At 73.2% G+C, this 57,671-nt stretch carries 43 protein-coding genes (1 of these 43 running past the window's edge); 22 read left to right on the top strand and 21 right to left on the bottom strand.

What is annotated here, in order from left to right; all coding sequences use genetic code 11:
- Window positions 1-113 precede the first annotated feature (113 nt).
- On the top strand, window positions 114-1,325 hold the full coding sequence (gene fdhA, locus ACH34Q_RS10050) for a formaldehyde dehydrogenase, glutathione-independent (RefSeq protein WP_395982540.1): 1,212 nt from the start codon (window positions 114-116) through the stop codon (window positions 1,323-1,325).
- Window positions 1,326-1,357: 32 nt separating this feature from the next.
- Here fdhA and ACH34Q_RS10045 read toward each other — a convergent pair whose 3' ends face one another.
- The 4 genes from ACH34Q_RS10045 to ACH34Q_RS10030 all read right to left on the bottom strand — a co-directional run bounded on the left by ACH34Q_RS10045 (window position 1,358) and on the right by ACH34Q_RS10030 (window position 5,890).
- Entirely contained in the window at window positions 1,358-2,497 is a 1,140-nt protein-coding gene (locus ACH34Q_RS10045) for an aromatic acid exporter family protein (protein WP_395982539.1), read from the bottom strand.
- Window positions 2,494-3,897, bottom strand: a complete 1,404-nt coding sequence (locus ACH34Q_RS10040; protein ID WP_395982538.1) for a sugar porter family MFS transporter — start codon at window positions 3,895-3,897, stop codon at window positions 2,494-2,496. Before ACH34Q_RS10040 ends, ACH34Q_RS10045 begins: the two co-directional genes overlap by 4 nt.
- Window position 3,898: 1 nt before the next feature.
- Window positions 3,899-4,948 carry a glucose 1-dehydrogenase gene (locus tag ACH34Q_RS10035; protein ID WP_395982537.1) on the bottom strand — a complete coding sequence of 350 codons (1,050 nt, stop codon included), beginning with the start codon at window positions 4,946-4,948 and terminating at the stop codon, window positions 3,899-3,901.
- A 93-nt stretch (window positions 4,949-5,041) separates the two neighbouring features.
- Window positions 5,042-5,890 (bottom strand): SMP-30/gluconolactonase/LRE family protein, encoded by an 849-nt coding sequence (locus ACH34Q_RS10030; protein WP_395982536.1) that lies wholly within the window; start codon window positions 5,888-5,890, stop codon window positions 5,042-5,044.
- Window positions 5,891-6,031: 141 nt separating this feature from the next.
- On the opposite strand from ACH34Q_RS10030, the gene ACH34Q_RS10025 reads away from it, so the two are divergent.
- Genes ACH34Q_RS10025 through crcB form a run of 3 tightly spaced genes read left to right on the top strand, consistent with a single transcriptional unit; the run spans window position 6,032 to window position 7,956 of the window.
- Window positions 6,032-7,069, top strand: a complete 1,038-nt coding sequence (locus tag ACH34Q_RS10025) for a hypothetical protein (RefSeq protein WP_395982535.1) — start codon at window positions 6,032-6,034, stop codon at window positions 7,067-7,069.
- 24 nt (window positions 7,070-7,093) lie between these two features.
- On the top strand, window positions 7,094-7,594 hold the full coding sequence (locus ACH34Q_RS10020; protein WP_395982534.1) for a fluoride efflux transporter FluC: 501 nt from the start codon (window positions 7,094-7,096) through the stop codon (window positions 7,592-7,594).
- On the top strand, window positions 7,591-7,956 hold the full coding sequence (crcB, locus tag ACH34Q_RS10015; protein WP_395982533.1) for a fluoride efflux transporter CrcB: 366 nt from the start codon (window positions 7,591-7,593) through the stop codon (window positions 7,954-7,956). Before ACH34Q_RS10020 ends, crcB begins: the two co-directional genes overlap by 4 nt.
- Here crcB and ACH34Q_RS10010 read toward each other — a convergent pair.
- From ACH34Q_RS10010 to ACH34Q_RS10000, 3 genes are read right to left on the bottom strand one after another with little or no spacing between them, the layout of a single operon-like run.
- On the bottom strand, window positions 7,943-8,749 hold the full coding sequence (locus ACH34Q_RS10010; protein WP_395982532.1) for an IclR family transcriptional regulator: 807 nt from the start codon (window positions 8,747-8,749) through the stop codon (window positions 7,943-7,945). The two genes, crcB and ACH34Q_RS10010, sit on opposite strands and share 14 nt — an antisense overlap.
- Before the next feature lie 32 nt (window positions 8,750-8,781).
- Entirely contained in the window at window positions 8,782-9,795 is a 1,014-nt protein-coding gene (locus ACH34Q_RS10005) for a cytochrome d ubiquinol oxidase subunit II (protein WP_395982530.1), read from the bottom strand.
- 2 nt (window positions 9,796-9,797) lie between these two features.
- On the bottom strand, window positions 9,798-11,168 hold the full coding sequence (locus tag ACH34Q_RS10000) for a cytochrome ubiquinol oxidase subunit I (RefSeq protein ID WP_395982529.1): 1,371 nt from the start codon (window positions 11,166-11,168) through the stop codon (window positions 9,798-9,800).
- An 85-nt stretch (window positions 11,169-11,253) separates the two neighbouring features.
- Between ACH34Q_RS10000 and ACH34Q_RS09995 the strand changes: the two genes are divergently transcribed.
- Entirely contained in the window at window positions 11,254-12,141 is an 888-nt protein-coding gene (locus ACH34Q_RS09995) for an NAD-dependent protein deacetylase (RefSeq protein WP_395982528.1), read from the top strand.
- A 36-nt stretch (window positions 12,142-12,177) separates the two neighbouring features.
- Here the strand turns inward: ACH34Q_RS09995 and ACH34Q_RS09990 are convergent, their stop codons facing one another.
- Window positions 12,178-13,200 carry a LacI family DNA-binding transcriptional regulator gene (locus ACH34Q_RS09990; RefSeq protein WP_395982527.1) on the bottom strand — a complete coding sequence of 341 codons (1,023 nt, stop codon included), beginning with the start codon at window positions 13,198-13,200 and terminating at the stop codon, window positions 12,178-12,180.
- Window positions 13,201-13,358: 158 nt separating this feature from the next.
- Here ACH34Q_RS09990 and ACH34Q_RS09985 point away from each other — a divergent pair, with 158 nt between their 5' ends.
- Genes ACH34Q_RS09985 through ACH34Q_RS09960 form a run of 6 tightly spaced genes read left to right on the top strand, consistent with a single transcriptional unit; the run spans window position 13,359 to window position 19,484 of the window.
- Window positions 13,359-14,660: an extracellular solute-binding protein gene (locus ACH34Q_RS09985; protein WP_395982526.1), complete on the top strand. Its 1,302-nt coding sequence runs from the start codon at window positions 13,359-13,361 to the stop codon at window positions 14,658-14,660.
- The gene (locus tag ACH34Q_RS09980; RefSeq protein ID WP_395982525.1) at window positions 14,657-15,532 is read left to right on the top strand and encodes a carbohydrate ABC transporter permease; all 876 of its coding nucleotides are present in this window, start codon (window positions 14,657-14,659) and stop codon (window positions 15,530-15,532) included. Before ACH34Q_RS09985 ends, ACH34Q_RS09980 begins: the two co-directional genes overlap by 4 nt.
- A complete protein-coding gene (locus ACH34Q_RS09975) occupies window positions 15,529-16,374 on the top strand; it encodes a carbohydrate ABC transporter permease (RefSeq protein ID WP_395982524.1) in 846 nt (281 codons plus the stop codon). The genes ACH34Q_RS09980 and ACH34Q_RS09975 overlap by 4 nt, the downstream gene beginning before the upstream one ends.
- A 40-nt stretch (window positions 16,375-16,414) precedes the next feature.
- Window positions 16,415-17,818: a glycoside hydrolase family 5 protein gene (locus ACH34Q_RS09970; protein ID WP_395982523.1), complete on the top strand. Its 1,404-nt coding sequence runs from the start codon at window positions 16,415-16,417 to the stop codon at window positions 17,816-17,818.
- A gap of 50 nt (window positions 17,819-17,868) precedes the next feature.
- Window positions 17,869-18,627, top strand: a complete 759-nt coding sequence (locus ACH34Q_RS09965) for a MerR family transcriptional regulator (RefSeq protein WP_395982522.1) — start codon at window positions 17,869-17,871, stop codon at window positions 18,625-18,627.
- Window positions 18,624-19,484 carry a hypothetical protein gene (locus ACH34Q_RS09960; RefSeq protein ID WP_395982521.1) on the top strand — a complete coding sequence of 287 codons (861 nt, stop codon included), beginning with the start codon at window positions 18,624-18,626 and terminating at the stop codon, window positions 19,482-19,484. Before ACH34Q_RS09965 ends, ACH34Q_RS09960 begins: the two co-directional genes overlap by 4 nt.
- A 3-nt stretch (window positions 19,485-19,487) precedes the next feature.
- Here ACH34Q_RS09960 and ACH34Q_RS09955 read toward each other — a convergent pair whose 3' ends face one another.
- The 3 genes from ACH34Q_RS09955 to ACH34Q_RS09945 all read right to left on the bottom strand — a co-directional run bounded on the left by ACH34Q_RS09955 (window position 19,488) and on the right by ACH34Q_RS09945 (window position 24,938).
- Window positions 19,488-22,715: an ATP-binding protein gene (locus ACH34Q_RS09955; protein ID WP_395982520.1), complete on the bottom strand. Its 3,228-nt coding sequence runs from the start codon at window positions 22,713-22,715 to the stop codon at window positions 19,488-19,490.
- A complete protein-coding gene (locus ACH34Q_RS09950) occupies window positions 22,715-24,052 on the bottom strand; it encodes an oxygenase MpaB family protein (RefSeq protein ID WP_395982519.1) in 1,338 nt (445 codons plus the stop codon). The genes ACH34Q_RS09955 and ACH34Q_RS09950 overlap by 1 nt, the downstream gene beginning before the upstream one ends.
- A 175-nt stretch (window positions 24,053-24,227) precedes the next feature.
- A complete protein-coding gene (locus tag ACH34Q_RS09945) occupies window positions 24,228-24,938 on the bottom strand; it encodes a Crp/Fnr family transcriptional regulator (RefSeq protein WP_395982518.1) in 711 nt (236 codons plus the stop codon).
- A 104-nt stretch (window positions 24,939-25,042) separates the two neighbouring features.
- On the opposite strand from ACH34Q_RS09945, the gene ACH34Q_RS09940 reads away from it, so the two are divergent.
- The gene (locus tag ACH34Q_RS09940) at window positions 25,043-25,666 is read left to right on the top strand and encodes an RNA polymerase sigma factor (RefSeq protein ID WP_395982517.1); all 624 of its coding nucleotides are present in this window, start codon (window positions 25,043-25,045) and stop codon (window positions 25,664-25,666) included.
- A gap of 23 nt (window positions 25,667-25,689) precedes the next feature.
- Here ACH34Q_RS09940 and ACH34Q_RS09935 read toward each other — a convergent pair whose 3' ends face one another.
- Complete coding sequence (locus ACH34Q_RS09935; RefSeq protein WP_395982516.1) at window positions 25,690-27,015, bottom strand: hypothetical protein; 1,326 nt, start codon at window positions 27,013-27,015, stop codon at window positions 25,690-25,692.
- Window positions 27,016-27,078: 63 nt separating this feature from the next.
- Between ACH34Q_RS09935 and ACH34Q_RS09930 the strand changes: the two genes are divergently transcribed.
- From ACH34Q_RS09930 to ACH34Q_RS09915, 4 genes are all read left to right on the top strand, one after another.
- Complete coding sequence (locus ACH34Q_RS09930; RefSeq protein WP_395982515.1) at window positions 27,079-27,687, top strand: class I SAM-dependent DNA methyltransferase; 609 nt, start codon at window positions 27,079-27,081, stop codon at window positions 27,685-27,687.
- A 90-nt stretch (window positions 27,688-27,777) separates the two neighbouring features.
- On the top strand, window positions 27,778-28,329 hold the full coding sequence (locus tag ACH34Q_RS09925) for an RNA polymerase sigma factor (protein WP_395982514.1): 552 nt from the start codon (window positions 27,778-27,780) through the stop codon (window positions 28,327-28,329).
- 14 nt (window positions 28,330-28,343) lie between these two features.
- Entirely contained in the window at window positions 28,344-29,429 is a 1,086-nt protein-coding gene (locus ACH34Q_RS09920) for a CU044_5270 family protein (RefSeq protein WP_395982513.1), read from the top strand.
- Window positions 29,430-29,481: 52 nt separating this feature from the next.
- Window positions 29,482-30,402, top strand: coding sequence for an NADP-dependent oxidoreductase (locus tag ACH34Q_RS09915; RefSeq protein ID WP_395982512.1), 921 nt, complete (start codon window positions 29,482-29,484; stop codon window positions 30,400-30,402).
- Between the two features lie 10 nt (window positions 30,403-30,412).
- Here ACH34Q_RS09915 and ACH34Q_RS09910 read toward each other — a convergent pair whose 3' ends face one another.
- Window positions 30,413-30,730: a sulfurtransferase TusA family protein gene (locus ACH34Q_RS09910; RefSeq protein ID WP_395982511.1), complete on the bottom strand. Its 318-nt coding sequence runs from the start codon at window positions 30,728-30,730 to the stop codon at window positions 30,413-30,415.
- Window positions 30,731-30,960: 230 nt separating this feature from the next.
- Between ACH34Q_RS09910 and ACH34Q_RS09905 the strand changes: the two genes are divergently transcribed.
- Window positions 30,961-33,039, top strand: coding sequence for a HelD family protein (locus ACH34Q_RS09905; protein ID WP_395982510.1), 2,079 nt, complete (start codon window positions 30,961-30,963; stop codon window positions 33,037-33,039).
- 66 nt (window positions 33,040-33,105) lie between these two features.
- Here the strand turns inward: ACH34Q_RS09905 and ACH34Q_RS09900 are convergent, their stop codons facing one another.
- Window positions 33,106-34,701: a hypothetical protein gene (locus ACH34Q_RS09900; protein ID WP_395982509.1), complete on the bottom strand. Its 1,596-nt coding sequence runs from the start codon at window positions 34,699-34,701 to the stop codon at window positions 33,106-33,108.
- Window positions 34,702-35,042: 341 nt separating this feature from the next.
- Here ACH34Q_RS09900 and ACH34Q_RS09895 point away from each other — a divergent pair, with 341 nt between their 5' ends.
- The 4 genes from ACH34Q_RS09895 to ACH34Q_RS09880 are packed head-to-tail and all read left to right on the top strand — an operon-like array spanning window position 35,043 to window position 38,860.
- The gene (locus ACH34Q_RS09895) at window positions 35,043-37,442 is read left to right on the top strand and encodes a nitrate- and nitrite sensing domain-containing protein (protein WP_395982508.1); all 2,400 of its coding nucleotides are present in this window, start codon (window positions 35,043-35,045) and stop codon (window positions 37,440-37,442) included.
- A complete protein-coding gene (locus ACH34Q_RS09890; protein WP_395982507.1) occupies window positions 37,439-37,885 on the top strand; it encodes a roadblock/LC7 domain-containing protein in 447 nt (148 codons plus the stop codon). Before ACH34Q_RS09895 ends, ACH34Q_RS09890 begins: the two co-directional genes overlap by 4 nt.
- An 8-nt stretch (window positions 37,886-37,893) precedes the next feature.
- Window positions 37,894-38,271 (top strand): DUF742 domain-containing protein, encoded by a 378-nt coding sequence (locus tag ACH34Q_RS09885; protein WP_395982506.1) that lies wholly within the window; start codon window positions 37,894-37,896, stop codon window positions 38,269-38,271.
- Entirely contained in the window at window positions 38,252-38,860 is a 609-nt protein-coding gene (locus ACH34Q_RS09880; RefSeq protein WP_395982505.1) for a GTP-binding protein, read from the top strand. Before ACH34Q_RS09885 ends, ACH34Q_RS09880 begins: the two co-directional genes overlap by 20 nt.
- Here the strand turns inward: ACH34Q_RS09880 and ACH34Q_RS09875 are convergent.
- The 5 genes from ACH34Q_RS09875 to ACH34Q_RS09855 form a co-directional block, all read right to left on the bottom strand.
- Window positions 38,857-39,564, bottom strand: a complete 708-nt coding sequence (locus ACH34Q_RS09875) for an NADPH-dependent F420 reductase (protein WP_395982756.1) — start codon at window positions 39,562-39,564, stop codon at window positions 38,857-38,859. The genes ACH34Q_RS09880 and ACH34Q_RS09875 overlap by 4 nt on opposite strands.
- A gap of 86 nt (window positions 39,565-39,650) precedes the next feature.
- Window positions 39,651-39,854, bottom strand: a complete 204-nt coding sequence (locus ACH34Q_RS09870) for an MbtH family protein (protein WP_395982504.1) — start codon at window positions 39,852-39,854, stop codon at window positions 39,651-39,653.
- On the bottom strand, window positions 39,851-41,134 hold the full coding sequence (locus ACH34Q_RS09865; protein ID WP_395982503.1) for a lysine N(6)-hydroxylase/L-ornithine N(5)-oxygenase family protein: 1,284 nt from the start codon (window positions 41,132-41,134) through the stop codon (window positions 39,851-39,853). The genes ACH34Q_RS09870 and ACH34Q_RS09865 overlap by 4 nt, the downstream gene beginning before the upstream one ends.
- An 84-nt stretch (window positions 41,135-41,218) precedes the next feature.
- Complete coding sequence (locus ACH34Q_RS09860) at window positions 41,219-42,223, bottom strand: iron-siderophore ABC transporter substrate-binding protein (protein ID WP_395982502.1); 1,005 nt, start codon at window positions 42,221-42,223, stop codon at window positions 41,219-41,221.
- A 125-nt stretch (window positions 42,224-42,348) separates the two neighbouring features.
- Window positions 42,349-54,369, bottom strand: a complete 12,021-nt coding sequence (locus ACH34Q_RS09855) for an amino acid adenylation domain-containing protein (protein WP_395982501.1) — start codon at window positions 54,367-54,369, stop codon at window positions 42,349-42,351.
- A 157-nt stretch (window positions 54,370-54,526) separates the two neighbouring features.
- Here ACH34Q_RS09855 and ACH34Q_RS09850 point away from each other — a divergent pair, with 157 nt between their 5' ends.
- Window positions 54,527-55,867 carry a salicylate synthase gene (locus ACH34Q_RS09850; RefSeq protein ID WP_395982500.1) on the top strand — a complete coding sequence of 447 codons (1,341 nt, stop codon included), beginning with the start codon at window positions 54,527-54,529 and terminating at the stop codon, window positions 55,865-55,867.
- A gap of 77 nt (window positions 55,868-55,944) precedes the next feature.
- On the opposite strand, the gene ACH34Q_RS09845 is transcribed toward ACH34Q_RS09850, so the two are convergent.
- Window positions 55,945-57,525, bottom strand: a complete 1,581-nt coding sequence (locus ACH34Q_RS09845) for a (2,3-dihydroxybenzoyl)adenylate synthase (protein ID WP_395982499.1) — start codon at window positions 57,523-57,525, stop codon at window positions 55,945-55,947.
- Between the two features lie 3 nt (window positions 57,526-57,528).
- Window positions 57,529-57,671: the final stretch of an aspartate 1-decarboxylase gene (gene panD / locus ACH34Q_RS09840; protein ID WP_395982498.1), read on the bottom strand. The gene runs 265 nt beyond the window's last position; only the last 143 of its 408 coding nucleotides appear in the window; the start codon falls outside the window, past its right edge — the gene reads right to left on this strand; its stop codon occupies window positions 57,529-57,531.

The following is a 57,671-nucleotide window of genomic DNA, read 5'->3' as shown; positions in this document are numbered from 1 at the left end:
TCCGGACGTGTCGGTCTCCTGGCATAGGGGCGATCCGAGCGTCACGACGCCGCAGGAAAGGGATCCTGCGAGCGCTCCCGGCACCGCCTGCACTCTTCAAAGGAGAAGCGGTCATGGCGAACAGCAACCGGGGCATCGTCTTCGTGGGGCCTGGCAAGGTCACGGTCGAGAACCTGGACTATCCGAAACTCGAACTGCCCGAGCAGGGCGGTCGCAAGCTGCAGCACGGCGTGATCCTCAAGACCGTCGCCACCAACATCTGCGGGTCCGACCAGCACATGGTGCGCGGCCGGACGACCGCGCCCGCCGGGCTCACGCTCGGCCACGAGATCACCGGCGAGGTGGTCGAGGCCGGCCGGGACGTCGAGTTCGTCAAGCCCGGCGACATCGTGAGCGTGCCGTTCAACATCGCCTGCGGGCGCTGTCGCAACTGCAAGGAGCGCCACACCGGCGTGTGCGAGAACGTCAACCCCGCGCGGGCCGGAGCGGCCTACGGGTACGTGGACATGGGCGGCTGGCGCGGCGGCCAGGCCGAGTACGTGACCGTCCCGTACGCCGACTTCAACGCGCTGCGGCTGCCGCCCGACCGGGACGCCGTGATGGCGAAGATGCGCGACCTGACCATGCTGTCGGACATCTTCCCCACCGGCTACCACGGCGCGTACACCGCCGGGGTGACGACCGGCTCCACCGTGTACGTGGCGGGCGCGGGCCCGGTCGGGCTGGCCTGCGCCACCGCCTGCCTGCTGCTCGGCGCGGCCGTGGTGATCGTCGGCGACATGAACGCCGAGCGGCTCGCCCAGGCCCGGAGCTTCGGCTGCGAGACCATCGACCTGTCGGCGCACGGCGACGTGGCCGAGCAGATCGAGCAGATCCTCGGCGTGCCCGAGGTGGACGCCGCCATCGACTGCGTCGGGTTCGAGGCGCGCGGGCACGGCCCCGAGGGGTCGGCCGGCGAGCAGCCCGCCACGGTGCTCAACTCGATGATGGACATCACGCGGGCCGCGGGCCGGCTGGGCATCCCCGGCCTGTACGTGACCGGCGACCCCGGCGGGGTGGACGAGCACGCCAAGACCGGCCAGCTCGGCCTGCGCTTCGGCTTGGGCTGGGCCAAGTCGCACGTCTTCACGACCGGGCAGTGTCCCGTCATGCGCTACAACCGGCAGCTGATGATGGCGATCATGCACGACCGGGTACAGATCGCCCGCAACGTCAACGCGACCGTCATCCCGCTGGACGAGGCGCCCGGCGGCTACCACGCGTTCGACCAGGGGGCGGCCCGCAAGTACGTGATCGACCCGCACGGCATGCTGCCGGCGGCCTAGGCGGGCGGGCGCCTACCTGGGTCGCGTCCCGCTCAGTCGGGCTCATGGCGCTCGCGGCGGCGGCGGTGGCGGCGGAAGAAGAGGTGGGGCCAGGACAGGTCCGGGGGCGCGGGGACCTCGAGGTGGCCCGCGCCCTCCCGTACGGCGGCGACCGCGTGGCCGGCGGGCACGCCGGCGAACACCAGCACGTCGGCGGCGGCGATGCGCAGGGCGGAGGCGGCGTCGCGGCCGGACGCCTCGGATTCGAGGTCGGAGCCGTTGAATTCGGTGAGGAGGTGCAGGACGCGTTCGGTGGCGCGCCGGCGGGCGGCGTGGTCGCCCGGGTCTCGCGCCAGGTCGTGCAGGGCCGCCGCGACGCCCCGTACGGCGGGGGCGAGCAGCTCGCGCTCGCGCGCGGCGGCGGCCAGGGCCATCCGCGCGAGCATCAGGCAGCTGCCGCCGAGCAGGTCCAGGTGGCCGGCGCTCTCCCGTTCCCGTTCCGACTGCGCGGACCGGAACCGCCAGGCCACCGAGTAGCGGATCACCCGCGCGCTGACCTTCCTCATCTGGGCGAGGTCGGCCAGCCGGTCCCGCAGGTCGCGCAGCGAGGCCATCGCCTGTTCGCCGAGCCGGTCGTCGTCCTCGCGCAGCGCCCGGGCGGCCAGTTCCAGGCCGGCGGCCATGCTCTCCAGAGCCTTGGTCTCCGAGCGCCGCAGCAGCGCGACGGGCTCGGGGGTGAACAGCAGCTGGCTGAACACGAGCGCGACGCCGGCGCCGATCAGCGCGTCGACGATGCGGTTCGGCCCCGCGTCGCCGTACGGGACCGCGACGGTGAGGATGGCGCCGGCGGCGGCCTGGGCCAGCACGATCCGGGACCCGCCCAGGACGCTGGCGGCGACCAGCGCGGTGAACACCGCCACCGTCAGGCTGCCGTAGCCGCCGCCGAGGGCTGTCACCGCCAGTTCGCCCGCCACGATCCCGACCAGCACGCCGGCCAGCAGCCGGATCGCGTTGACGCCGCGCTCGCCCCGGGCGGCGTTGAGCGCGATCACCGCGGCGATCGGCGCGAAGAACGGGTCCTGGTGGTCGCCCAGCAGTTTGGCGATCACCCAGGCGGCGGTCGCGGCGGCGGTCTGCTGGAGCAGCGGCCACACGTCGGCGGCCACCTGCCGCAACGGCGCGGGGCGCCTCACGATCCGAAGCGGGCCTTCAGGTCGGCGTCGACCTCGCCGTAGTCGCGCTCCTTGGTCTCGGGGACGAAGCGCTTCGCGAACCAGAAGCCCAGCAGCGAGACCGCGGCGAAGATCCAGAACGTCTGCCCCTCGCCGATCGCGGCGACGACGCTGAGGAACACCAGGCTGACGGTGAAGTTGGCGGCCCAGTTGACGGCCGTGGAGGCGCTCGAGCCGGTGGCCCGGACGTCCGGCGGGAAGACCTCGCCGAGCAGCGTCCAGAAGACCGGGCCCACCCCGACGGCGAAGCCGGCGATGTAGAGCACCATGAACACCAGCGAGAGGGCGGAGCTCCAGCCCGCCACGAACGACAGCCCGAGCAGCACCATCGTGACCGCCATCGTGCCGAACGAGACCAGCAGCAGCGCCCGGCGCCCGGCGCGGTCGATCAGCCGGATCGCCACCAGCGTCATCACCAGGTTGATCAGGCCGATGGCGATCGAGTAGAAGATGGCGTTGGACGCCGCCAGCCCGGTGCTCTCGATGATCGTCGGCGCGTAGTAGATGATCGTGTTGATCCCGCCGAACTGCTGCAGCGCGGCCAGCATGAGCCCGACGATCAGCGCCGGCCGGACCCGGGGCGTCAGCAGTTCCCGCCAGCCCGGCGCCTCGTCCCCGTCCCCGCCCTGGTCGTGGAGTTCCCGCGTGCGCCGTTCCAGCACGACGTCGGCGGTGGCGTCGTTGGTGACCGAGGCGATCAGCCGGCGCGCCTCGGACTCCTTGCCGTGCGACAGCAGCCACTGCGGGGACTCCGGCAGGATCCACAGCGCGGCGGCGACCATCACCAGCGCCGGGATCGCCCCGGCGCCGAGCATCGCCCGCCAGTCCCCGCTGCCGGCGAACAGCAGGTTGACCAGGTACGCGGCCAGGATGCCGATGGTGATCATCAGCTGGTTGAGGGTGAGCAGCCGGCCCCGGATCTCCTTGGGGGCGATCTCGGACAGGTACGGCGGAACGGTCGCCGACGCCGCCCCCACCGCCAGGCCGAGCACCAGCCGGGCCAGCAGCAGCGTCCAGTAGCCGTTCGACAGGACGGCCATCGCCGTTCCGAACAGGAAGAGCAGGCCCTCCAGGCCGAAGATCATGCGGCGCCCGAGCCGGTCCGCGATCCGGCCGGAGCCGAGCGCGCCCACCATCGCGCCGAGGACCAGCACGCTGACGACGCTGCCCTGCTCGAACGCGTTCAGATCGAACTCGGACTTGATGAACAGCAGCGCGCCGGAGATGACCCCGGTGTCGAACCCGAACAGGAAGCCGCCGACCGCGATGAGGACCGCGTGCATCCGGATCTTCCGCAGTCCCGCGGGCGGCACCTCCGACAGCGGCCCCTCGCCGACCGGCGCGCATGGGAACCCCTGCATCTCAGGCCGCCAGGTCCACGACGACCTTGACGTCGTCGGGATGTTTGCGCAGGCCGTCCAGGAACTCCGCCATCGGGACCCGGCGGGTGATCAGCCGCTCCAGCCAGCCGTGGTCGGCCCGGGCGAGCGCGCCGGCGGCCTGCTCGAAGTTGCGGCGGGAGGCGTTGACCGTGCCGAACACCACCGTGTTCTCCAGCACCAGTTCCCGGTTGATCTCGTCGAAGGCGGCCTCGACCTTCTGGTTCCCGGCGGAGATCCCGGCCAGGCAGACCACCGCGTCCGGCCCGGCGACGCGCGTCACGTCCAGGACCAGCGGGCCGTGCCCGGTGCACTCGATCACCACGTCCGGTTCCAGGCCGAGGCCGGTCACGTCCCCGACGTGGAACGTGGCGCCCAGGTCGGCGACCAGTCCCGGCTTCGGGCCCCGGTCGCTGATGTCCAGCACGTGCACGTCCAGGCCCCGCTGGACGCCCATCAGCGCGGCCAGCAGCCCGACCGGGCCCGCCCCGGTCACCAGCGCCGTCTCGGGCCGCCAGGAGGTACGGGTCAGGAAGTGCTCGGTCTGGTCCCACGCCTTGGCCACCACCGAGGCCGGCTCGAGCAGGACGCCGCAGTCGCCCAGGCCGGGATCGAGCTTGACCGCGTACTCGGGCTCGATCCGCCAGCGCTCCGAGCCGAACCCGTCCCGCTCCTTGATGCCGCGCTCGGTGTACCGGCCGTTGCGGCAGAAGTCCTGCTCGCCGTTCGCGCACGGGACGCAGGGCACCGGGTCGGGGCGCCGGACGATCCCCGCGACCAGGTCGCCCTCGGCGAAACCGCTGCCGCCGGGCGCCTCCAGCACGCTGCCGAGCGACTCGTGGCCGATCAGGAGCCGGTCCCGGCCGGGCGGTGCCCAGCCGTAGCCCTGGCCGAGAACGATGTCGGCGTCGGTACCGCAGATGCCGAGCAGCCGCCCCTGGACGAGGATGCCGCCCTCGTCCGGTACGGGTTCGGGTACGTCGCCGGCCCGGACCTGGCCGGGATCGCCGGGTACCACCGTGATCGCCTTCATCCCCCGCGCGCCCCCTGCCGCCGAAGTTGCCGATGACCTTGCGTTGCCCTAGGTGATCAACACTAAACGCCGGGTGATCGCCTGTATCCGGGGTCAGCCGGCGAACTCCCGTGCGGGGAGCCCCGGAACACCGGCGCGGGCCCGGAAGAGGGAACCGGCGGGCGGCTCCTCGTCCGGTGCGAGGCGCTCGCGGGAGGTGGTGATGAACAGCTCGTCCAGCCGCTCGCCACCGAACGTGCAGGCGGTCACCTGCCGTACGGGCAGCTCGACCACCTCGTCCACCGCACCGGCCGGGGTGTAGCGGCGCACCTGGCCGCCTCGGTTGACGGCCACCCAGATCCCGCCCCGCGCGTCGACGGTCAGGCCGTCGGGAACGCCTTCGTCGGCGGGGACCTCCGCGAGCGTCCGGCGCCCGGTCAGCCCGTCCTTCTCGTCGTAGTCGAAGACGGCGATCCGGCCGGTCGCCGTGTCGTTGTAGTAGGCGCGGTCACCGTCCGGGCTCCACTCCAGGCCGTTGGAGACGGTGACCCCGTCCAGGACGGCCCGTACGGACCCGTCGGGATCGAGCCGGTACAGCGCGCCGGCGCCCGCGGTCTCGTCATAGGCCATCGATCCGCAGTAGAAACGGCCGTGGGGATCGCAGCCACCGTCGTTCATCCGTACGCCGTGGTCGTCCCACACCTCGGGCAGCGGGGTGAGCGAGCCGTCGGCGTCCTCCAGCGCGAAGCCCCGCTCGACGCCGATGACGGCCCCGCCCCGGCTGCGCGGGCGCAGTGCGGCGGCGATCTCGCCCACATGGCGGCGGCTGATCGTCCCGTCCGCGGCCAGGGACAGGACGTCGCCGGCGAGCATGTCGACCCAGCGCAGGCCGCCCCAGCGCGCCGACCACACCGGCCCTTCCGCGTGATACGCCACCGGATCGGTGATCTGTTCGGCTCTCATCTGCCACCACCCCCTTCCTCCTCCCTTCCCCGCCGGAGGTGATCGAGCCACCCGCGCGCCGATCAAGATCGTTTTGATCGGTGACGCGTTCGTGACGGTCCGGAATCGTGTGTATCTTCGTGGACCATGTTCAGTGCCCGCGTGTTCGATCGTCCGGCGTCGGGCGGTGAACGACCTTCGGTCTCCCGTCCCCCGGTCCCCGAGGACGAGACCGACAAGATCGTCTCGTATCTGAAGAGCGGCAAGATGGTGATCGCCGCCCGCTCGTACGCCCCGGACGAGGTGGATCCGTCCCGCGGCGACCAGGTGCCGCTGATCTTCCTCACCGACGGGACGTGGGTCTGGGCGGGAGCCGTCCACTACTACCTGGAGCAGCACGGCTTCGCGCCGGAGCCCGCGCTGGTCGCGCACATCCGCGCCCAGGGGTACCGGCCGCCCGAGGTGCCCGAGGCCGTCATGGACACGGCCATCGAGATCGCCACGGGGCAGCGGGAGGCCGACCCGTCACCGCCCGCCCCGCCGCCTCCCGGGCAGCCGGGACAGCAGCAGCCCGGTGCCCAGCCCTGGGCTCCTCCGGGAGGGCCTCCGATGTACGGGGCGCCACCGATGCAGGGTCCGCCGATGCAGGGCGCGCCGCCCTTCCCGGGGCCACCCGGATACGGGCCCGGACCGGCGGGACCGCCGCCCGTCCCCGGGCCGTACCCGGGTGCGCCGATGCCCGGCGGATTCCCCGGCCAGCCGGGCGCGCCCATGCCGCCCGGGCCGCCGATGCATCCCGGCGCGCCGCCGATGCCGCCCGGCCCGGGCTACGGCCCGCCGCCCGGGCAGTACCCGCCGCCCGGCCACGGCGGGCCCCCGCCGCTGCCGAACGCCTTCCAGGGGCAGCCCGGGTTCGCCCCCGGGCAGCCCGCGCCGTACCCGGGGCAGCCGGCACCGATGGCCGACGACCCGCTGCCCGCGCTGGAACGCCGGCTCCGCGAACTCGGTGTGGACCCCGGCACGTACCGGATCAACGACGCGGCCGAGGGCGCGTGGAGCCTGCTGCCCGAGGCCGGGCGCTGGTCGGTCTTCCTCCTGCAGAACGGGCAGCGCCGCAAGCAGGTCATGCACGACACCCAGGACCGGGCCGCGGCCTACCTGCTGGGCGCCGTACTGTTCTTCCCGAGGCCCGTGCCGTAAGGCGGCGTCCGCAGAGGAGGAACCGTGCCCGACGCCGACGGCCGCCGTCCGGTGACCGACCCGGACATCGATCTGCGCGAGCCGGGGCAGCGGGCGGAGCTGCGCCGCGCGCCGTGGACGACGCTCGGCGCGATCTCGGCCGGCGGCGCCTGCGGGGCCCTGGCCCGGTACGGCGTCGCCGAGGCGTTCGGCCATCCGCCCGGGGCGTTCGCGTGGGCCACCCTGATCGTCAACGTGACCGGCTGCCTGCTGATCGGGGCGCTGATGGTCGCGATCACCGAGGTCTGGGACGCGCACCGGCTGGCCCGGCCGTTCCTGGGCGTGGGAGTGCTCGGCGGGTACACCACGTTCTCCACCTACGTCGTCGATGCCCAGCGGGCCGTCGAGGCCGGGTCGCCGGGCACCGCGCTGGTCTATCTGGCCGTGACACCGGTGGGCGCGCTGGTGGCCGTCTTCGCCGGGGTACGGCTGGCGCGGTTCCTCGCCCGTTCAATGGGCGTGACGTCCGGCCGGGAGGAGGCGTGACGATCCTGCTGGTGGCGCTCGGTGCCGCCCTCGGCGCCCCGCTACGCTACCTGGCCGACCGCGCCGTCCAGGCCCGGCACGACTCGGCGTTCCCGTGGGGCACGTTCAGCGTGAACGTCGCCGGGTGCGCGCTGCTGGGGCTCCTGGCCGCGCTGCCCGCCGGATCCGGGGTGATGGCGCTGGCGGGTACGGGGTTCTGCGGCGCGCTGACCACGTACTCGACCTTCGGGTACGAGACGCTCCGGCTGGCCGAGGACGGCGCCCGTACGGTCGCGCTGCTCAACGTCGCCGCGTCGATCGCCGGCGGGCTGGGCGCGGCCTACTGCGGCATGGTGCTGGCCGAGGCCCTCACCGGGGCGTGAGCTCGCGGTCGGGCTCCCGTACGGCGGAGTCGGGGCGGCGCAGGGCCCGGGGCGCGCCGAGCGCCCGCGACATCCCGCGCGCGCTGGTCAGGACGGCGGGCGCGAGCCGTTCCGGCTGGGCGCCCTCGGCGGGGACCACGATCGAGACCGCCGCGACGACCGTGTCGGCGGGGCCGTAGACCGGGGCCGCGACCGACAGCGCGAACTGCTCCACCTGCCCGTCGCTCACCGCCACGCCGGTCCGCCGCACTTCGGCCAGCACGCGGCGCAGCCGGGTCCCGGTGCGGATGGTCTTGTCGGTGAAGCGGGTCAGCGGCCCGGCGATCGCCCGCTCCTGCAGGTGGGGCTCGGCGTGCGCGAGCATGGCCAGCCCCACGCCCGTCGCGTGCGCGGGGAAGCGCCCGCCGACCCGGGTGAGGACGTGCACCGCGCCCCGGCCGGAGATCCGCTCGATGTAGACGACCTCCAGGCCGTCCAGCACGGCGAGCTGGACGTTCTCGTGCGTCGCCTCGTACAGGTCCTCCAGGAACGGCATCGCGGCCTCGCGCAGCCCGAGCCCGCGCGGGGCGAGCGCGCCGATCTCCCACAGCCGCAGCCCGATCCGGTAGAGCCCGTCCTCGCCGCGTTCCAGCGCGCCCCAGCGGGTCAGCTCCCCGAGCAGGCGGTGGGCGGTGGCCGGGGGCAGGCCGGTACGGCGCGCGATGGCGGTCAGCGACAGGGCCGGGCGCTCGGGCGCGAACACGCTGAGGATGCCCAGCACCCGTTCGCTGACCGACGGCCGCGTCCTTCCCATGCGCCGAACGCTAGATAACTTCCTGTCGCACGTCAATGGTTTGTCGAACGTTCGGTGGCCTCGCCGCGCTGGAACGTCGCGTACAGCCACCACAGGGAGGGCAGGAGCAGCAGCGCGCCCACCGCCAGCGCGCCGAGGCTCGCGGCCAGGACGGCATCGGTCGCGGCGGCCTCGTCCACGTCGACGCCCGGCAGCAGGTGCGGGTACTGGCCGAGGCCCCACCCCCACAGCAGCCCCACGACGGCGAGGGCGGCGGTCACCCGTACCGCCACGTAGGCGCGCCGCCACAGCAGCACTAGCGAGGCCAGTCCGGCCACGATGGACACGATCAGCAGCGGCAGCCCGCGCCCGGTGGTCAGCTCGTCGAACAGCGGCCCCGCGTCGGCGTGCAGCACCAGCAGTCCCACCGCCGACAGCACCCCGACGACGGCGCCCGCGATCAGTGCCCGCTTCCGGAACGCCTCCGCCAGCTCCGGCTCCCCGCCGCGCTCGGCGTCGCGGGTGAGGAAGACCGCGGCCAGGTACGCGGCGACGCCGACCGCCAGGGAGCCGCAGATCAGCGAGGTCGGATTGAGCCAGCTGGTGATCAGGTCCCCTTCGGCGACGCCGGGCGGGACGCGCCCCGAGGCGATCGCGCCCGCCACCGTACCGAGGAAGAACGGCGTGACGACCGACGAGAAGGCGAACGTGGCACCGAACAGCCGCTGCTGCCACAGCTCGGTGCTCGCCTTGCGGAACGCGAACGCGGCGCCGCGCGCGATGATGCCCAGCGCCACCAGCGTCAGCGGGATGTAGAGGGTCGAGGCGATCGCGGCGAACACCGACGGCACGCCCGTCCAGGTCACCACGATCACGAAGATCAGCCACACATGGTTGGTCTCCCAGACCGGGCCGATCGAGTGCTCCACCAGCGACCGCTGCGGGCGGCCCCGCTCGCTGCCCCCGGCCAGCAGGTCCCACACGCCGCCGCCGAAATCGGCGCCGCCGAACAGCACGTACGCGCTCAGCCCGATCCAGAGCACGACCAGCATGATCTCCGGCAGCATCGTCAGACCACCTTGTAGTCCGTGACGTCACGTTCCTGCGGCGCGATCGGGACGGGCCGGTCGCGGGCCATCCGGCGCAGCACGTACACCGTCGCCACGGTCAGCACCGCGTACACGGCGGTGACGAGGACGAAGCCCCAGACCAGGCCGGGCGCCGGGTTGACCGCGTCGGAGGTGCGCATCACCCCGTACACGATCCACGGCTGCCGGCCGACCTCGGTGACCGTCCACCCGGCCTCCAGCGCCAGCACCGCCGCCACCCCCGACAGCGCGGCGGCCCGGTAGAACCACGGGGTACGGGGCAGGGTCCGGCGGCGCCACCAGTACAGGCCGAGCCAGAGGGACAGGGCCAGCAGCGCGAACCCCATCCCCACCATGATCTGGAACGCCCAGTGCACGATGTTCACCGGCGGCCGGTCCGCCTCGGGCACGGTGTTGAGGCCGGCGATCTCGGCGTTCGGGTCCCAGTGGGCCAGCAGCGACAGCCCGTACGGGATCTCCACCGCGTACCGCAGCTCGCCGTCGATCGCGACGCCTCCCAGGTGCAGCGGTACGGCCCGTTCGGTGTGGAACACGCCCTCCATCGCGGCCAGCTTGACCGGCTGGTTGTCGGCGACGAAGTGCGCCGCCCAGTCCCCCACGCCGATCTGCACCGGCGTGATGACCGCCGCCACCGTGAACGGGATCAGGAAGCCCAGCCGGTGGTAGCGGTCCCGGCGCCCGCGCAGCATCGCCACCGCGTACACGCTCGCCATCAGGAACCCCGCCACCATGAACGCCGCGAGGATCATGTGCACGGTCTGCGAGGGCGTGGCCGGGTTGAACATCGCCGCCCACGGATCGACGGCCACGATCGTGCCGTCCACCGCCGAGAACCCGGTCGGCTGCTGCATCCAGGCGTTGGCCGTCACGACGAAGAACGCGCTCGCGACCCCCGCGATCACGATCGGGATCCCGGAGAGCATGTGCTGGACGGGCGGCAGCCGGTCCCAGGCGTACAGGTAGATGCCGAGGAAGATCGCCTCGATGAAGAAGGCGATGCCCTCCAGCGAGAACGGCAGCCCGATGACCTCGCCGTACGTGCCCATCATGCCCGGCCACAGCAGGCCCATCTCGAACGACAGGATCGTTCCCGACACCGCGCCGACGGCGAACAGCACCCCCATCGCCCTGGCCCAGCGGCGCGCCAGCAGCTTGTAGTTGCCGTCCCCGGTCCGGTGCCCGCGCCACTCGGCGATCAGCGTGATGGCGGGCATCCCCACGCCCAGGCAGGCCAGCACGATGTGCCAGCCCAGCGACAGCGCCATCTGCATCCGCGCGGCCCCGAGATCGGCCTCGGTGACCCCCTCGGCCACGGCTTCCAGCGCCGACATGTCGCTCCCGTCCCTCGCCTCGCCCGTCCCGCTGCATACCCACTCACCTGTGATGACACCTGGGGGCATCGGGCACCATGGAGGGGTGACTTCGCTGGAGGCGCCGGCCGGCGCGGACCGTCCCCTTGAGGCGCCGGACCCGGAGGGACGGGCCCTGGACGAGCTGGCCGACCTGGTGGCGGACGGCGACGTGGTGATCCTGAGCGGTGCCGGGCTGTCCACCGAGTCCGGCATCCCCGACTATCGCGGCGAGACCGGGCGGGCGCGGCGGGCCGATCCGATGACGTACCAGGCCTTCGTGGGCGGCGAGGCGGCGCGGCGGCGCTACTGGGCGCGCAGCCATCTGGGCTGGCGGCACATCTCCCATGCCGAGCCCAACGCCGGGCATCGCGCGGTGGCCGGGCTGCAGCGCCGGGGGCTGGTCTCCGGGATCATCACGCAGAACGTGGACGGGCTGCACCAGGCCGCCGGGGCGCGGGACGTGATCGAGCTGCACGGCGCGCTGGACCGTGTCGTCTGCCTGGGCTGCGGTGTTCGCACCGCGCGGCAGGAGCTGCATGAACGGCTGGCGGCGGCCAATCCCGGCTGGGAGGCCGCGGCGGACGCGATCAACCCGGACGGCGACGTCGAGCTGGAGGGCGAGCGGATCGACGCGTTCCGGATCGTCGGCTGCCGGACCTGCGGCGGGATCCTCAAGCCGGACGTGATCTTCTTCGGCGAGAACGTGCCGGGGCGCCGGGTCGCGGAGTGCTACGCGCTGGCCGGGCGGGCCGGCACGCTGCTGGTGCTGGGCTCCTCGCTGACCGTGATGTCGGGGTACCGGTTCGTCCGGCACGCCACCGGGCTCGGGATCCCGGTCGCGATCGTCAACCGGGGCGCGACGCGGGGCGACGCCGAGGCCTGGACGACGGTCGACGCCCCGCTCGGCGCCACGCTCACCGCCCTGGCCGCCCGGCTGGGCCCCGCGAACTGAGCCCCGCGGGCCCGTGGAAGGGGCCCGCGGATCGGCTCAGCGTGGCGGCGGCGCCGTGCTCTCCCGGACGACCAGCTCGGTCGCCAGCTCGACCCGGTGGGTCTCCAGGACCTCGCCGCGGGCCAGCCGCAGCAGCAGGCGGGTGGCCAGCGCGCCCATCTCGGCCAGCGGCTGGCGGACCGTGGTGAGCGGCGGCGAGAACCAGCGCGACACCGACAGGTCGTCGAAGCCCACGATGCTCAGGTCCTGCGGGATCCGCAGCCCGCGCTCGCGCGCCGCCTCGCACGCCCCGTACGCCTGCTGGTCGGAGCCGGCGAAGATCGCGGTGGGCGGGTCGGGCAGCTCCAGCAGCAGCCCGGCCTGCACGTAGCCGCTCTCGTGGTGGAAGTCGCCGTGCCGGATCAGCTCCGGATCGGGCGGCAGCGCCGCGCTCTCCAGCGCGCCCCGGTAGCCGTCGAGCCGGGCCCGGCTGCACAGCATCCCGGCCGGCCCGCTGATGATCGCGATACGGCGGTGCCCGAGCTCGGTCAGATGCCGGGTCGCGGCCAGCCCGCCGGCCCAGTTGGCGGCGCCGATGGACGGGATGCCCGGGTCGGGCTCGCCGCGCGGGTCGATGACGACGCACGGGACGTCCATCGCCTCCAGCCGGGCCCGCTGGTCGGGGCTCAGGTCCTCCAGGACCAGGACGACGCCCTCGGAACGGCGCCGTTCGAGGTTGTCCAGCCATTGCCGGGCGGGCTCGGCGCGGGCCCGCGCGGCGGCGTGGATGGCCGAGACGACGGTGCCCAGCCCGGCGGCGTGCGCGACCTCCTCGGCACCGCGGATGATCTCCACCGCCCAGGGGCTGTCGAGCTCGCCGAAGACCAGGTCGACCAGCCCGGCGGGGTCGGATCCGCGCCGTCCCGCCCGGGGGTAGGCGTGCTTGTCGAGCAGTTCCTCGACCCGGCCGCGGGTGCCGGCGGCCACGTCGGCGCGGCCGTTGAGCACTTTGGACACCGTCGAGACCGAGACGCCCGCCTCCCGGGCGATGGACGTGATCGTGACACGGCGCTGCACCATGGGGGCCATCCTAGTCCGAAACTTTTCGATGGAGTCCACCGATATCAATCGGAACTACATCTATTGACACGACACAGGAGCGACTCTAGTTTCCGAAATATATCGGGAAAGTTTCGAACATCGGTCGTCCGGGGGCGGCGCCTCAGGAGGTGCGAGAGGTGTTCAGGAATCGTCGTGGCGCCAGATGGCTGGCGCTGATCACCGCGGCCGGGCTGGCGGCGGGCGGGTGCGGGACCTCCGGACCGGCGGGCGGCGGCGCCCCCGGGGAGATCAGGGTCTGGACGCTCCAGGGCGACGCCGTCAACAAGGTCGAGCGCGCCGGCGTCGAGGCGTTCAACAAGTCCGCCAACGCGAAGGTGCGGCTGGAGACCTTCCTCAACGACCCGTACAAGCAGAAGCTCCAGGTCTCGATGGGGTCGCCGAACGCGCCCGACGTGTTCTTCAACTGGGGCGGCGGCCACCTCCAGCAGTACGTCGGCGCCAAGCAGGTCGCCGACCTCACGCCGGAGTTCGACAAGGACCCCGCGTGGCGGGACGCGTTCCTGCCCGTGGTGATGAAGACGGCGCGGATCGGCGGCCGCTACTACGGCGTCCCCGAACGCGGCATGCAGCCGATCGTGCTGTTCCACAACAAGGACGTGTTCGAGGCGGCGGGCGCGCAGCCGCCCAAGACCTGGGACGACGTGCTCAAGCTCGTCGACACGTTCAAGGCCCGCGACATCACCCCGTTCGCGCTGGCCGGCTCGCAGGGCTGGACCGAGCTGATGTGGCTGGAGTACCTGCTCGACCGCGTCGGCGGCCCGGCCGCCTTCCAGGCGATCATGGACGGCAGGCCCGGCGCGTGGAGCGATCCGGCCGTCGCGCGGTCGCTGTCGATGCTGCGGGACCTGATCGACCGGGGCGCGTTCGGTACCAACTTCGGCGGCGTCGACTACGACGTGGGCGGCGCCTCGACGCTGTTCGCCAAGGGCAAGGCCGCCATGCACCTGATGGGGTCGTGGGAGTACGCGACGCAGCTCGGCCAGAACCCCGACTTCGTCAAGAAGGGCCGGATGGGCTGGACGCCGTTCCCGTCCGTGCCGGGCGGTACGGGCGATCCCCGCAACGTCGTCGGCAACCCGTCCAACTTCTACTCGGTCGGCGCGGCGTCCAAGGACAAGGCCGGCGCGATCAGGTTCCTCAAGGAGTCCATGACGTCCGACGCCTACGTGCAGGGCCTCATCAGCGTGGGCGAGGTCCCGGCGATCAAGGGCCTGGAGCCGAAGCTGCGCAGCGGGCCCGACGCCCCGTACGCGACGTTCATCTACTCCCTGGTGAGCGCCGCGCCCGACTTCACCCAGTCGTGGGACCAGGCGCTCACGCCGTCGGTGTCGCAGGCGCTGCTCACCAACCTGCAGAAGTTCTTCCTCAAGGAGATCGACCCGCGGGAGTTCAGCGCGGCGATGGGCAAGGCGAAGTGAGACAGCGCCCCGGGGTGATCTGGGCGGCGCCCGCACTGGCCTACTTCGTGGTGTTCGCGATCGTGCCGATGGTGCTGGTCGTGGTGCTCGCCTTCACGACGTGGAACGGGCTCGGGACGCCGCAGTGGGCGGGCACGGCGAACTGGACCCGGATGGGCCAGGACGCCACGCTGCCCGATTCGCTGCGGCTGTCGCTCATCCTCACCGCCGGGGCGTGGTGCGTGCAGACCCCGATCAGCCTGCTGCTCGGGGTCTGGGCCGCCGGCCGCGGCCGGGGCCGGGCGGCGCTGAGCGCGGTCTTCTTCATCCCGCTGCTGATGTCGAACGCCGCGGTCGCCCTGCTGTGGCAGGCGCTGCTGGACCCCAACTTCGGCCTGGCCGACCTGGTCGGCCCGCTGCTGGCGGCCCGGGACGGCAACATCCTCGGCGAGCCGTCCCGGGCGCTGGCCGCCGTGGTGCTCGTGGTGTCCTGGCAGTTCGTCCCGTTCCACGTGCTGCTCTACCAGGCCGCGACGCGGCAGATCCCGCGGACGCTGTACGACGCGGCGGCCATCGACGGCGCGGGCCGGGGCCGGCGGTTCTTCTCGATCACCCTTCCCCAGCTGCGCCACACCGTCGTGTCCTCCACGGTGCTGATCCTGGTCGGGTCGTTCACGTACTTCGAGACGATCCTGCTGATGACCGGGGGCGGGCCGGGCACCGCGACCCGCGTGCTGCCGCTGCACATGTACCTCACCGGCTTCTCCTCGTTCGAGATGGGCTACGCGAGCGCCCTGGCCGTCGTGCTCGTCGTCGTCGGCACGACGCTGTCCATCGTCATCGTCCGGGCGACGGGCTTCTCCTCCATGCGCAGCCGGCGGGAGGGCATGTGACGCCGTTCCCGACGATCGCCGCCTTGGCGCGGCGAACCAACCCACTCGCCGCGCTCGCGGCACTGGCATGGCTGGTGGTGGTGGGCCTGCCCCTCTACTACCTGGTCGCGGTGAGCCTGCGGACCCGCGAGGACTACCTGACGGCGGGCCCGCTCGCGCCGCCCTCGTCCCCCACGCTGGAGAACTACGCCACGGTGCTCGACAGCGGGTTCGGCCGGTACCTGCTCAACACGGTGATCGTGTCGGCCGCGTCGGTCGCACTGGTGCTGCTGCTGGCGCTGCCCGCCGCGTACGCGATCGTGCGCGGGACCGGCCGGCCGCTGCGCGCCGGCTTCTCACTGCTGCTGCTCGGGCTGGCGATCCCGGCCCAGGCGGTGATCGTCCCGGTCTACCTGATCATCACCCGGCTGCGCCTGTACGACTCGCTCACCGGGATCATCCTGCCGACGGTGGCGTTCCTGCTGCCGATGGCGGTGCTCGTCCTGACCAGCACCCTGCGCGACATCCCCGAGGACCTGTACGAGGCGATGGCGATCGACGGCGGCGGCCCGGTCCGGGCGCTGCGCACCCTGGTGATCCCGCTCAGCCGCCCCGGGCTGGTGACGGTCGGCGTCTACGTCGCCGTGAACGCCTGGAACGGCTTCCTGTTCCCGCTGGTCCTGACCCAGTCGCAGGACCGGCGGGTGCTGACGATGGGCCTGTGGAGCCTGCAGGGCCAGTTCACCTCCAACGTTCCGGCGCTGATGGCGGCGATGACGCTGTCGGTGCTGCCGGTGTTCGTGTTCTACGTGATCGGGCGCAGGCGCCTCGTCGGCGGGCTCACCGCCGGGTTCGGCAAATGACCGTCCGCAAGGAAGCGTTCGTAAGGAAGAAGGAGTGCTCATGACCGATGACCAGCGGTTCCTCCGGGTGGCCGGCAGCGGTCTCGCCGACGCCACCGGCGCCCCCGTGCGGCTGCGCGGCGTCGGGCTCGGCGGCTGGATGAACATGGAGAACTTCATCACCGGCTATCCGGCGACCGAGACGCTGATGCGCCGGGCGGTGCGCGGCGTGCTCGGCGAGGACCGCTACCACCGGTTCTTCGACCGCCTGCTCACCGCCTTCTTCGGCGACGACGACGCCGCCTACCTGGCCTCGCTCGGGCTGAACTGCGTGCGGCTGCCGCTCAACTACCGGCACTTCGAGGACGACCGCGCCCCGTTCAAGATCCTTGAGGCGGGGTTCGAGCAGCTGGACCGGGTGATCGACACCTGTGCCCGGCACGGCGTCTACAGCGTGCTGGACCTGCACGCGGCCCCGGGCGCCCAGAACCACCACTGGCACAGCGACAACCCCTCGCACATTCCGGCCTTCTGGGAGCACGCCCACTTCCAGGACCGCGTCGTCAACCTGTGGCAGGTCATCGCCGACCGGTACGCGGGCCATCCCTGGATCGCGGGCCACAACCTGCTGAACGAGCCGGCCGACCCGACCGGCGAGATCATCGGGCCGTTCTACGCCCGGCTGGTGGACGCCGTCCGCGAGGCCGATCCCCGGCACACGCTCTTCCTGGACGGCAACACCTACTCCACCCGCTTCGACATGTTCGGCGAGCCGTGGGAGAACACCATCTACACCTGCCACGACTACGCGCTGGCGGGCTTCGTGTACGGCGGCCCCTATCCCGGTCGTACGGAGGGCGTCTGGGTCGATCGCGGGCAGCTGGAGGAGAAGTTCCTCGAACGCACCGCGTACCAGCGCCGTACCGGCACCCCGATCTGGGTCGGCGAGTTCGGCCCGGTCTACACCGGCGACCCCGAGCGGGACGCGCAGCGCTACCGGATCCTGCGCGACCAGCTCGACATCTACGACGCCCACGACGCCGGCTGGTCGCTGTGGACGTACAAGGACGTCGGGCTCCAAGGGCTGGTCCACACCGCCGCCGACAGCCCGTACACCCGGCGGTTCGGCGCGTTCCAGGACAAGAAGGCCCGGCTGGGGGCCGACCACTGGGGGTCGACCGACGACGGTGTGCGGCATCTGACCGAGCCGGTCCACGCCTTCATGGCCGAGGAGTACCCGGACTTCGACCCCTACCCGTTCGGCCGCCGCAAGTTCACCGACGACCTGCTGCGCCACATCCTGTTCGCCCAGCCGCTGACCGTCGAGTACGCCGAGCTGTTCCGGGGACTGGACGACGGCGAGCTGGACGCGCTGGCCGACTCGTTCTCCTTCTCCTCCTGTACCCGCCGGGAGCCTCTCGCCGATCTCCTCACCGAGCGCTGCCGGCCCGGCGGCGCTCGGTGAGCAGGCCGCCGGTTTGACCTTGACGCAGCGTCAACGTTTCTAATGAAGGCATGCGGATCGGCGAGCTTGCCGCGCTGGTCGGGGTGTCCACCCGTACCGTGCGCCATTACCACCATCAGGGGCTGCTGCCCGAGCCCGAACGGCTGGCCAACGGCTACCGGGAGTACCGGGTCCGGGACGCGGTGGCGCTCGCCCGGATCCGGCGGCTGACCGAGCTGGGGCTGGCGCTGGACGAGATCCGCGACGTGCTGGCCGACGACCGGGGCCGGGAGCTGCGCGAGGTCCTGCTGGAGCTGGACGCCGACCTGGCCCGGCAGCAGGACGCGATCGCGGCCCGGCGGGACCGGCTGGCCGTGCTGCTGGCCGAGACCGACCTGCACCCCGACTCGGTGGTGTCGCCCGCGATGGCGTCCGTGCTGCGCGATCTGCCGGGCCCCGGCGACTCCGAGATCGGCAGGTTCGATCGCGAGCTGATGATGCTGGCCGACGCCGGGGCGGGTACGGCCGACCGCTCCGCGTACACCGACCTGCTCCGCCCGCTCACCGCGCCGGGGATGCGCGAGCGCGGCAACGAGCTGTACGCGCGGCTGGACGAGCTGGCCGACGCCGACCCGGGCGACCCGCGCGTCGCCGAGACCGCCCGCGAACTGGCCGACTACCTCCCCGAGGAGATGGCGTCGGTGATGGTCGCGAGCCTGGAGAGCGCCGATACCGGCCACTGGCTGGACGCCATGGCGCAGGAGCTGTCGGCCGCGCAGGCCGAGGTCTTCCGATCGCTGGTGCGCATGCTGAAGGGACGAGGGAGATGAACGTGACGCTCAAGGCCGCGCGTGCGGCGCTGTTCGCGATGGTCCCCGCCGAGCTGGTGCTCGCGGTCCTGCTCCTGTCCGGGGTGCCGCTGCCCCGTCCGGTGATCGTGGTCGCCGAGGCGGTGATCCTCGCGGTGCTCGTCCTGGAGGCCACGGCCGCGTACCGGCTGTTCAGGACCGGACGCCGTGGCGGTCTCCCCCGCCGGGCGGCGCTGCGGGACACCTACGCGCAGCTCGTCCCCGAACCGGTGCGGCGGATCATGGGGTTCGACTTCAAGGGCATGCACAGCCTCGTCCTGTGGGTCGCCCGCCGCCGCGACGGCGTCCCGCCGGGCGCCACCCCGCTGTCGTACTCGGGGGCGCAGACCGGCACGATGCTGACGTTCCTGTTCGCGATGGTGGTGGAGCTGTTCGGCCTGGAGATCATCCTGCGGGCGGTCGGTGCGCCGGCGGGCCTGCGGGCCGTGGTCTTCGTGATCGACGCGTACTCGATCCTGGTCGTGCTGGCGATCGTCGCGGCCTGCGTCACCCGCCCGCACGTCGTCTCCGCCGGTGAGCTCCGCGTCCGGTACGGGGCGTTCTTCGACCTGCGCGTCCCGCGCGAGCGGATCGCCTCGGTACGGCAGGTGCGCAACTACAACGAGAGCGGCCTGGTCAGGATCGAGGACGACCGGCTCGCCATCGTGGTGTCGTCGCAGACCAACATCGTCGTGGAGCTGACCGAACCCGTCACCGCCGTCCGCCCGCTCGGCAAGAGGGCCGAGATCCGGACGATCCGCTTCTTCGCCGACACCCCGCGCGCCGCCCTCGACGCCCTGCGCCCCGAGACCGCGCCCGAGCCGGCCCTGGAGGGATGAGGTTCAGGTACGGAGCGCCAGGCGGCGTTCGAGGACGATCGCGCCCCGGCCGGCGATCAGGCCGGCGGCGCGCTCGCGCAGGTCGCGGGGGTGCGGGCCGGTGATCCCGGTACGGTCGACCAGATCCGCCCACTCCAGCAGCGATTCGGCTCCCAGCAGCGGCGCACCGCAGCGATCGTGGACCTGGGCGGCGGCCTCGAAGTGCTCGCCCGCACGGTCGGGGGCACCGGACGCGGCGGACAGCAGTGCCAGGTAGTGGTGGCCGCAGTGGTGCCCCACCGCCGAGGTACCGAACGTCTCGCCATCCGGTGCGAGCGCCTCGTACAGCGGCCCGATCAGGTCCTGGCGGCCGAGCCGGCACGCGGCGAACGCCAGGTTGTCCAGGGCCGGGCGCTGGGCCAGGTCCTCGCGCGGGATGAGGCCGTGCGCGGCCAGGACGCGTTCGAGCGCGGGGCCCGCCTCCGCGTCGTCCAGCTCGCACAGGAACCGCAGGATGGCGTGCACGGGATCGATCTGCGGGCTCTCGGAGGCGCGGCGGAGGCGTTCGCGCAGCTCGCCGAGCCGTCCCTGCAGGCGGCGGATCTCGGCGAGCTGCTCGGCGTGGAAGGCCAGCGCCTCCAGCCGGCGGCCGAGCCTGAGCCCCATGTCGAGCGCCTGGACGGAGGTGCGTTCCGCGTCCTCGATGTCGCCGCGCAGCAGGATGAGCCCCGTACGGCACATGCCGACCAGCCAGACCAGGTGCGGCTGCGCCAGCCGCCGGGCCAGCTCGTCGGCCTGGTCCAGGCAGGTGCCGACGGTCTCCATGTCGCCGCGTTCGAGGATCGGCGGGATGCGCTGGAACGTGGCGTGGAAGAGGGCGAGGTCGTCCCCGGTACGGAGCGCGGCCCGCAGCATCTCCTGCCCGTCGCGGACGCGCCGTTCCAGCGGCTCGGCAGGGATCACCGTCAGGCTGCGCAGCCCGAGGACGCTGACGAGGGTGGCCGGATCCCCGGACTCACGGGCAAGGGCCACCGCCTCGTCGCTCAGCGCGTACCGGCGCTCGCCGTCGCGGGCCCAGGTGAGCTCGGCCGCCAGCTGTGCCGTCAGCAGCGCGCGGGCCCGCAGATCGGCCGGGTCGACGAGCGTCCGCGCCAGGGTCAGCAGCTCGATCCGGCCGGTGTCGGCGGCGGCGGTCATGCTGAAGAAGCCGCGGTCCTCGGCGACCGCCGCCGCCACGACCAGGTCGCCGCGCCCGCACTCGCGGGCCAGCGCCGCCCCGCGCGCCAGCGTCGGGCGCGCCTCGGGATCCCCGGCCAGCCACATCGCGCGGCCGCAGTGGACCAGGGCCTCCGCGCGCCGCTCGGGCGCGGAGCCGGGCACCCGGGTGAGCAGTTCGAGGAGGCTGCGCCACCAGGTGACGGCCTCGCGGTGCGCCAGCCTGGCCAGCGCCTGCCGGGCGGCGTCACCGGCCGCGCTCGCGGCCTCGGCGGCACGGGCGGGATCGTGGCCGCCGCGCGCGGCGGCGAGCAGGTGGGTGGCCACGACGTAGGGGCGCGACTCCATGACCTGGGGGTCGGCGGCGCGCAGCGCGTCGGCGATCCGCCCGTGCAGCAGCGCGGCGCGCGGCGGGGACAGCGCCCGGTACGCCGCGGACCTGGTCAGCTCGTGCGAGAACTGGCAATCCCCGGTGGCGGCCATCGTGACCAGGCCGGTCGCCATGACCTCCTCGACGAGATCGACGAAGTCGGCCTCGCCCGCGCCGAGCGCGACCCGCAGCGCGGCCGAGCCCATCTGCTCACCGGCCGCCAGGAGGTTGACGAGGTTGCGGGCCTCCGGGCGCAGCCGCGCCAGCCGCGCGACGACCATCCGGGTGACCGAGTCCGGTACCGCGATCCGGTCCAGCTCGTGCCCGGCCACCAGTTCCCTGGCCACCTCGCTGACCAGGTACGCGTTCCCGCCGGTGATCAGGTGCAGCCGGGCCGCGCCGGCGGCCGAGCGGCGGGCGACCGAGCGCAGCGCCTCGGTGACGTCGTCCAGGCCGAACGGCGTCACCGGGACGACCGTGCTCTCGGCCTCCAGCGCGTGCCATTCGGCGGCGGCCGGGCCCGGCGCGTCCGCCGCGACCGGCCGCGAGGTCGCCAGCACCAGCAGCGGCAGGCCGTCGGACTCGAAGATCAGCGTGCGCAGCATCTCCAGCGACTCGCAGGTCGCCCACTGCAGGTCGTCGATGACCAGCAGCACCGGGCCGACCGAGGCCAGCCGCTCGATCAGCGTCCGCGCGGCGGCGGCCAGCTGGTAGCGCTCGGACACCGGCTCGGTCGCGGGCGGCACGGCCAGCGCCAGCGGCGGCACGGCCAGCGAGGGAGCCAGCCGGACGAGCTGCCCGCAGCTGCGGTCGACACCGGCGCGCAGCAGCAGGCCCGGGGCGTCGCGGGCCAGCCGCTCCACGGCCGCCGCGATCGGCTCGTACGCCTGCCGCGCCGGATCTGTGCAGCGGCCCGCCAGCACCGTGAAGCCCCGGTCGGCGGCGCGCCGGGCGGCCACCGAGGCCAGCCGGGTCTTGCCCACGCCCGGCTCGCCCTGCAGGATCACCACCCGGGTGCCCAGCTCGGCCGCCGCCAGCTCACCGTCCAGCAGGCCCCGCTCTGGCTCGCGGCCCACGAACGGAAGCACGTGTCCGGTGTCCAGCCAGGCCGGCAGCCGTACGGCCGGGTCCTCGCCGGCGTTGCGCCACAGCAGTTCGTACGCGCGCAGCGGGGCGCGCAGTCCCTTGGCGGGCAGCGGCCCGCGATCCTTGAACTCGTGCCCGCCGCGGCCCCGCGCCAGGCGCCGCACCAGCTCCGTGCACAGCACCTGGCCGCCCCCGGCCAGGTCCACCAGCCGGGCGGCCTCGACCGTGGGCAGCCCGCTGATGTCGTGCTCGTGCCAGCGGACGTCGCCGACGCTCAGCGCGGCCCGTACGGCGACGGGCTCGGCTGCCCGCTCGCTCTCGCCGGCCATCGCGCGCTGCACGGCGGTCGCCGCCTCGAGCCCCGCCGTCGCCGACTCGAACACCGCCATCAGCCCGTCCCCGAGGCTCTTGGTGTAGACGGCCCCGGCGGCGGTGACCGCCCCGTACAGCGCTTTGTAGATCCCCTCGAAATGGCCGTCGGCGAGCCGCTCGCCGAGCCGGGCCCGGGTCGCGGTCGAGTCGACGACATCGGTGAACAGGACGGTGGCGGTGGTCAGCGCGCCGGGTGCGGGGGTCCCCATCACGTCGTCCGTTCGTCCCGCCGGCGGCGCGGCGGGCGCAGCGGGGCCAGCGGTGCCCGGACGGCCCGGCGCGCCTTGCGCCGCACGCCGCGGGCCCGCCGCGCGGCGGGCGCCTGCCGGAGCCGCCAGCGGCGGGCCAGGGGGCCGGGGATCTGGAACGGGGCACCGCCGCCGGAGTAGCGGTCGGCGTAGGTGATCACGACCATCCGGCCGGCCCGGCGGATCAGCCCGCGGACCACCGGCCGCAGCAGGTCGGGCAGCCAGGAGATCCGGTGCGCGGCGCGGGCGGTGGCGAACATGGGCGCCGCCCACCAGGCGGGACGGGGCACGCCGAGCATGCGCGGTACGTCGCGTACGCCGTGCTCGGCCTCGGCGAACAGCCAGTGGACGAGGCTGCGGGGCAGCTGGCGCCACCCCACGAACATGAAGCCCTCCATCTCCTCCAGCAGCGCCGCCATCAGCAGCTTGCCCTCGGGGGTGGGCGCGAGCCCGCGGCCGAGGTGGGCACTGATGGCGTCCACGTCGGCCAAGGTGAGCGGCGCGTCCCGGCACGCCTCGACGCCCATGAGGTGGCCGAAGACGCTCCACGCGTAGAGGTTGGCGGCGCGGTCCTCCTCGCTCAGGTCTACGCCCATCCGCTCCATGGCCTCCCAGGCGACGAGGGAGAAGTCGAGCAGCGTGGCCAGCAGGAGCTCCTGGTTGACGGGCGGTCCGTCGGCGGCGGTGTCCCAGCCGTCGGGGCCGTCGCGTTCCAGCAGGAGCGCCCGTACGCACGAGTGCAGCAGCCGCAGGCCGATCGCCGACGTGTGGCCGCGGCCGCCTGGAGCCAGGGCGCCCGCCTCCTCCAGGCCCATCACGTCGATCAGCATCTGCCCGGTCTCGGCGACCCGTCTGGTCAGGTCGCCGGTGGCCAGGTCGGACACGTGGGCCAGCACCCGGGCACCGGCGGGCGCCGCGTACGCCAGGGGCAGCGCGGTGAAGAACAGCGAGACCGACTGGTAGAGGCCGTACTGGGTGAAGACGCGCTGGCCGCGCTCGATCAGGGCCGCGTCGTGCCCCCACTCGGGCAGCCCGGTGTCACGGGCGAGCTCGTCCAGGAGTTTCACGGCGTCCGGCGGCGCTGCCGCCCGCGGTGCGCCTGGCGCTACCGCGCCGCGCGCCTGCTCCTTCATCCGGCCCAGGTCGCGGATCAGGGACCGGACGAGCGCGCGCGAGTCGGCGAACTCGGGATGGTCGCGCCGGTACCCGGCGACCATCGCGTCGATCTCCGGATCGGCCATCGCCCGCAGCCGCCGGAACCCGGCGTCGGTCCAGCGTTCGGTGGCCCCCGCACCCATGACGTCATCCCCCGCCGTCGACCGGATCCGCTGAACGCCGTTTATCGCGGTTCCGCCATGAGCGCTGGGCAGCGGAAATTGACAGCGACATTTTAACGGCGGGTCCGCGAATTCTCCGGTACAGATACATGGGTGTCCCTATCCGGCCATTCCGATAAGAGGCGTGCGGGGACGTTCAGGGCGTGCTGCGCCGCCGCAGCGCCTCGATGTCCATCAGCACGATCGTGCGGCCCTCGATCGCGATGACCTTGCGCGCGGTCAGCGAGCGCAGCGCCCGGTTGACCGCCGGCCGGGACGCCCCGATCAGCGCCGCCAGGTCGGACTGGGTCAGCTTGCGGTCGATGACCGCGCCGCCCGGCTCCCCCGGCCGCCCGCGCGTCCCGTGCTTGCCCGCCAGCTGGAGCAGCAGCTTGGCCAGCCGCCCGCCCAGGTCGAGGAACGCGGTGTCGGCGGCCCGCTCGGTCAGCCGGCGCACCAGCCGCCCCAGCATCAGCAGGAACTCGTCGGCCAGCGCCGGATGCTCGCGCATCAGCGCCAGCAGCTGCTCGCGCGACAGCGAGAACAGCCAGGTCGGCTCCGCCGCGACGATGGACGCCGAGCGCGGCGCCCCGTCCAGCAGCGCGATCTCGCCGAACGTCTCGCCGCCGCCGAGCGTGTCCAGCACGATCTCGGCGCCGCGCTCGGTCGCGAAGACGACCTTGACCAGCCCGTCCACCACGACGTAGAGCCGGTCGCCGGGATCGCCCTGATGGAAGATGACCTGGCCGGCGCCGTGCCGGCGCAGCAGCCCGGCCGCGACGGTGGCCGCGATCCCGGCCTCCCCGAGCACGGCGAACAGCGGAACGGCCGCCAGCACGCCGGCCACCCGCTCGTCCTGCGTCTCCATGAATGGCACTGTACGGCCGGGTGCGCCGGGAATGTGCCGCAGATGACAGCGGAACTGTGTCCGCGGAAACAGCGCGAATTGCGATCTTGGCGGACCCTCGTCCCATGACCGCAGATCCGTTCCGTTCAGGGACCGCGGGCAGGGACGCGTCGCCGGCCGCGGAAGCGGAGCTGATCGCCCTCGTCGCCGCGGCCCGCGAGGGCGACGCCGACGCCTGGCAGCGGCTGGTGGAGAGCCACAGCGGGATGCTCCGGGCCCGGATCCGGCGGTTCCGGCTGGGCCGCGAGGACGCGCAGGACGTCCTGCAGAACACCTGGCTGCTGGCGCTGCAGAACCTGTGCCGGCTGGAGCAGGAGCGGCGGATCGGCAGCTGGCTGGCGACGATCGCCGCGCGCGAGTCGCTGCGGCTGCTGCGGCGGTCGCGGGAGGTCTGCGTCGACGACCTGGAGGCCGTCGACCGTCCCGGCGACGACGACGCGGCCTCCGTCGACCGCCGGCTCGCGCGGACCTGGCTGAACCGCACCCTGGCCGAGGCCGCCGACGAGCTGCCCGCCACGCAGCGCGAGCTGTTCCGGCTGCTGGCCGAACGGCCCGAGCTGCGCTACGTCGAGGTGGCCCGCGAGCTGGGCCGCCCGATCGGCAGCATCGGACCGTCGCGGGCCCGCTGCCTCGTCCGGCTGCGCGGCCTGCTCGAGGAACGCGGCGTCACGCCGGACCTGCTCGTCTGACCTGGGGAACAAATGGAGGGACGTCATGGGCTCAGCGGGCGCCGGTCGGAGAACGCGGCGAGGTCGACCCGCGCCAGCGCGTCCGCGTCGGGGTCGGCCCGCAGCGGCGAGCGGTACAGCTGCCGCAGGATCGGTACCCGCGTCCGGCGCCGGGTCGCCTGGCCCTGGCGCCACTCACGGAACGGCTCGGGGACCTGCCCGTCGTCCATGTCGGCCAGCAGCCCGTCCGCCGTGGGCGGGACGAACGGCGCGGCGAACAGCTCGGGGACGGTCAGGTACGTGCGGAAGAAGGCGACGATGAACCGCATCCGGTCATCGAAGTCGAGCCAGTCGGTGACGCCGTCGGCGGCCCTCTCGGGGTCCGGGACGTAGTCCTCGATCAGCTTGCGCACATCGGCGTCCCTGATGGGCGCCCACAGCGGCTCGGTGGCCGCTCTCCGCGGGGGCGGGAGCGGCCGGCCGAGTCGGATCCGCCCGATCGGCGTGACCATCCCCATCATGTGCCGCGTGTAGAACCCGGCCCACCACCGCTCGGCCTGGCGGACCGGCCACGGCTGCGACGCGTGCGGGGCCAGGTACACCTCCAGCCGATGCGGCGCCTGCCCGGTCAGCACGCCGCGCAGCCAGTGCCACGGTGCCCGCATCAGCCAGCGCGGCGGCCGGTACAGCACCAGCTCCAGGGCCTGCTGCGCGCGCTGCTGCTCGTACGCGACCAGCGCGACGTTGGCGCCGAGGACCAGTTCGGCCCGCAGCGCGGGGTCGGGCTCGTCCTTGGCCCTGGTGAACATCTCCACCACCGTGTCCAGGAGCGTCTCGTCGGCCGGCGACAGCAGCCGGGTGAGGAACGCCGGGCGGCGGGCCTGGGCGGGCGCCCCCTCGCCCGCCGGGGCACCGCCGCCCGGACGTTCCGCCTCCCGCGACTCCCGCACCCGTACCGAGTACTCCGGCCCGCCGGCCCACAGGTCGGCGGCCAGGCTTCCCATCTCCAGGAAGATCGCCCGGTTGGCGAGCGCGAGGCCGAGCCGGTAGCTCGGGCCGAGCAGGGCCAGCAGCACGTGCCGGAACGGGCGCCGCAGCGCGTTCGGCACGTTCAGCCGGCGCCCCGCCTCGGCCAGGAACGGCGAGCCCTCCGACAGGTCGAGGTTCTCGCTGACCGTCTTGGACGCCCACACCGCGAAGCAGTACCAGTTGTTCGCGTCCCGTCCCAGGTGGCGGGACAGGTCCAGGGCCAGGCGATGGTAGGCGAAAGCGATGACCCTGGCCTCATGCGACGGCTCCCGATCCTGGTACGACGCGATGCGCACGATGTCGTCCACCGTCAGCGGCCGGTGGGGGCGTGATGGCTCCATATTGGTGGAGAGTACGGAGCGGCCGTCCCTGATACATCGTCAAGCCGCAGTAGGGTTCGGGCCATGGACGACGAGGTTCCGCCGGAGCTGGCCGGACACCCGGACCGCCTCCGCTGGAACGGGAAATACGGCACCGCGGGCGCCTCGTTCACCCCGCACCGCCTGGCCGTACGGGCGCTGTCCCAGCCGCCGCCGGACGGCCCCGTCCTCGATCTGGCGTGCGGCCCATCGGGAAGCACCCTGCTGGCCGCCGAGCACGGGCGCCGGGTGACGGCGGTGGACGTGTCAGAGGTGGCGCTCGCCCTGCTCGACGCGGAGGCCCGCCGCCGTGGCGTCCGCGACCTGATCACCTTGATCCACGCCGATCTCGGCGAATGGACGTCGGCCGTGCCCGGCGGCTTCGCACTCGTCCTGTGCACCGGCTACTGGGATCGCGCGGTGTTCGCTCCGGCGGCGGACGCCGTGACGGCCGGGGGCCTGCTCGCCTGGGAGGCGTTCACCGTGGACGCGCGCCGCGTACGGCCCCGGCTCCCCGCCGAATGGTGCCTGGCGCCCGGCGAACCCGCGTCCCTGCTCCCGGCCGGCTTCACCGTTCTCGACCAGCAGGACGTACCGGACCCCGAACACGGGACGAAGCGCGGCCTCATCGCCAGGCGCGTCGGACCGTCCTGAACCAGGAATCCAGCCGATCCGGGTGTAAGGAAAGCGTCCGCCGAGGGACTACTCCACGACACTGACCCCACACCCGGACGGAGGGCATCCGTGGAGGATCCCGCCTCACGGTTCACCCGCCTGTACGACGAGAACTACCGGCGCGTCCTGGCATACGCGCTCACCCACGCAGAACCGCACACCGCCGAGGACATCGCGGGCGAGACGTTCCTCATCGCCTGGCGCCGCCTGGGCGAGGTGGGCGACACGCCACTGCCGTGGCTGCTCGGCGTCGCCCGCAACCTGCTGCGCAAGCAGCGCGACGGCAGCCAGCGCCGGCGGATGCTCGCCGAACGCGCCGCCGAGCTGGCCGGACCGGACGAGCGGGCCGCCTGGGACATCGCCGACCACGTCGTCGAGCGGCACGTCGCGCTCGCCGCCGTCGCCGCGCTGCCCGAACGCGACCTGGAGATCCTGGCGCTGGTCAACTGGCACGGCCTCGCCCCCCGGGAGGCCGCGGCGGTGCTGGGCTGCTCGGCACCGACCTTTCTCGTACGGCTGCACCGCGCCCGCAAGCGGCTCGCCCGCGCGCTCGACCGGCACGGTTCCAGCGCGGCCCCCGGCCCCCGCACCGCCACGGTCGCCCGGGAGGCGGCCCGATGACCTCAGGAGCGAAGATGAAGCAGACCATCGATCCCGACCGGACCTTCCACGCGCTCCGGCCCGCCGTGCTCGACGAGCTGGCGGACGAGGCGTACGAGCGGCGCCGTGACGGCGACCTCGCCCTGGCGATGCGCGCCGCCCCGGCCGGAACCGGCACGCGGCGCACCGGCACGCAACGGCGGCGCTCGGTACTGCTGCTCGCCGGCGCCACCGCGGCGGCCTGCGCCGTTGGCGCCGGTGCCGTCGTCGCCACCGGCGGCAACGGCCCGGACGTCGGCCAAGGGCCCGCCACGCCCGCCGATGCCCGGAAGTTCCTGCTGGTCAGCGCGCAGGCGGCGGAGAAGGCACCGGCCGGCACGGGAAGTTACTGGTACGTCCGGACGCGGCAGACCTCGCTGATGGCCGGTCACCATACGGTCGTGGAGAACGGCCGCAAGGTCAGGAGGCGGCTCCCGTACACCGTCCACCTCGTCACGCCCGGGGAGGTTTGGGTCGGCGGCACGATCCGCAAGAGCAGCGGCGTCACCACGACCACGTTCCCGACGGCCGGCGACCAGGCGAGATGGCGGAAGGCGGGCTCCCCGTACCACGGAGCGCGGCCCAACAAGGAGCAGGTCTGGAACGGAAAGGACGGACGGCTCGAGGTCGGGAACCGGCCGATGACGCTGAAGCAGCTGGCGGCCCTGCCCTCCGACGCACCCCGCCTGGAAGCGTTCCTGCGCAAGCAGTACGACAGTGACCGCAAGGACGCGGCGAACCGGTACGTGGGCGGCTTCCGCGGCTATGTCTGGGGAATCGCCCACAGTCTGCTCGCGGGGCCGCTCTCGCCGAAGACCAAGGGGGCGCTCTACAAGGTCCTGGCGCAGCAGCCGGGCATCCGGCTGAAGGGCCGGGTCACGGACGCGCTCGGCCGGCACGGCATCGCGGTGGTACCGCCGGCCTCCACGGACGGCGGGGCGCGCATCGGGTCCCAGCTGATCATTGCGCCGGCCACCGGAGCGCTCCTGGAGCACGCGACCTGGGAGGGCGAGGACCGCAGGGAGGCGACGACGTACGAGGCGATGGGCTTCGTCGACCGGCTCGGCGCCCGGCTGGGCTGAGAGCGGCGGGCGCGTCGCCGGCGCGCCCGCCCTTCCCGGTAGGTTCGAGGGCATGCGAGCCATCAGCCAGGACGTTCTCGGCGGACCCGACGTACTCAAGGTGATCGAGAAGGACCGGCCGGAGCCGGGCCCGACCGAGGTCCTGGTACGGGTGCACGCGGCGGGCGTCAATCCGACCGACTGGAAGCACCGGGCGAGCGGCCTGTATCTCGGGCAGCCGCCGTTCGTGCTCGGCTGGGAGCTGTCGGGCGTCGTGGAGGCCACCGGCGTCGGCGTGACCCTGCACAAGCCGGGCGACGAGGTCTTCGGCATGCTGACGTACCCGCAGGGCGCCGGCGCCTACGCCGAGTACGTGACCGCACCGTCCCGGCGCTTCGTCCGCAAGCCGGCGAACCTCGACCACGTCCAGGCGGCGGCGCTCCCGCTCGCCGCGCAGACCGCCTGGCAGGCCCTCGTCGACACCGCCGGGCTCGGGAACGGGCAGCGGGTGCTGATCCACGCCGCCGCGGGCGGGGTCGGCCATCTGGCCGTCCAGATCGCCAAGGCGCGGGGCGCGTACGTGATCGGTACCGCCAGCGAGCCCAAGCACGCGCTGCTGCGCGAGCTGGGCGCGGACGAGCCGATCGACTACCGGAGCACCGACTTCGCCGAGGCCGTACGGGACGTGGACGTCGTCCTCGACACGATCGGCGGCGACTACGGGCCGCGCTCGGTCAGGACGATGCGGCCCGGCGGCGTCATCGTGACCATCACGCCGCGCGACGTCCGGGTCCCCGAGGACGCCGGCGTCCGCAGCGAGGTGCTGCTGGTGGAGCCCGACCACGCCACGATGAAGGCGATCGCCGCGCTGGCGGGGGCGGGTCGGCTGCGGGCCGAGATCGACACCGTGCTGCCGCTGGAGGAGGCGGCCCGGGCGCACGAGCGCGGCGAGACCGGCCGCACCACGGGCAAGATCGTCCTCACGGTGGCCTAGTCCCCGTGGTCTAGTCGAGCGGGCGCCAGGGCGACTCGGGACGGGTCGGAAGGGCCGTCGCCGCCACGCGCAGGCCGTAGGCGGGCGCGTCGCCGTACGGCGGCGGCACCGTGCCGAGGTAGGCGTGGCCGGTCATATGGCACCAGGCCGCCAGGTCCAGGGGCGCGGCCGGATCACTCGCGATCAGATGCACGATCGTCCCCTCGGGAAGCTCGGCCAGCCTGCCGCGCAGCTCCAGCAGCAGCCGCACGCAGGACCGGTCACCGCCGTCGATCACGATCGGTGCCACGGGCTCCGCCCGGCCGCCCTCCCCGTCCTCGCCCAGCATCGCCCCGCCTTCCGTCCAGGTCTGAGCCGATCCTAAGGCGTCCCGAATACGATTTGGCCCCGACGGCGGGAAGCGCTAGAGTACTGGGCTCTTCCCCCCACTTCTCAGGTAGGCGCACGCCACACGCGCTGAGGGTCGAAACGAACCGGAGAGCAGCTTCCGGGGCGAGATCCGGAGTCTGCCGCCTCCAATCCGCACTCGTTTCCGCCGAAAGCCGAGGCCCCACGCCCATGGCCGTTTCCGCGACCCTGCCCGCCGAAGAAGACCCCGAGATCAGCGCCGAGCGCGCGTACCTGGCGACCGCCCGCACCGCTCTCCAGCGGATGCATCACGACGTCGTCACCACCGAGACGCAGCTGACCGCCGCCGCCGAGGACAACGACAACTACACCGAGCGCTACTACCAGCGCCGGGCGCGGGAGCTGCGCGCGCTGGCCCTGGTCGACCTCCCCGACGTCCCGCTGTTCTTCGGGCGCCTCGACTTCGACGCCGACCAGGCCGAGGTGGGTACGCAGCGCCTCTACATCGGGCGGCGGCACGTCCACGACGGGGCCGGCGATCCGCTGGTGATCGACTGGCGGGCGCCGGTCTCCACCGCGTTCTACCGCGCCACCCGCGACGACCGGCACGGGGTACGGCTGCGGCGCCGGTACGGGTTCTCCGGCGCGGCCGACCTCACCGCGTACGAGGACGAGCCGCTGGCCGGGCCGGGCGCCGACGGTGCGGCCGAGGCCGCGTCGTCGTTCCTGGCCGCCGAGATCGAGCGGCCCCGCTCCGGGCCGATGCGCGACATCGTCGCCACCATCCAGCCCGAGCAGGACGACCTGGTCCGCGCGCCGCTGGAGCAGACCGTGTGCGTCCAGGGCGCTCCGGGCACCGGCAAGACCGCCGTCGGCCTGCACCGCGTCGCGTACCTGCTCTACACCGAGCGCGACCGGCTCGGCCGGACCGGCGTCGCGGTCGTCGGTCCCAACCGCTCCTTCCTGTCCTACATCCGGCGGGTGCTGCCCGCGCTGGGCGAGGTCGACGTCACCCAGACCACCGTCGAGGAGCTGATCGGCCGGGCGGGCGCGGACCGTCCCGAGGACCCGGCGGTCGCGCGGCTCAAGGGCGACGGCCGGATGGCGGCGGTCCTGCGCCGGGCGCTGTGGCTGCACGTCACCAAGCCCGCCGAGGGCCTGATGTACGCCAAGGGCACGTACCGGCACCGGGTGGCCGACCACGAGGTCAGCGAGATCGTCGCGGCCCTGCGCGGCTCGATGCGGTACGGGCCGGGGCGGACGGCCGCGGCCAAGCGGCTGGCGCACGCCGTGCTCGTCCAGATGGAGCGGCGCGGCGAGTCGCCCGACGACCGCACCCACAACGCGGTCGCCCGCTCGCAGCCGGTCCGGCGGCTGCTGGACCAGGTCTGGCCCAAGCTCGTCCCTGAGCAGGTGCTGTTCCGGCTGCTGTCGGACGCCGCGTTCCTCGCGAAGGCGGCGAAGAAGGACCTCACGCCGGACGAGCAGGAGCTGCTGCTGTGGGGCAAGCCGGCGCGGTCATGGCGGTCGGCCAGGTGGGCGGCCGCCGACTCCGCTCTCCTGGACGAGCTGGGCGATCTCATCGAGCGCACGCCCTCGATCGGCCACATCGTGCTCGACGAGGCACAGGACCTCAGCCCGATGCAGTGCCGCGCCATCGGGCGGCGCGGCGCGACCGGCTCGCTGACCGTGCTCGGCGACATCGCGCAGGGGACCAGCCCCGCCGCGACCGGCGACTGGCCGGAGCTGCTGCGCCATCTCGGCAAGCCGGACGCCCGGCTGGAGACGCTGGCGCGCGGCTACCGGGTGCCCGCGCAGATCATCGACTACGCCGCCCGGCTGCTGCCCGTGATCGCCCCGGGCCTCGGCGCGCCGACCTCGGCCCGGCGGTCCCCCGGCGCGCTGCGCGTCACCCCGGCAGCGGCCGAGGACCTGCCGGACGCGGTGGTCGCGGCCTGCCGGGAGTGCCTGGAACGTGAGGGGTCGGTCGGCGTCATCGCGGCCGACGCCGCCGTCCGCACGGTCCATGAGCGGCTCGCCGCCGAGGGCCTGGCGCCCGCGCTGCTGGGCGACAGCGAGAACGCCCTGGAGGAGGGCAGGCTCGTGTGCGTCCCGGCCACGCTCGCCAAGGGACTGGAGTTCGACACGGTCGTCCTGGTCGAACCGGCGCGGATCGTCGCGGCCGAGCCCCGGGGCCTGCACCGCCTGTACGTGGTGCTCACGCGGGCGGTCAGCGCGCTGCACGTGTTGCACGCCGAGCCGCTGCCGGACCCGCTCCGTACCGCGTGACCCGGCCGACATGGCCCGCGCCGTAGACCGGGGCCGGCGCCGGATCGTCCTGGACGCAGCGCGGGATCAGGGAGCGCGGCCCTCCGCGCCGACCTCGTACAGGCGGACGACCCGGTCTCGGGTGGCGAAGACCTCGCGCCAGCCGGGTCGGGGACGGACGATGTCGCCCCACACCGTCCGGGCCGACCTCTTGCAGAGCGAGCAGGTGTGCCCGCGCTCGGTGTCGTAGAACAGCACGAGGTCTCCGGCGCGTGGCGCGGCAGGCTGTCCGGGCCGTACCGCCTGGATCTCGGCGGACCAGGCCGGCCCGCCCCAGAAGCCCTGCCGGTAGATCGGGAGGATCTTGCGGGTGCGCGGGTCGGTCCATATCCGCGGGTACGTGCCGTCCCGGTCGTGCATCCAGGACCGCAGCGCCTCCAGCTGGGTGCCGCCGCCGATCCGGGTGCCCGGCGCGCCCCACCATGAGCGGGCGGCGGTGCCCGTGACGGTGGCCGCCACGGTCAACACGAGCACGGCGGGCAGGACGGCTCGTACCCGCTCCTTAACTGGGACGTCGCGCGCGAGCAGCCAGAGCAGCCCGAGTCCGCCGAGCACGAGCGCGGGGAAGATGGGATACCAGTACCGGATCAGCTGCAGGCGCAGTTTGGGCGCGCTCGGATCGAGTACGCCGCCGAACAGGGTGAGCGGCACCCACAGCAGCACGCACGTCGCGACGAGCACGGCCATCCGGCGCGGCCGCAGCAGCCCACCCAGCAGCGTCAGCCCGAGCATCGCGACGAGGAACGCGCCTTCGGGGTAGGTCCGCAGGGTCTTGGGGAAGCGCAGGACGTACAGCATCCGTGGCTTGTCGCGGTACGTGGAGGCGATCTCCGGGCTGGACGGCCGCTGCCCGTGGCCGGTGACCGACAGCAGGCGGGCGAGCGGATCCCCGTACAGCCGCCAGCACAGCAGCAGTTCGGCCAGGCCCGCCGCCACGATCGGCGCCGCCGTCCAGAGCAGCCCGGCCAGGCCCGCCCTGCGGTAGAGCAGCACCGGGATCACCGGCCAGACGAACACGATGAACTCGCGCGTGAGGTACGACCAGCCGAGCAGGGCGCCGATGCTCAGCAGCACGAGCCGGCCGGGCGGGTCGTCGCGTTGCCGGACGGCGACGGCGATGGCCAGCGCGCAGGTGAAGAGGCCGACGGCGAGCACGTCCGGGAGCAGGTCGGTGGAGTCGGCGAAGACCGGCGTGGCCGCGACCACGGTCAGCCCGCCCGCCGCCCCCACGGAACGGGCGAACAGCAGCGTCCCGAGCGCGTAGGTGCCGAGCAGCAGCGCCAGCGTGGCCAGTACGGGCACCACCCCGTACGCGGCCTGGGAGTGGCCGAAGACCGCCATCGCCAGCCGGGCCGGCACGATGAGCCCGAAGCGGGTCATCTGATGCATCTCGGTGGTGGCCTCGACCGGATCAGGGAACCGGGCCGCGGCCGTCAGGTAGTTGACCTGGTCCGACGGGACGGGTGTGCGCAGATGGGCGAGCAGTACGGCCGACCACCCCAGGACGAGCACCGCCGGGACGAGCCGTGCCGGGTCGGCCCGGCCGCGCGCCGCCGGTTCCGGCGGCTCGTCGTGGACGGGTCGTGAGGTCGTGCGCGCGACCCCACGCAGATTGGCGATCACGCCCACAACCTGCCCGCACCCTCCCACCGGGCGGGTGCAGGAGCGGTGAACGAGGGATGAATTCGATCGCGATGACCGCGCCGATTCCGCCCCCGGGACGCGGCCGACCACGGGCGCCGGGACGCGACACGCGGGGGCTCGCCGGAGGGGCGTCCGATATCGGACAGCAAATGGCGCCTCGCCCGCACGACCGTTCCGCCTGCATATCGAGCACACACCCATGAAAGTGAGCGTTCTGCCATCAAAAGGGCAGAGCAGGATCTATGGCCGCCACAAGATCATCTAAGTACACTTCCACTCCGTTTGCGGAAACGGGGCAGTTCAACAGGGGAGTGAGCCGGTTGGCGGACAAGGACGATGGCGCGGGCTCGCGCGGCCGTGCGCGCACCCAGCCGATCCGGCGCCGGATCGCGCTGCTCCTGCTGGTCCCGCTGGTGTCGCTGGTGGCCCTGTGGGGGTTCGCCGCCAACCTCACGCTCGAGGCCGCCCTGCAGCGCTTCGACTACGACGCGGTCTACGAGGACGTCGGCGTACCGGCGAGCCTCGTCATCGCGACGGTCCAGCAGGAGCGCGCGACGGCCGCCGCCGCCCTCGTCGATCCCGGCGCGGGCGCGCAGCGCTACCGGCAGATCAGGCCCAGGACCGACGCCGCGGTGGGCGCCTTCCGCAAGACGGCCTTCTCCGACGCCGCCCGGTCGGCGACCGACGGCAAGGTGATCGCCGGGCACATCGCGGGGCTCGACAAGTCGTTCAACGAGCTGGGCGCGCTGCGGGCCCAGGTCGACGCCGGCGAGGTCCGGCCGCTGGAGGTCATCGAGGGCTACAGCCGGATCACCGAGACGACGATGCGGCTGCTGAGCACCATGGCGGGCATCGACGACGGCGACGCGTTCCGGCAGACCGTGGCCATGACCAACGCGTACTGGTCCATGGACTACATGCTGCGCCAGGACGCCCTGGTGTCGACGCTTCCCCGGAACGGCCGGATGAACGCCGCCTCGCGCACCGCCTTCGCCCGGTGGGCCGGGAGCGGGAACCAGCTCTTCGGCGTCGCCCAGACCGGGCTGGGCGGCGAGCTGGCCACGCTGTTCGGCCAACTCGCGGCGTCAACCGAGTACACCGCCTACCGGACGCTCGAGGAGAAGATCGCCGCCACCGGTTCCGCCGCCGGCCTCGCCCAGTGGCGGCCCACCATCGACGCGCTCACCCCCAAGTGGGCCAAGGCCAGCACGACCGCCGGGGAGACGCTCAGGGGCGAGATCCAGCCGGCCGGGGAGCGCATCGTGCTCCAGCTCGTCCTGGCGGGCGGCGTCGGCCTGCTGGCCGTGGCCCTGTCGATCCTGCTGTCGCTGCTGTTCGCCCGCACCCTGGTCAGCGAGCTGCTGGCGCTCCAGCGGGCGGCCCAGGAACTCGCGCACGAGCGGCTGCCGCGGGTCGTGGCCCGGCTGCGCCGCGGCGAGAGCGTGGACGTCGGCGCCGAGGCCCCGGCGATGGCCGGCGGCAGAACCCGGGAGATCGCGCGGGTCGCCGAGGCGTTCTCCACCGTGCAGCGCACCGCCGTCGACACCGCGGTCGGCGAGGCCGAGCTGCGCAAGGGCATCAACCGGGTCTTCATCAACCTGTCCTGGCGCAGCCAGTCGCTGCTGCACCGCCAGCTGCGGCTGCTGGACTCGATGGAACGGCGCGCGTCCAGCTCCGAGGAGCTGGCGGACCTGTTCCGGCTGGACCACCTCACCACCCGCATGCGGCGGCACGCCGAGGGCCTGGTGATCCTGTCCGGCTCGCCCACCGTGCGGGCCTGGGACCACCCGGTGGCGGCCGAGGACCTGGTCCGCGCCGCGCTGGCCGAGGTGGAGGACTACACCCGGGTCGAGGTCACGGCGAACTCGCCGGCCGCGATCGCCGGCAACGTCGTCGCCGACGTCATCCACCTGCTGGCCGAGCTGATCGAGAACGCCGCGACGTTCTCCCCGCCGGCCACCGAGGTCACCGTACGGGCCGAGTCCGTCGCCAACGGGCTGGCGATCGACATCGTCGACCGGGGCATCGGCCTGCAGCCCGACCAGCTGGCCGAGCTCAACCAGCGGCTGTCGCACGCCGCCGAGTTCGACCTGGCCGACACCGACCGGCTCGGCCTGTTCGTGGTGTCGCGGCTGGCCGCCCGGCACGGCATCCGGGTCTCGCTGCAGTCCTCGCCGTACGGCGGGACCACGGCCATCGTGCTGGTCCCGAACGCGCTCGTGGTCGTGGACGGCGACCGCGCGCAGGACGCCGTCCCCCCGCGGCGGTCCATGGCGGTGGCCGCCGGTACGAGCCGCCCCGCGCGCATCGACCGGCCCGCACTGCCCGTACCGGGACCGCCCTCCTACACACCGGCCTCCGCCGCCGCGGCACCGCTGCCCGCACCCGTCCACAACGGCGACGGCCCCTGGGCGGGCGAGGGCCCGTGGTCGAGGGACGCCGAGACCGGGGAGTTCGAGCCCGAGTCCAGCGAACTCACCGGCCTGCTCCCCCGCCGCGTCCGGCAGCAGAACCTGGCGCCGCAGCTGCGCGCCAAATCCGAGGCCCCGCAGGCGGTCCCCGCCCCGCAGGAGGACCCCGACGCCTTCGAGGAGCCCACCCCCGAACTCAGCCGCGACCTGATGTCGTCGCTGCAGTCGGGCTGGCTGCGCGGCAGGGAACCCGGCGACGACGGGGACGGCACCGATCTCGAACCGAGCGACGAACGGGGACCACGATGACGCGGAGCCAGGCGGCCGGCGAACTCGGCTGGCTGCTCGACGACCTGGTGAAGCGGGTCGACGAGGTCCACCAGGCCGTGCTGCTGTCGCGCGACGGCCTGGTCATGGGCTGCTCGGAGGGGGTCACGCGCAAGGACGCGGAGTTCCTGGCCGCGCTGTCGTCGGGCTTCCACAGCCTGGCCAACGGCGCCCGCGAGCACTTCGAGGCCAAGCAGGTACGGCAGACCGTCGTGGAGCTCGACGGCCTGCTGTTCTTCGTGCTGCCCGCCGGGAACGGCAGCTGCCTGGCCGTGCTGAGCGACGCCGGCGGCAACGCCGGGCTGGTCGCCTACGAGACCGCGATGCTGATCAAGCGGGTCCGGCGGCAGCTGGGGGCGGCGCCCCGTACCGCCGACGACTCCGGCGCGGAGGCGCGGACCGGATCGACCGCCGAGCCGGGCTGAGAGGCAGCATGGACGCGCCGAGAGAGCGCTGGATCGGCCAGGACGCCGGGCCGATCGTACGGCCGTACGCGATGACGCGCGGGCGGACCAGCCCGCGCGGCGCCCCCCTCGACCTGGTCGCCATCCTGGTCGCCACCGGGATCGAACCCGGCGAGCGGATCCGGCTCACCCGCGAGCAGCGGCTGCTGCTGCGGCTGTGCCGGCGCCCCTCCACCCCGGCCGACCTGGCCTCGGACGCCGACCTCCCGCTCCGGGTGGTCCAGATCCTGCTGGACGACCTGTGCCGGCACGGCCTGATCGAGCGGCAGCCGCAGCCCGCGACGGCGGCCGAGCGCCCCGACGCCCGGATCCTGATGAGAGTGCTCGATGAACTTCGCCGTATCTGACACCTTCGCGTCCCCCGACGAGGTCGACGAGGACCCCCTCCACACGCTGAAGATCCTGGTGGCGGGCGGATTCGGGGTGGGCAAGACGACACTGGTCGGCTCGGTCAGCGAGATCCGCCCGCTGCGGACCGAGGAGACCCTCACCGACAAGAGCACCGGGGTCGACGACCTCGAGGGCCTGGAGCGCAAGACCACCACCACGGTCGCGATGGACTTCGGCCGGCTGACCTTCCGCGGCGGCGTCCGGCTGTACCTGTTCGGGACGCCGGGGCAGGAGCGGTTCTGGTTCATGTGGGACCAGATCGCCTACGGGGCGGTGGGCGCCATCGTGCTCGCCGACACCCGCCGGCTGACCGCCAGCTTCGCCTCGATCGACTTCTTCGAGCAGCGCGAGATCCCGTTCATCGTCGCGGTCAACTGCTTCGACGGCGCGCGCCGCTACACGATCGGCGAGATCCGCGGCGCGCTGGACGTCGACCCCCACGTCCCGGTCATGCTGTGCGACGTGCGCCGCAAGGACCTCGCCAAGAACGTCCTGGTCGCGATGGTCGAGCACGCCCTCCAGCACGCCGGCCCACCGCAGCCCTAAGCGTCCGTTCCGGGCCCGGTCACCACCGAGAAGTTGAAGTCGCCCGTACCGAGCTTTCCGTACAGCGTCACCCAGAGCAGCAGGATCCCCTCCATGCCGCGCGCGGCGGACAGCCCGCCGAGGTCGAGGATCTGGCCGGATCCCCAGCCGAACGAGCCCAGCAGCTCCGCGACCTCGGCCTTGGCGGGCTCGTCGTCTCCGCACAGGAACACGTTGTGGTGCCCCGGGACCAGCGAGGGCCGGACCATCACCGAGTTGTTCATCGTGTTCAGCGTCTTGACCATCCGGGCCTCGGGGAACGCCTGCTGCAACTGCTCGGCGACGCTGCCGGCCTCAGGAACGGCCAGCTTGGGCGGGAAGCCGCCGGAGAAGTCGAGCGGATTGGAGACGTCCACGACCACCTTGCCACGCAGGTTCTCAGCGCCCGCGGCGGTGAGGGCGTCGAGCGAGACCAGCCCGCCGGTGGCGTTGACGACCATTTCGCCCTGCGACGCCGCGTCGGCGAACGTCCCGTGCCCGCCGCCGGTCTCCCGCGCCCAGTCGGCCGCCGCCGCGTTCGCGGCGGTCCGCGACCCGAGCGTCACCTGATGGCCCAGCCCCGCCAGCCTGCCGCCGATCCGGCGGCCGACCTCTCCCGTCCCCAGCACCGCGATCTTCAATGCCCCGCCCCCTCGACCGGACGCCGGACGGGCGATCCCGTCCATCACCGTCAAGATCGAACGTTAGGCCGCGCGCCGGCCGCCCGCCAGAGGGCACCGCGAAGTGCCCTCTCCTGGCCACCGACCCGGGGTCAGGAGCGTTCGGCCAGGCTTCGCGGGCGCAGGTCGGTCCAGTTGAGCCGGACGTACTCCAGGCACCGCTCGCGCTCCTCGGGGCCGAACACGGCGGTCCAGCCGCCGGGCACTGCGGCGAACTCCGGCCACAGCGAGTGCTGGTGCTCGTCGTTGGCCAGCACGAGAAAGCGTCCGTCGGTGTCGTCGAACGGGTTGGTCATGGCGCCGTCCTTTCTGGACTGAGCTGGGTTACCCGGGCGTCGCGCCCGGCGATGGAACGGACGATCTCTCCGGTACGGACGGCGGTCATCGACAGCAGCGACGAGGCGATCCCGTGGGTGTGCTCGGTGGCGCCCTGGAGGTAGACCGACCAGGCGGACTCCGGGTCGGTGGCCAGGCGGTAGTCGCGCTCGACCACCAGCCGGCCCTCGGCGTCCTTGCGGCAGTGCTCGCCGGCCTCGCCGAGCAGGTCGACGGGGTTGCGCTCGCGGTAGCCGGTGGCGCAGACCATGGCGTCGGCCTCCAGCGGGGTCACCTCGCCGGTCGGCAGGAAGCGCACGTCCACCCGGACGCCGCGCTCGTCGGCGCGCACGGCGTCCAGGCGGGAGACGTTGAGGATGCGCAGCCGCTCGGCGCCGGAGACCTTCTCGGCGTACGAGCGCCGATAGAGCTCGTCGATGAGGTCGAGGTCGACGACCGAGTAGTTGGTGTTGCGGGAGTAGTCGAACAGCATCGTCTTCACGTCGGCGGGCGCCTGGAAGTAGTGCTCGGCGGCCAGCGGGTCGAAGATGCGGTTGGCGAACGGGCTGTCGTCGGCGGGCGAGTAGCCGTAGCGGGCGAAGACCGCGCAGACCTCGCTCTCGGGGAAGGTGCGGTGCAGGTGGTCGACGGCCTCGGCCGCGCTCTGCCCGGCGCCGAGCACGACGAAGCGCTCGGGGGTGCCGTCCACCCCGTCCAGCCGGGTGAGCAGGTCCTCGGTGTGCCAGATCCGGTCGCCCTGGCGGACGCCGTCGGGCAGCACCGGCTCGAGGCCGACCCCGATGACGAGGTTGCGGGTCAGGCAGGTGTGCAGGCCGTCCTGGCGGCGGACCACGACCTCCAGCGTCCCGGCGTCGTACGGGCGGACCGCGACGACCTCCGACCCGTACCGCACCAGGCCCTCGAACGCGCCGGCCACCCACTCCAGGTAGTCGTGGAACTCCAGCCGCGACGGGAACATCGTCTTGCCGTTGATGAAGTCGGCCATGCGGCCCTTGGCGTGCAGGTACGACAGGAACGTGTACGGGCTCGCCGGGTTGCGCATGGTGACCAGGTCCTTCAGGAAGTGGACCTGCATCGTGGCGCCCTCGATGAGCATGCCGCGGTGCCATCCGAAGGCCGGCTGCTTCTCGAAGAAGACCGCGTCCACGCCGGAGCCGTACTCCTCCTCCAGTGCCACCGCGAGTGCCAGGTTGGAGGGTCCGAAACCGATGCCCACAACGTCATGGACGGGTGTCGCCATGTGCGCCTCTCACGTCATGCTCGGGAATGTGCCGGAAGTGTCGGGAACGCCCCCGCGGCCGGTCCGGCCGCGGGGGCTCGGGGATCAGCCCGTCTTCTCGGCCTTGGCGGCCTGGGCGATCTTCGGGACGACCTGGTCGACCACGTACGGGACGGACAGCGGGGTGGGGGTGCGCAGCGGCCAGAACCCCTTGAGGTCCAGTGCCACGTACCCGCCGCGCTTGACCACGTCGAGATCGGCGAACACCTTGTTCTGCTCGATCTTCTTCTGGGTGGCCGCGTCGTCGTTGTAGTGGCTGATCAGGACGTCGACGTCCAGGACGGAGACCTTCTCCATGCTGAGCTCGGCGGCGAAGCCCTCACCGGACAGTTTGGCGATCTCGGCGGGCAGCGTCATCCCGAACTGCTCCAGCAGCTTGACGCTGGTGTCCTCCTTGGACTTCATCACGCCGATGTTGCCGTTCGGGAAGACGCTGGTGAACGCGACGCCCTTGCCGTTCAGCTCGGGGTGCGCGGTCTTCACCGAGGCGATCTTCGCCTCCACGTCGGCGACGAGCTTGTCGCCCTCGGCCTTGCGTCCGATCGCCTGCGCGGCCTGCTGGGTGATCTGCTGCCAGGAGTCCTCGGCCAAGCCGGTCTGGTACGCGGTGGTCGGCGCGAGCTTGGACAGCTTGGCGTACTCCTTGTCGATGGTGAAGTCGCCGCCGGCCAGGATGAGGTCGGGGCGCAGCGCCGCGATCTCCTCCAGGTTGAAGCCGGACTCGCCGATCTTCAGCAGCTTGGGCTTGGTCCCGGTGACCTTGGCCGTGGACCAGGGAGCGAGCCCGTCGGCCTGGACGCCGGCCAGCTCGGTCATCCCGACCGGCTGCACGCCGAGGGCGAGCAGGGTGTCCTGGTCGACCTCGCCGAGGGCCACGATCCGCTCGGGCTTCGCCTTGACCGTGGTGGTGCCGAGCTTGTGCGTCAGCGTGACCGGGAACGCTCCGCCGCCGGCGCCCGCCGTGGTGTCCGTGGGCTCGTCGTCGCCGCCGCAGGCCGTGACCAGGCCGAGGCTCAGCATCAGAGCGCCGGTGGCGGCCAGTCGGCGCATCCAACTGCTTTGACCGGGGGGCGTGGGGGGTCGCCCCCCCACAGAAATACGCCTCATTCGGGGGTTGTCCTTCCTAGGGTGTCGAACAGGGACCGGGAGCAGCGGGTCTGGTGGTGCGGGCGGGGTCATCCGAGACGGTCCAGCAGGCGGGCGACCGTGGGCGCGGACAGCAGGGTGGCGATCTTGAGTTCGGCGCAGCCCGGCTCGCGCCTGATCCGCCGGACGAGCTTCATCGCCATCAGCGAGTGGCCGCCGAGATCGAAGAAGTCGTCGTCCGGGCCGACCTCGTCCACACCGAGCTCTTCGGCGAAGATCCGGCACAGCGCGGCCTCGCGGTCGTCGCCCCGGCGGCCGGCGCTCCGGACGACGTCGCCGGTCACGCTGCGCGCGGTGAGCACGGCGGGCAGCTCCCGGACCGGGACGGCTGGGTCGTTCGCGACGGCCTCCATCAGCCCGAGCAGGCTCGCGGCCAGCGTGTCGACCGTGGCCGCGTCGAACAGGTCGGCCGAGTAGTCCACGATCAGCTGGAGCGAGCCGGGGCCCTCGCGGAAGATGAAGTCCAGATCGAACTTGGCCGCGCCGGGACCGAACAGCGCCTCGCGCTGCTCCAGGCCGGGGAAGACGACGTCGCCGACGCCCTGGTTCTCGTACCCGACCATCACCTGGAACAGCGGGTTGCGGCCCGGGACGCGCGGCGGCCGCAGCGCCTCCACCACGGCCTCGAACGGCAGGTCCTGGTGGGCGAGCCCGGCCAGGACGGTGTCCCGTACGCGGCCGAGCAGGTCGGTGAACGAGGGGTCGCCGGAGACGTCGGCGCGCAGCACCAGCGTGTTGACGAAGAAGCCGACCAGGTCACCGGCCGCCTCGTCGGTACGTCCCGCGACCGGGCTGCCCAGCGGGATGTCGTCGCCCGCGCCCATGCCGTGCAGCAGCGCCGCGACCGTGGACTGGCACACCATGAACATCGTGGCGCCGTTGCCGCGAGCGAGCCCGCGCAGGCCGTCCAGGAGCGCGGGCGGCACGTCCACGGTGAGCGTGGCGCCGCGCTGGCCGACCGTGTCGGGCCGGGGCCGGTCCACCGGGAGCGGGATCTCGTCGGGGATGCCCGTGAGGGCCTGCGCCCAGTGGGCGAGCTGCCGCGCGTGCAGGCTGCCCGGGTCGAGCGGGTCGCCGAGCAGCTCGCGCTGCCAGAGCGTGTAGTCGGCGTACTGGACGGGCGGCGCGTCCCACGCGGGTGCGTCCCCGCCGCCGAGCCGCGCCGCGTACGCCTCGGCCACATCCCGCGCGAACGGCCCGAACGACCATTCGTCGAACGCGATGTGATGGAAGACGGCGAGCAGCAGGTGCTCGTGTGCGGCGGTCTTGAAAACCGCTGTGCGCAACGGGATCTGCGTCGCCAGGTCGAACGGCCGCGCGATCACGTCCTCGGGCGGGCAGGTCGCGATCTCCAGCACCGGCCGCACCTCGTCCGGCGGCAGGATCCGCTGGTACGGGGCGCCGTCGTGCTCGGCGAAGACGGTTCGCAGGCTCTCGTGCCGGGCGACCACGTCACCGATCGCGGCTTCAAGCGCGGCCACGTCCAGGTCGCCGCGCAGATGGACGGCGAGGGGCAGGTGGTACGCGCCGCGCGGCCCGTCGTCCTCGCGCAGCAGCTGATCGAGCATCCACAGCCTGCGCTGCGCGAACGACAGCGGAACGCGCTCGGGACGGGGATCGGCGGGTGCGAGCACCGGCCGCAGGTCGCCTTCGGCCTTCTGGTGGACCCGTCCGGCAAGCTCCGCGACCGTCGGCGCCTCGAACAGGTCGCGGATGGCGAGCTCGGTCCGCAGCACCGAGCGGGCCCGGCCGATCAGGCGGGTGGCCAGCAGTGAGTGCCCGCCGAGGTCGAAGAAGTCGTCGTCGATCCCGACACCGGAGGCGTCCAGGACCTCGGCGAACAGCGTGCACAGCAGGCGCTCGACCGGTGTGCGTGCCGCCCGTCCAGACGGCTTCGGGCCACCGCCGCCCGCCTGGCCGGGGTCGGGCAGGGCGCGCCGGTCGAGCTTGCCGTTGACCGTCAGCGGCAGCGCGTCCAGCGTGAGGATCGCGCTCGGCACCATGTAGCCGGGCAGCTTCCGCTTGAGTCCCTCACGGACGCGCGTGGCCAGCACCCCGTGATCGCGTGCGGCGACCGGATCGTTGGCGTACGAGGAGGGCTTGCGATCCGGATCGGCCGTCATCTGGGCCGCCCCTCCCCCGAAGACGGCGTCGTAGCGGCCGACCTCGCCGGACGGCGTCGTCACGACATCGGGATCCACCTCGTACAGGCTGTCCGGGTCGATCCCGCCGGCGACGCTCCAGAGCAGGTCGCGTGCCGCGTCCGGGGACGCGCCGTTCTCCAGCGCGCGCAGGGCGGCGAGCTCTCCGGCGAGCCGGGGGTCGGGGATGCCTCGTACGCGCAGCGGTACGCCGGGCGGCGCGGACGGCAGGTCTTCCGGTCCGGTGTAGTCCACGACCTTGGTCTCGTCCGGTACGGGCGGAAGGTCGGGCGACGGCTTGCGGAGCGTGACGTCGTACCGGTGCCGGGTCAGCTCGTTGTGGTGCAGCCCTCGCTTGGTGCGTACCTCCACCCGGGCCGCCCCGCCGAGGGAGGCGAAGAAGGCCGGTTCGAGGAGCAGTTCCTTCTCCATCCGCACGGCGCGGTCCACAGCGGCCACGTCGCCGCCGCCCCGGCCGAGCTGGATCGCGGAGTGGAACGCCCGGACCGAACGCAGGTCGCGGACGTCGCCGACGAACAGGGTGCCGCCGGGGACGAGCAGGTCCATCGCCTTGGCGATCACGTCGGCGAGGTAGCCGGCGCCCGGGAAGTACTGGATCACCGAGTTGATGACGATCGTGTCGAAGTATTCGCGGGGTAGCCCGCCGGTGTCGTGCGCGGGCCGGCAGCTCAGCCGGACGTCCGAGTCCGGGCCGAGGTCGTCCCGGAGCTTGCCGATCACGGGCGCGGAGAAGTCGGTGCCCCAGTACTCCGCGCAGTCCGGCGCCAGCCGGGTCAGCAGCAGGCCGGTGCCCACGCCGATCTCCAGCATCCGGCGCGGGCCGAGCGCGCGGATCCGCTCGACCGTCGTCTCCCGCCACTCGCGCATGTGCTCCAGCGGGATCGGGCCGCCGTCGTAGCTGCTGTCCCAGCCCGCGAACTCCTCGGCGTGCACGACCGTGCCGACCTCGGTGTACTCGGCGTCGTAGATCTGCCGCCACTCGGCGAGCTGCTCGTCGGCCGCGCCGTCGCGCGTCCCGTCGGGCACCACGTACCCGAGCAGCCGCTTGACGCCGGGCATGTCGGTGTCGGCCGCGATCACGGCGGCCTGCCCGACGCCCGGCTCGGCGGCCAGCGCGGTCTCGATCTCCTCCAGCTCCACCCGGTAGCCGCGGATCTTGACCTGGTCGTCGGTACGGCCGAGGAAGTCGATGTTGCCGTCCGCGCGGACCCGCACCAGGTCGCCCGTCCGGTACATGCGGCCGCCGTTCTCGTCGAACGGGTCGGCCACGAACCGTTCGGCCGTCAGGTCCGCCCGGCCGAGGTAGCCGCGCGCCAGCCCGGCTCCGGCGATGTAGAGCTCGCCCGGGGCGCCCGGCGGTACGGGGCGCAGCCAGCCGTCGAGGACGTAGCCCCGGGTGTTCCAGATCGGCTTGCCGACCGTGGGCGTGGCGCTGTCCTCGGTCCCGCCGCCGAGCGTGTTGATCGTGTACTCGGTGGGCCCGTACAGGTTGTAGCCGAGCACCCCGTCGGCCTCGGCGAGCCGTTCCCACACCGACGTCGGGACGGCCTCGCCGCCGAGCAGCACCAGCGGCGGCCTGTGCTCGTCACCACGGGGTCCTTCGTCGAGCAGGCCCTCGTCGAGGAGGTGCTGGGCGTACGTCGGCGTCACGTTGATGACGTCGATCCGGTGCTCGCGCAGGTAGGCGGTCAGTGCCTCGGCGTCGCGGCGCAGGTCCTCGTCACAGACGTGGACCTCGTGGCCCTCGATCAGCCACAGCAGTTCCTCCCACGACATGTCGAACGAGAACGACACCGTGTGCGCGATCCGCAGCCCGCGCCCGGCCGAGGCGACGACCGGGTCGAAGATGTTGGCGCGGTGGTTGAACTGCATGTTGGTCAGGCCGCGATAGGGCGTCACGACGCCCTTGGGCCGTCCGGTGGAGCCCGAGGTGTAGATGACGTACGCGGGCCGGTCCATCCGGCCGGGTGTGCCCGGTGTGAAGCCGGTCGACTCCTCCTCGGTGAGATCGTCGCCGGGAAGGTCGCGCAGGGCCGCCCGTACGGACGGGTCGTCCATCTCGATCACGGCGCCGTCGAACGTGAGCCCGGCGGCGATCGTCCCGTGCGAGACCAGGCAGGCCGGGGCGGCGTCGGCGAGCATGTAGTCGAGGCGGTCGGCCGGGTAGTCCAGCTCCAGCGGCAGGTACGCGGCGCCGGTGCGCAGCACGGCGAACAGCGCGATCACCATCTCCGCCGATCGCGGCAGTGCGAGCGCCACGACGCGTTCCGGCCCGGCGCCGTTCCGCCGCAGCAGCCGCGCGAGGCGGTTGACCTCGGCGTTCAGCTCGGCATAGCTGAGGCTGACGTCGGGCAGCGAGACCAGCGCCGTCCGGCCGGGGGTCCGGCCGGCCTGCTCGGCCAGCAGTTCGGCGACGGTCAGCTCCGGTACGTGCCGTTCCGCCTCGGCCCACTCGCGCCGGAGCCGGTCGTGCTCCTCCGGAACGAGCAGGTCAAGGCGACCGCAGGTCGTACCGGGGTCGGCGACGAGCTGCTCCAGCACCTGGACGTACCGATCGGTGATCCGCTCCGTCTCGTTGTGGCTGAAGGCGTCGCCGCGATACATGACTCGTAGCGCCGCATCCGGCTCGACGACCATCGTGATCGGGTAGTGGGTGGCGTCCCGGACCTCGCGGCCCAGCACCCGGACCTCGCCGTCCGGCCCGAAGCCGCGATCGGTCGGCATCCCGGGGAAGTTCTGGAACACGAAGAGGGTGTCGAACAGCGCGCCCAGCCCGGTGGCGCGCTGCACGTCGGCCAGCGCCACGTGGTTGTGGTCGAACAGCTCCGACTGGGAGGTCTGTACCCGTTCCAGCACCGCGCTCAGCGGGTCGGCGGCGCCCGCGCGCACCCGGACCGGGATGGTGTTGAAGAGCAGGCCGACGATCGACTCGACGCCCTCCACGTCCGGATGCCGTCCCGACACCGAGGCACCGAAGACCACGTCGTCGCGGCCGGTCAGGCCCATCAGCACCAGGCCCCAGGCGGTCTCCAGCAGCGTGCCCAGCGTGACCCCGCCCTCGCGGGCCGCAGCGTCAAGCCGTTCGGCGAGCCCTTCGGGCAGGTCGCGGTGCACCTCGCCGGCGGTGGACAGGTCGGCGGCACGGTCCAGCAGGCCGGGGCGCAGCAGCGCGGGCTCGTCGAAGCCCTCCAGCTCGCGCCGCCAGGCGTCGACGGACTCCTGCCGGTCGCGGGCGTTCACCCAGTCGAGGTACGCGCGGAACGACGGCACCGGGCGGGCGGCCTCGGCGGCGGCGCCGGAGTAGAACTCCAGCAGCGAGGTGACCAGCAGGCCCCCGGACCAGCCGTCCAGCAGGATCAGCTCGGAGGTCAGGACGAGCCGGTGGTCGTGCTCGCCCAGCCGCGCCAGCGCGAACCGGATCAGCGGCGGCTCGCCCGGATCGAACGGCCGGGTCCGCTGCGCGTCGACGAACTCCTCCAGCTCGTCATCGCCCGCGACCTCGGCGTACGTCCAGGGCACCTCGAACGTCCCGGGCACGAACTGCACGGTCCGCGCGCCATCGGCCCGGAACCCGGCCCGCAGGTTGGGGTACTTCTCCAGGACGCCGCGCACGGCGGCGGCCAGCCGGTCGGGATCGACGGGCCCCGACAGCGACACCACGGCCTGCTGCACGTAGATGTCGCGGCCCTCGCCCGCCATCATCAGGTGGAAGAGCAGGCCCTCCTGGAGCGGCGACAGCGGCAGCTCGGACGGCCCGTCCCCCTGGCCTGCGGCCGTCCCCGCTGCGTCGCCGGCCGTGGTGGCGGCCCCGGCGAGCGCGGCGACCGTCCTCAGCCGGAACACGTCCCGGACGGTGAAGGCCAGCCCCGCGCGGCGAGCGCGGGCCACCAGCAGGGCGGCGCTGATGCTGTCGCCGCCCGTACGGAAGAAGTCGTCGTCGGCCGTCACGTCGTCGCGGCCGAGCAGGTGCCCGGCGATCCCGGCGAGGACGACCTCGCTGCCCGTGTTGGGCGCGCGGCCTCCGGAAGGCCGTCCGGGCTCGGGCAGCGCCCGCCGGTCGACCTTGCCGTTCGGGTTGAGCGGCAGCGCGTCGAGGACGACCAGCTCGGACGGAACGAGATAGCCCGGCAGCAGCTCCCCGAGCCGTTCGAGAAGCCCGTCAGTGTCATTCTGGGGGGGCGACCCCCCAGAGCCCCCGCCATCGGTGTTACCAACGACGTATCCCACCAGCCGGGGGCCGGGGTGGACGGCCACGGCGGCCTGGCGGACGCCCGGCTGGGCGGCCAGCACGGTCTCGATCTCGCCCGGCTCGATCCGGAAGCCGCGGATCTTGAGCTGGTCGTCGGCCCGGCCGAGGAAGTCCAGCCCGCCGTCGCGGCGGCGCCGGACCCGGTCGCCGGTCCGGTAGAGCCGCGAGCCGGGCGGCCCGAACGGGCTGGCGACGAAGCGTTCGGCGGTACGGGCCGGGTCGCCGAGGTAGCCGCGCGCGAGCCCGTCGCCCGCCAGGTACAGCTCACCGACCGGGACCTCGCGGAGCGCGGCGTCCAGGACGTACGCCGTGGTGTTGGCGATCGGGACCAGTGCTCCCCCGGCCTCGGCGACCAGGCTGTCGCCGGCCGCCTCGGAGCAGCCGTACAGGTTGATCAGGCGGCCCGGGGTGCGCTCGGCAAGCGCGGCGGGGAGGGCCTCGCCGCTGCTGATCCAGGTGGTGACGGACTCGGTTGCCCCGGCTTCCAGCAGCGCGGGCAGGAGGCTCGGGACGAGCGTCACCGTGTTCACGCCGTGCCGGTCGAGGAACTCCGCCAGCGCGATCGCGTCGGAGGCGGTCGCGTCGTCGGCGACGGCCACGGTGTCCCCGGCGACCAGGCCGCCGAGCAGTTCGGTGGTGCCGTCGATGAACGCGAGCGAGCTCTTGGCGGCACGTACACCCGGCGCGGCAAGGTCGGAGCCCCAGGCGAGCCGGTTGGCCAGCGCCCGTTGCGTGCCGACGACGGCCTTGGGCGTTCCGGTGGAGCCGGAGGTGAAGATGACGTAGGCCGGATGGTCGGGCTGGACGTCCGGCCTGGTGCGCGGCGGGGCGTCCGACGGCGGCTCGTCCGCTCCCAGCACCAGCAGCGGCTTGGCCGTCTGCAGCATGAAGTCGATCCGTGCCTGCGGATAGGTCACGTCGATCGGCAGGTAGGCGGCACCCGTCTTGAGGACGGCCAGCAGCGCGACCGCGAACTCGTCCGATCGCGGCAGCGCGATGGCGACGGTCTGCTCCGGGCCCGCGCCCGCCGCCGCGAGCCGGTCGGCGAGCCGCTCGGCCCGCTCGTCCAGCTGGGCGTAGGTCAGCCGGGTATCGCCGAAGACGAGCGCGGTCGCGTCCGGGGTGCGCGCCACTTGAGCCTCGAACAGCCCGGCGGCGGTCCCTTCCGGTACGTCACGTGCGGTGTCGGGGTGCTCGACCGGGGTCCCCAGCTCGGAGAGCCGGCGGCCGGGGTCCGCGGAGACCTGGCCGAGGAGGCCGGTCAGCCGGGCGAGCAGGTCCGCGACGGTCCCGGCGTCGAACAGGTCGGCCGCGTACGCGGCGAAGCCCTCCACCTCGTCCTCGCCCTCGGCGAAGTAGAGATCGAGGTCGAACTTGACGCCGCCGGTCTCGGGCAGGAACGGCTCGGCGCGGACGCCGGGCAGCGCGAGCCGGACGTCGTCCAGCCGCTGGTGAACGATCATCACCTGGAACAGCGGGCTCCGGGCCAGCGACCGTTCCGGCGCGAGCCGTTCCACGACCCGCTCGAACGGCACCCCGGCATGGGAGAACGCGTCCAGGTCGGCGCGCCGTACCCGGTCGAGCAGGTCCCCGAACGTCGGGTCGCCGGACAGGTCGGTACGCAGGACCAGCAGGTTGACGAAGACGCCGACCAGATCGGTCAGGTCCTCATCCGAACGGCCCGCGATCGGCGAGCCGAGCGCGATGTCGTCGCCCGCGCCGGACCGCTGCAGCAGTGCCGCGACGGCCGCGTGCAGGACCATGAACACGCTGGTACCGGTCTCGCGCGCCAGCTCGCGGACCCCGTCGAGCGGCAGCCGGAACGGCACCAGCCCGCCCTCGTGGCTCGCCTCGGCGGGACGGGGCCGGTCGAGCGGCAGGACGGTCTCCTCCGGCAGACCGGCCAGCGCCCGCTCCCAGAACTCGAGACCTTCCTCCGGCTCGCCTGCCTGGCGCTGCCAGACCGCGTACTCGGCGTACTGCACCGGCAGCGGCGCCCAGTCCGGCGCCTCGCCCGCCAGCCGCGCCACGTAAGCGCGGGACAGGTCGGCCAGGAGGGGAGTGAACGACCACTCGTCGGCGGCGGCATGGTGCTGGAGCAGGACCAGCACCCATTCCTCGTCGTCGACCCGCAGCAGCGTCGCCCGGATGGGCAGGTCGGTCCCCAGGTCGAAGATGTGCTGTACGGCCTGCGCGCGCGCCTCGTCCAGCCGTTCCGGCGACCAGCCCCGCGCGTCCACGACCTCGAAGGCGAACGGGCCGGGCTCCAGGATCCGCTGGACGGGCAGCCCGTCCTCGCCCTCGACCAGCAGCGTCCGCAGCGCCTCGTGCCGCGCGATGACGTCACCGAACGCCGTACGCAGCGCATCGGGGTCCACGGGACCCGACAGCCGCAGCCCCAGCGGGAGCGCGTAGGCGGGCGAGGGGCCGCGCAGCCGCTCCTCGAACCACAGCCCGCGCTGGGCCGCGGACACCGGAAGCACCTCGGGCCGTACGACGTCGCGGACCCGGGAGCCCGTGCCCTCGACCAGCCGTGGCGCGAGCCCGGCGACGGTCGGCGCTTCGAAGACATCGGCGATGGTGAGGTCGGCGCCCATCACCGCGCGGACGCGGGCGGCCAGCCGGGTGGCCAGCAGCGAGTGCCCGCCGAGCGAGAAGAAGTCGTCGTCGATCCCGACCCGCTCGTACCCGAGCACGTCGGCGAACACCGCGCACAGCGCGGCCTCGCGCGCGTCGCGCGGCTCCCGACCCGACACCCCGGCCTCGGGTGCGGGCAGCGCGGCCCGGTCGAGCTTGCCGTTGACCGTGCGGGGCAAGGCCTCCAGGACGATCAGGGCACTCGGCACCATGTACTCGGGCAGGGCTGCGGCGAGCGCGTCGCGCAGCACGCCCTCGGCCGCCTCGCCCACGTAGTAGCCGACCAGGCGCGCGTCTCCTGGCCGGTCCTCGCGGACGACGACCGCCGCCTGCGCGACGCCGGGCTGCGCGGCCAGGACGGCCTGGACCTCGTCGGGCTCGATCCGGAATCCGCGGATCTTCACCTGGTCGTCGGTGCGGCCCAGGTACTCCAGCGAGCCGTCCCGGGTCCAGCGGGCCAGGTCGCCCGTGCGGTACATCCGCGTGCCGTCCGGGCCGAACGGGTCGGCCACGAAGCGCTCGGCGGTCAGATCGGGCCGTCCCACGTAACCGCGCGCGAGCTGAGTCCCGGCCAGGTAGAGCTCGCCGGGAACCCCGACCGGCGCGGGACGCAGTGACGCGTCGAGGACGTACGCCCGCGTGTTCCAGAACGGTCGTCCGATGCCGTCGGAGGGCAGGTCGGCCTGCGTCGCCCAGATCGTCGCCTCGGTCGGCCCGTACACGTTGGTCGCCCGCGCCGCCTCCCGTACCAGGGAGTCCGCGAGCGCGGCCGGGAGCGCCTCGCCGCCGACCAGCACCCGCAGCCCCTTGAGCGCGGCCGGGTCGAGCGAGCCGAGCAGCGACGGCGTGCCCTGGACGATCGTGGCCCCGTCCAGCAACCGGGCGAGCGCCGCCGGCTCGCGGACCTCCGCCCGTCCCGCGAGCGCGACCGTCGCCCCGCTGATCAGCGGCACGTACAGCTCCAGCGCCGCGATGTCGAACGCGATCGTGGTCACCGCGACGAGCCGGTCGTCGGCGTCGAGCGCCAGCTCCTCGCGCATCATCAGCAGGAAGTTGGCCAGCGCCCCATGCGGAACGGCCACGCCCTTGGGCCGTCCGGTCGACCCGGACGTGTAGATGACGTACGCGAGGTCATCGGGAGAGAGCGCGGGCGGGGCCGACCGTTCGGCGGGGTTCGCTAGGGCTTCGTCCAGGAGCAGGACGTCGGCGCCTGCGGGCAGGACGTGGCCGCTGTCGGAGGTGGCTATGACGCAGAGCGGGCCCGCGTCGTCCAGCATGTAGGCGAGGCGGTCGGTGGGGTGGTCGAGGTCAAGGGGAAGGTAGGCCGCCCCGGACTTCAGCACCGCCAGCAGCGCGACCACCAGGTCGGGCGTACGCGGCATCGCGATCGCGACCACTTCGCCTGGGCCGGCGCCGCGTGCGCGGAGCACATCGGCGAGGGCGGATGCCCGCGCGTTCAGATCGGCGTAGGTCAGCGTGTCCGGGCCGCCCTCGACGGCGGCCGCGTCCGGGGTACGTGCGGCCTGCCGCTCGAACAGCTCGACCACGTTGGTGGCCGGGACGGTACGTGCCGTGGAGTTGGCCTCGGCGACCAGCGTGCGGTCGGTGTCGGTCAGCAGGTCGAGGGCGGCGATGGGGCGATCCGGGTCGGTGACGGCCGCGCCGAGCAGCGTCTCCAGGTGGGCGAGCAGCGCGTCCATGCGCGCGTCGTCGAACAGCTCGCGCCGGAACGTGGCCTCGACCGTCATGCCCTGCGGCCGGACGAACGCTTCGAGCGAGAGGTCGAAGTGGGTCGTGCCGTTGTGGATGTGGGTCCAGCTCGTGGTGACGCCGGGCAGATCCAGCTCGCCGATCTCCTGGGCCAGGAACAGCAGCATCGTGTCGAAGAACGGGGACCGTCCCTGCGTGCGGGCGGGGCGCAGCTCGCGGACGATCGCGTCGTACGGCAGCGCCTGGTGGGCGAAGCCCTCCTCGCACGTGCGGCCGACACGGCGCAGGGCCTCGCGGAACGTGGGCGCTCCAGACAGATCGGTCCGCAGGGCGAGGGTGTTGCCGAAGTTGCCGACCAGGCGCTGTACCTCGGCGTGCTCGCGGTTCATGACGGCGGAGCCGATCGACACGTCGGTGGCACCGGTGTAGCGGTGCAGCAGGACCGCGTACGCGGCCATCATCACCATGTACGGGGTGAGGTTCTCCTCGGCGGCCAGCCGGCGCATCCCGGCGGTGACGGCGTCGTCGAAGCGCCGGGCCCGGCGGCCGCCGCGTTCGGACACGGTGGCGCCGCGCGGGCGGTCGGCGGGCAGGCCGAGCGGCGCGGGCGGCGGGTCGAGGCGCTCGCGCCAGTACGCGAGGTCGTCCTCGGCCAGGGGCCGGTCCTGCTCCCAGGCCGCGAAGTCGGCGTACTGGATGGACGGCGCGGACGGGCCGGGCTCGCCGGACAGCGCGGAGCGGTAGAGGGCCGACAGGTCTCCCGACAGCGAGCCCCAGGTCATGCCGTCCCACGCGATGTGGTGGACGACGAGGACCAGTGCGTGTTCGCCGGTGGCCAGGCTCAGCAGTTCGAGCCGGATGGGCCGTTCCGTACGCAGGTCGAACGGGCGTGCCGCCAGCTCCTCCGCACGCGCCGGCGCGTCATCGCAGTCGAGCGGCTCCAGGTCGAGCGAGTCGTCGCCGGTGACGATCTGCACGGCTCCGCCGGATGCTTCGGGCGCGTCGGCGTAGACCGTGCGCAGCACCGCGTGCCGCCGGATCAGGGCGCGGAGCGCGTCGCGCAGGGCGCGGGTGTCGAGCGTTCCGGACATGCGCACGAGCAGGCAGACGTTGTACGCGGGGCTGCCGGGGAACGTCCGGTGGTGCAGCCACATGCTCTGCTGCGCGTACGACAGGGGTGCCGGTCCGTCCGTCCCGCGGGGTTCGATCCGTGAGGTGTCGGGGCCGAGCCCCGCCTCCGCCATCATCCGCCGCATCAACTCGCGCCGCCGCGCCGCCGTCGTCTCCCGCACGCTCAACTCTTTCGATCGCCGAACACCGCAGTTGGTTAGGTTAGCCTTGCCTACGAATTTCACACAAGGTTAGCCTTACCTAAGTTTGATCGCATGACCCGGTCGTCCGGAACCTCGGTCGGCGGCGGTTGGTCGGAAAACAGAGGAGTTGGGTGCCTTGTCCTTCGGTGTGCGCACGGACGAGATCGGCAGCGGGATCGGCGTCGGCGAACGCGCCGCCGAGCGGAGCGTCCCGCTGGACGGCGCGGATCCGCTGCTGCTCGTGGCGCGGCTCGCCCAGTGCGGGCTCTTCACGGACCACGTCGTCTACGAGCGACCCGGAAGCTGGACGTTCGCGGGCGGCGTGCTCGGCGAGGTGATCCTCGAGAACGGAACGGTGCACGCACGCTGGGGAGACGGGGAACCGGTGGTCAGTCCCTGGTCGGGACGGCCGTCGCAGGCCTTGGACGAAGCGTTCCGCGCCTCGCCGCTCCCGGCCTGGAACGCCTACGGATGGATCGCCTTCGAGTTCGCCGGGGACGCGCGCGGGCAGCGGCTCGCGCATCTGATCGTCCCGCGTACCGAGGTACGGATCGAGGCCGGCCAGGCGCGCGTGACCAGTGTGGACGCGGCGGAGGCCGAGCGGGTCGCGGCGCTGCTGGCGGAGCCGGGCGCGCCGCGCGTCGGCACTCCGGCGCCGGTCGACGTCCGGGTCGACGGTGACCGCTACCGGTCACGGGTCGCGCAGGCCGTGGCGGAGATCGGTGCCGGGCTCTACCAGAAGGTCATCGTTTCCCGGCGGCTACCGATTCCTTTCCCCGTGGATGTGGTGTCGACCTACGTGCACGGCCGTACCGCCAACACCCCGGCCCGTTCCTTCCTGCTAGATCTCAGTGGCTTCCAGGCCACCGGATTCAGTCCCGAAGTACTGGCGAGCGTGGACGGCACCGGCACCGTGATGACGCAGCCGCTGGCGGGCACCCGGGCGTTCGGGCGCGGCCGGGACGCGGACGCGGCGACCCGGCGGGAGCTGGAGACCGACCCCAAGGAGATCTTCGAGCACGCCGTCTCGGTCCGGACCTCGCAGGAGGAGCTCTACCGCGTGTGCGAGACCGACACCGTGCAGGTCACCGGGTTCATGGCGGTGAAGGAGCGCGGCAGCGTGCAGCATCTCGGCTCCAGCGTGAGCGGGCTGCTCGCTCCGGGCCGTACGAGCTGGGAGGCCCTGGACGCGCTGTTCCCGGGCGTGACCGCGTCCGGCATCCCGAAGCGGGAGGCGATCGAGGCGATCGCCCGCCTGGAGGAGCCGCGCGGCCTGTACTCCGGCGCGGTGCTCGCGATCTCGCATGACGGCGCCCTGGACGCCGCCCTGGTGCTGCGCGCCCTCTACAGCGACGGGAGCGGCGCGTGGCTGCGCGCGGGCGCCGGGATCGTCACCGGGTCCACGCCCGAGCGCGAGTACGAGGAGACCTGCGAGAAGCTCTCCTGCATCGCCCCGTACGTCGTCCCGGCGAGCTGAGCCGAGGCCCAGCGGAACGCCCTCCGCACCACCGATCGGTGCGGAGGGCGTTCCGCCGGCCGGCGGGCCGGCGGAGCTCAGCCCAGCCCGGCGGCCAGCTTCTTCTTGTCGATCTTTCCCACCGGTGTGCGCGGGAACGTCCCGATCGTCTCGAGCCGGTCCGGGAACTTGTAGGCGGCCAGCCCGCGCCCGCGCAGGAAGTCCTTGACCTCGCGCAGGGACGGCGCCGCGCCACCTTCTCGAAGGACCAGGAAGGCGCAGGTCCGTTCCCCCATCACGGGGTCGGGCATGCCGACCACGGCGGCGTCGTGGATCGCCGGATGGGCCAGCAGGTGGTTCTCCAGCTCCTCCGCCGACACCTTGTCGCCGCCCCGGTTGATCTGGTCCTTCTCGCGGCCCTCCACGACCAGGTGCCCGGTCGGCAGCCGCCGTACGAGGTCACCGGTGCGGTAGAAGCCGTCCGGGCTGAACGAGCGGGCGTTGTGCTCGGGCGCGCGGTAGTAGCCGCGCAGCGTGTACGGGCCGCGCGTGAGCAGCTCGCCCACCTCGCCGTCGGGGACGTCCTTCCCGTCGCCGTCCACGACGCGGACCTCGTCGGCCGGCGACAGCGGCCGTCCCTGGGTCTGCTCGACCAGCTCGGCGGAGTCGTCGAGCCGGGTGTAGTTGAGCAGTCCTTCGGCCATCCCGAACACCTGCTGGACCGCGCAGCCCAGCACCTCCGGTACCTGGGCGGCGCGCTCGGCGGCGAACTTGGCGCCGCCCACCTGGAGCAGCTGGAGCGACGACAGGTCCTCGTCGGTCCAGGACACCGCGTCCAGCCACAGCAGGGCGATGGGCGGCACGACGGCGCACACGTTGGCGCGCTCGCGTTCGATGAGGGGGAACGCCTCGTCCGGCGATCCGGAAGGCGACAGGACGGCGGTGCCGCCGGCCGCGAACACGCCGAGGATGCCTGGGCACGCCAGCGCGAAGTTGTGCGCGGCCGGGAGCACCACCAGGTAGACCGTGTCCCGGGTGAAGCCGCAGACCTCGGCGCTCGCCTCCAGGTTGTAGACGTAGTCGCGATGCGTCCGCGGGATCAGCTTCGGCAGCCCGGTCGTACCGCCGGACAGCAGGAAGACCCCCACGTCGGCGGCATCGGGGCGCTGGGCCGCGACCGCGCCGGGGTCCGGGTCGATGTCGAGGTCGGCCAGCGCGGTGAACTCCTGCGCGTCCCCGTCCACGACGACGTCGGTGACACCGGTCGTCCGGGCCATCGTCCGGTAGTCGAAGCCGCCGTCGACGTCGGGGATGACGTACGCGCGCGCCTCCGACAGCTCGCACAGGTAACCGATCTCGCTCTCGCGATGGGCGGGCAGCGCCAGCACGGGCGCGGCACCGATCCGTACGAGGGCCAGGAACACCACGACGAACGACACGGTGTTGGGCAGCTGCACGACCACGCGGTCGCCGCGGCTCACGCCCAGCCGCAGGAAACCGGCGGCCACGCGGTCGGCGCGCCGGTCCAGCTCGGCGTACGTGAGCCGGTCGTCGCCCGCCACCAGCGCGAGGCGCTCGGGATCGCCGCGCAGCACGCCGCCGAGCAGGCGGTCGCTCCAGTAGCCCTCGTCCTTGTAGCGCGCTTCCAGCTCGGCCGGCCAGGGTACGAAACCGTCCATGGCTCAGCGCCCCGCCAGCTGCGCTTCCGCGCCCGGTACGGGCTCGGCCGGGTCGTCGCCGAGCGCGACGATGTTGTTGCCGGCGTCGACGTGCACCACCTTGGGGAGGTGCTCGCGCCGCTCGCTCTCGCTGAACGTCCCGTAGG

This window comes from Actinomadura sp. 9N407 (assembly GCF_044326315.1).
In the GTDB taxonomy this organism is placed as follows: domain Bacteria; phylum Actinomycetota; class Actinomycetes; order Streptosporangiales; family Streptosporangiaceae; genus Spirillospora.
This window is presented reverse-complemented; position numbering and strand designations above follow the sequence as displayed.

What these genes read in the sequence shown, in the direction of transcription:
- fdhA (WP_395982540.1), top strand. Translation starts at nt 114, where the DNA reads ATGGCGAACAGCAACCGGGGCATCGTCTTCGTGGGGCCTGGCAAGGTC.
- ACH34Q_RS10040 (WP_395982538.1), bottom strand. Translation starts at nt 3,897, where the DNA reads ATGCAGGGGTTCCCATGCGCGCCGGTCGGCGAGGGGCCGCTGTCGGAG.
- ACH34Q_RS10035 (WP_395982537.1), bottom strand. Translation starts at nt 4,948, where the DNA reads ATGAAGGCGATCACGGTGGTACCCGGCGATCCCGGCCAGGTCCGGGCC.
- ACH34Q_RS10030 (WP_395982536.1), bottom strand. Translation starts at nt 5,890, where the DNA reads ATGAGAGCCGAACAGATCACCGATCCGGTGGCGTATCACGCGGAAGGG.
- ACH34Q_RS10010 (WP_395982532.1), bottom strand. Translation starts at nt 8,749, where the DNA reads ATGGGAAGGACGCGGCCGTCGGTCAGCGAACGGGTGCTGGGCATCCTC.
- ACH34Q_RS10005 (WP_395982530.1), bottom strand. Translation starts at nt 9,795, where the DNA reads ATGCTGCCGGAGATCATGCTGGTCGTGCTCTGGATCGGGCTGAGCGCG.
- ACH34Q_RS10000 (WP_395982529.1), bottom strand. Translation starts at nt 11,168, where the DNA reads ATGTCGGCGCTGGAAGCCGTGGCCGAGGGGGTCACCGAGGCCGATCTC.
- ACH34Q_RS09990 (WP_395982527.1), bottom strand. Translation starts at nt 13,200, where the DNA reads ATGGTGCAGCGCCGTGTCACGATCACGTCCATCGCCCGGGAGGCGGGC.
- ACH34Q_RS09970 (WP_395982523.1), top strand. Translation starts at nt 16,415, where the DNA reads ATGACCGATGACCAGCGGTTCCTCCGGGTGGCCGGCAGCGGTCTCGCC.
- ACH34Q_RS09965 (WP_395982522.1), top strand. Translation starts at nt 17,869, where the DNA reads ATGCGGATCGGCGAGCTTGCCGCGCTGGTCGGGGTGTCCACCCGTACC.
- ACH34Q_RS09960 (WP_395982521.1), top strand. Translation starts at nt 18,624, where the DNA reads ATGAACGTGACGCTCAAGGCCGCGCGTGCGGCGCTGTTCGCGATGGTC.
- ACH34Q_RS09955 (WP_395982520.1), bottom strand. Translation starts at nt 22,715, where the DNA reads ATGGGGACCCCCGCACCCGGCGCGCTGACCACCGCCACCGTCCTGTTC.
- ACH34Q_RS09950 (WP_395982519.1), bottom strand. Translation starts at nt 24,052, where the DNA reads ATGGGTGCGGGGGCCACCGAACGCTGGACCGACGCCGGGTTCCGGCGG.
- ACH34Q_RS09945 (WP_395982518.1), bottom strand. Translation starts at nt 24,938, where the DNA reads ATGGAGACGCAGGACGAGCGGGTGGCCGGCGTGCTGGCGGCCGTTCCG.
- ACH34Q_RS09940 (WP_395982517.1), top strand. Translation starts at nt 25,043, where the DNA reads ATGACCGCAGATCCGTTCCGTTCAGGGACCGCGGGCAGGGACGCGTCG.
- ACH34Q_RS09935 (WP_395982516.1), bottom strand. Translation starts at nt 27,015, where the DNA reads ATGGAGCCATCACGCCCCCACCGGCCGCTGACGGTGGACGACATCGTG.
- ACH34Q_RS09930 (WP_395982515.1), top strand. Translation starts at nt 27,079, where the DNA reads ATGGACGACGAGGTTCCGCCGGAGCTGGCCGGACACCCGGACCGCCTC.
- ACH34Q_RS09920 (WP_395982513.1), top strand. Translation starts at nt 28,344, where the DNA reads ATGAAGCAGACCATCGATCCCGACCGGACCTTCCACGCGCTCCGGCCC.
- ACH34Q_RS09915 (WP_395982512.1), top strand. Translation starts at nt 29,482, where the DNA reads ATGCGAGCCATCAGCCAGGACGTTCTCGGCGGACCCGACGTACTCAAG.
- ACH34Q_RS09910 (WP_395982511.1), bottom strand. Translation starts at nt 30,730, where the DNA reads ATGCTGGGCGAGGACGGGGAGGGCGGCCGGGCGGAGCCCGTGGCACCG.
- ACH34Q_RS09905 (WP_395982510.1), top strand. Translation starts at nt 30,961, where the DNA reads ATGGCCGTTTCCGCGACCCTGCCCGCCGAAGAAGACCCCGAGATCAGC.
- ACH34Q_RS09890 (WP_395982507.1), top strand. Translation starts at nt 37,439, where the DNA reads ATGACGCGGAGCCAGGCGGCCGGCGAACTCGGCTGGCTGCTCGACGAC.
- ACH34Q_RS09885 (WP_395982506.1), top strand. Translation starts at nt 37,894, where the DNA reads ATGGACGCGCCGAGAGAGCGCTGGATCGGCCAGGACGCCGGGCCGATC.
- ACH34Q_RS09880 (WP_395982505.1), top strand. Translation starts at nt 38,252, where the DNA reads ATGAACTTCGCCGTATCTGACACCTTCGCGTCCCCCGACGAGGTCGAC.
- ACH34Q_RS09875 (WP_395982756.1), bottom strand. Translation starts at nt 39,564, where the DNA reads ATGGACGGGATCGCCCGTCCGGCGTCCGGTCGAGGGGGCGGGGCATTG.
- ACH34Q_RS09870 (WP_395982504.1), bottom strand. Translation starts at nt 39,854, where the DNA reads ATGACCAACCCGTTCGACGACACCGACGGACGCTTTCTCGTGCTGGCC.
- ACH34Q_RS09865 (WP_395982503.1), bottom strand. Translation starts at nt 41,134, where the DNA reads ATGGCGACACCCGTCCATGACGTTGTGGGCATCGGTTTCGGACCCTCC.
- ACH34Q_RS09860 (WP_395982502.1), bottom strand. Translation starts at nt 42,223, where the DNA reads ATGCGCCGACTGGCCGCCACCGGCGCTCTGATGCTGAGCCTCGGCCTG.
- ACH34Q_RS09845 (WP_395982499.1), bottom strand. Translation starts at nt 57,525, where the DNA reads ATGGACGGTTTCGTACCCTGGCCGGCCGAGCTGGAAGCGCGCTACAAG.